This is a genomic window from Burkholderia sp. JPY481 (assembly GCF_038900515.1).
GTDB lineage: Bacteria > Pseudomonadota > Gammaproteobacteria > Burkholderiales > Burkholderiaceae > Paraburkholderia > Paraburkholderia youngii.
In genome coordinates this window covers 1-57,671 of sequence record NZ_JAYMRT010000013.1, presented here as the reverse complement: position 1 = coordinate 57,671, position 57,671 = coordinate 1, and the positions used below count along the sequence as shown (strand labels likewise).

At 63.8% G+C, this 57,671-nt stretch carries 52 protein-coding genes, 1 tRNA gene and 1 pseudogene (1 of these 54 running past the window's edge); 19 read left to right on the top strand and 35 right to left on the bottom strand.

All coding sequences use genetic code 11. From position 1 onward, the window contains the following. The 5 genes from VSR82_RS26785 to VSR82_RS26765 all read right to left on the bottom strand — a co-directional run. Positions 1-689 carry the beginning of a ribonucleoside-diphosphate reductase subunit alpha gene (locus VSR82_RS26785; RefSeq protein ID WP_429457863.1) on the bottom strand. The gene continues 2,311 nt to the left of window position 1, outside the view, so 689 of the gene's 3,000 nt are visible here — the first part of the coding sequence; it begins with the start codon at positions 687-689; its stop codon lies beyond the left edge, outside the window. Between the two features lie 43 nt (positions 690-732). Beyond that, entirely contained in the window at positions 733-867 is a 135-nt protein-coding gene (locus VSR82_RS26780) for a hypothetical protein (protein WP_368587629.1), read from the bottom strand. A gap of 357 nt (positions 868-1,224) precedes the next feature. Next, positions 1,225-1,821 carry a 1,6-anhydro-N-acetylmuramyl-L-alanine amidase AmpD gene (gene ampD / locus VSR82_RS26775; RefSeq protein WP_429457861.1) on the bottom strand — a complete coding sequence of 199 codons (597 nt, stop codon included), beginning with the start codon at positions 1,819-1,821 and terminating at the stop codon, positions 1,225-1,227. Then, positions 1,818-2,129: a PP0621 family protein gene (locus VSR82_RS26770; protein WP_410848641.1), complete on the bottom strand. Its 312-nt coding sequence runs from the start codon at positions 2,127-2,129 to the stop codon at positions 1,818-1,820. The genes ampD and VSR82_RS26770 overlap by 4 nt, the downstream gene beginning before the upstream one ends. Before the next feature lie 8 nt (positions 2,130-2,137). Further along, a complete protein-coding gene (locus VSR82_RS26765; protein WP_410848642.1) occupies positions 2,138-3,061 on the bottom strand; it encodes a cytochrome C assembly family protein in 924 nt (307 codons plus the stop codon). Between the two features lie 81 nt (positions 3,062-3,142). Here VSR82_RS26765 and ffh point away from each other — a divergent pair, with 81 nt between their 5' ends. Together ffh and VSR82_RS26755 are read left to right on the top strand one after the other, a co-directional pair. Continuing rightward, positions 3,143-4,510, top strand: coding sequence for a signal recognition particle protein (gene ffh / locus VSR82_RS26760; protein ID WP_176105005.1), 1,368 nt, complete (start codon positions 3,143-3,145; stop codon positions 4,508-4,510). 158 nt (positions 4,511-4,668) lie between these two features. Continuing rightward, positions 4,669-5,220, top strand: a complete 552-nt coding sequence (locus VSR82_RS26755; RefSeq protein WP_018437636.1) for a hypoxanthine-guanine phosphoribosyltransferase — start codon at positions 4,669-4,671, stop codon at positions 5,218-5,220. Positions 5,221-5,314: 94 nt separating this feature from the next. On the opposite strand, the gene VSR82_RS26750 is transcribed toward VSR82_RS26755, so the two are convergent. Both VSR82_RS26750 and VSR82_RS26745 read right to left on the bottom strand, forming a co-directional pair. Continuing rightward, complete coding sequence (locus tag VSR82_RS26750) at positions 5,315-5,914, bottom strand: MarC family protein (protein WP_013090584.1); 600 nt, start codon at positions 5,912-5,914, stop codon at positions 5,315-5,317. A 12-nt stretch (positions 5,915-5,926) separates the two neighbouring features. After that, the gene (locus VSR82_RS26745; RefSeq protein WP_429457858.1) at positions 5,927-7,663 is read right to left on the bottom strand and encodes a proline--tRNA ligase; all 1,737 of its coding nucleotides are present in this window, start codon (positions 7,661-7,663) and stop codon (positions 5,927-5,929) included. A gap of 300 nt (positions 7,664-7,963) precedes the next feature. On the opposite strand from VSR82_RS26745, the gene VSR82_RS26740 reads away from it, so the two are divergent. Next, complete coding sequence (locus tag VSR82_RS26740; protein ID WP_176121900.1) at positions 7,964-8,713, top strand: RNA pyrophosphohydrolase; 750 nt, start codon at positions 7,964-7,966, stop codon at positions 8,711-8,713. 77 nt (positions 8,714-8,790) lie between these two features. Next, entirely contained in the window at positions 8,791-9,348 is a 558-nt protein-coding gene (locus tag VSR82_RS26735; protein ID WP_176105000.1) for a CNP1-like family protein, read from the top strand. Between the two features lie 121 nt (positions 9,349-9,469). On the opposite strand, the gene proB is transcribed toward VSR82_RS26735, so the two are convergent. From proB to rplU, 4 genes are all read right to left on the bottom strand, one after another. After that, complete coding sequence (proB, locus tag VSR82_RS26730) at positions 9,470-10,588, bottom strand: glutamate 5-kinase (RefSeq protein ID WP_176121902.1); 1,119 nt, start codon at positions 10,586-10,588, stop codon at positions 9,470-9,472. Positions 10,589-10,657: 69 nt separating this feature from the next. Continuing rightward, positions 10,658-11,773, bottom strand: coding sequence for an Obg family GTPase CgtA (gene cgtA, locus VSR82_RS26725; RefSeq protein WP_429457856.1), 1,116 nt, complete (start codon positions 11,771-11,773; stop codon positions 10,658-10,660). Between the two features lie 235 nt (positions 11,774-12,008). Then, positions 12,009-12,269 carry a 50S ribosomal protein L27 gene (rpmA, locus tag VSR82_RS26720; RefSeq protein WP_008923994.1) on the bottom strand — a complete coding sequence of 87 codons (261 nt, stop codon included), beginning with the start codon at positions 12,267-12,269 and terminating at the stop codon, positions 12,009-12,011. Between the two features lie 25 nt (positions 12,270-12,294). Beyond that, a complete protein-coding gene (gene rplU, locus VSR82_RS26715) occupies positions 12,295-12,606 on the bottom strand; it encodes a 50S ribosomal protein L21 (protein ID WP_007180329.1) in 312 nt (103 codons plus the stop codon). 285 nt (positions 12,607-12,891) lie between these two features. On the opposite strand from rplU, the gene VSR82_RS26710 reads away from it, so the two are divergent. From VSR82_RS26710 to yacG, 9 genes are all read left to right on the top strand, one after another. Further along, a complete protein-coding gene (locus VSR82_RS26710; RefSeq protein ID WP_026229109.1) occupies positions 12,892-13,884 on the top strand; it encodes a polyprenyl synthetase family protein in 993 nt (330 codons plus the stop codon). Positions 13,885-13,933: 49 nt separating this feature from the next. Next, positions 13,934-14,010: transfer RNA gene (locus tag VSR82_RS26705), tRNA-Pro, on the top strand. Positions 14,011-14,254: 244 nt separating this feature from the next. Beyond that, positions 14,255-15,553 (top strand): HlyC/CorC family transporter, encoded by a 1,299-nt coding sequence (locus VSR82_RS26700; protein WP_368586806.1) that lies wholly within the window; start codon positions 14,255-14,257, stop codon positions 15,551-15,553. 147 nt (positions 15,554-15,700) lie between these two features. Next, on the top strand, positions 15,701-16,957 hold the full coding sequence (locus VSR82_RS26695; RefSeq protein ID WP_429457854.1) for a GspE/PulE family protein: 1,257 nt from the start codon (positions 15,701-15,703) through the stop codon (positions 16,955-16,957). After that, complete coding sequence (locus tag VSR82_RS26690) at positions 16,954-18,192, top strand: type II secretion system F family protein (protein WP_429457852.1); 1,239 nt, start codon at positions 16,954-16,956, stop codon at positions 18,190-18,192. The genes VSR82_RS26695 and VSR82_RS26690 overlap by 4 nt, the downstream gene beginning before the upstream one ends. A gap of 27 nt (positions 18,193-18,219) precedes the next feature. Continuing rightward, positions 18,220-19,161: a prepilin peptidase gene (locus VSR82_RS26685; RefSeq protein ID WP_429457850.1), complete on the top strand. Its 942-nt coding sequence runs from the start codon at positions 18,220-18,222 to the stop codon at positions 19,159-19,161. 3 nt (positions 19,162-19,164) lie between these two features. Next, positions 19,165-19,779 (top strand): dephospho-CoA kinase, encoded by a 615-nt coding sequence (coaE, locus tag VSR82_RS26680; RefSeq protein ID WP_498858235.1) that lies wholly within the window; start codon positions 19,165-19,167, stop codon positions 19,777-19,779. Positions 19,780-20,036: 257 nt separating this feature from the next. Continuing rightward, positions 20,037-20,792, top strand: a complete 756-nt coding sequence (zapD, locus tag VSR82_RS26675) for a cell division protein ZapD (RefSeq protein WP_008921182.1) — start codon at positions 20,037-20,039, stop codon at positions 20,790-20,792. Between the two features lie 123 nt (positions 20,793-20,915). Further along, a complete protein-coding gene (gene yacG, locus VSR82_RS26670) occupies positions 20,916-21,119 on the top strand; it encodes a DNA gyrase inhibitor YacG (protein ID WP_368586810.1) in 204 nt (67 codons plus the stop codon). A gap of 90 nt (positions 21,120-21,209) precedes the next feature. Here yacG and VSR82_RS26665 read toward each other — a convergent pair whose 3' ends face one another. The 4 genes from VSR82_RS26665 to secA form a co-directional block, all read right to left on the bottom strand. After that, positions 21,210-21,656 carry an NUDIX domain-containing protein gene (locus VSR82_RS26665; RefSeq protein WP_498858234.1) on the bottom strand — a complete coding sequence of 149 codons (447 nt, stop codon included), beginning with the start codon at positions 21,654-21,656 and terminating at the stop codon, positions 21,210-21,212. Beyond that, positions 21,653-22,522, bottom strand: coding sequence for an ATP-binding protein (locus tag VSR82_RS26660; protein ID WP_410848651.1), 870 nt, complete (start codon positions 22,520-22,522; stop codon positions 21,653-21,655). Before VSR82_RS26660 ends, VSR82_RS26665 begins: the two co-directional genes overlap by 4 nt. Before the next feature lie 37 nt (positions 22,523-22,559). Next, on the bottom strand, positions 22,560-23,801 hold the full coding sequence (argJ, locus tag VSR82_RS26655; RefSeq protein ID WP_429457846.1) for a bifunctional glutamate N-acetyltransferase/amino-acid acetyltransferase ArgJ: 1,242 nt from the start codon (positions 23,799-23,801) through the stop codon (positions 22,560-22,562). A gap of 154 nt (positions 23,802-23,955) precedes the next feature. Further along, the gene (gene secA, locus VSR82_RS26650; RefSeq protein ID WP_368586814.1) at positions 23,956-26,775 is read right to left on the bottom strand and encodes a preprotein translocase subunit SecA; all 2,820 of its coding nucleotides are present in this window, start codon (positions 26,773-26,775) and stop codon (positions 23,956-23,958) included. A gap of 284 nt (positions 26,776-27,059) precedes the next feature. Here secA and VSR82_RS26645 point away from each other — a divergent pair, with 284 nt between their 5' ends. Continuing rightward, positions 27,060-27,542 (top strand): DciA family protein, encoded by a 483-nt coding sequence (locus VSR82_RS26645; protein WP_410848653.1) that lies wholly within the window; start codon positions 27,060-27,062, stop codon positions 27,540-27,542. 63 nt (positions 27,543-27,605) lie between these two features. Here the strand turns inward: VSR82_RS26645 and lpxC are convergent, their stop codons facing one another. The 18 genes from lpxC to coq7 all read right to left on the bottom strand — a co-directional run bounded on the left by lpxC (position 27,606) and on the right by coq7 (position 48,061). Beyond that, positions 27,606-28,523: a UDP-3-O-acyl-N-acetylglucosamine deacetylase gene (gene lpxC, locus VSR82_RS26640; RefSeq protein WP_429457843.1), complete on the bottom strand. Its 918-nt coding sequence runs from the start codon at positions 28,521-28,523 to the stop codon at positions 27,606-27,608. 287 nt (positions 28,524-28,810) lie between these two features. Then, on the bottom strand, positions 28,811-29,314 hold the full coding sequence (locus tag VSR82_RS26635) for a peroxiredoxin (protein WP_013090605.1): 504 nt from the start codon (positions 29,312-29,314) through the stop codon (positions 28,811-28,813). A 264-nt stretch (positions 29,315-29,578) separates the two neighbouring features. Continuing rightward, a complete protein-coding gene (ftsZ, locus tag VSR82_RS26630) occupies positions 29,579-30,781 on the bottom strand; it encodes a cell division protein FtsZ (protein WP_013090606.1) in 1,203 nt (400 codons plus the stop codon). Between the two features lie 116 nt (positions 30,782-30,897). Next, complete coding sequence (gene ftsA, locus VSR82_RS26625) at positions 30,898-32,130, bottom strand: cell division protein FtsA (protein ID WP_008921172.1); 1,233 nt, start codon at positions 32,128-32,130, stop codon at positions 30,898-30,900. 27 nt (positions 32,131-32,157) lie between these two features. After that, positions 32,158-32,910 carry a cell division protein FtsQ/DivIB gene (locus VSR82_RS26620; RefSeq protein ID WP_410848654.1) on the bottom strand — a complete coding sequence of 251 codons (753 nt, stop codon included), beginning with the start codon at positions 32,908-32,910 and terminating at the stop codon, positions 32,158-32,160. A gap of 23 nt (positions 32,911-32,933) precedes the next feature. Next, positions 32,934-33,875: a D-alanine--D-alanine ligase gene (locus VSR82_RS26615; protein ID WP_429457841.1), complete on the bottom strand. Its 942-nt coding sequence runs from the start codon at positions 33,873-33,875 to the stop codon at positions 32,934-32,936. A 1-nt stretch (position 33,876) separates the two neighbouring features. Then, a complete protein-coding gene (gene murC, locus VSR82_RS26610; RefSeq protein ID WP_368586819.1) occupies positions 33,877-35,280 on the bottom strand; it encodes a UDP-N-acetylmuramate--L-alanine ligase in 1,404 nt (467 codons plus the stop codon). Next, positions 35,277-36,401, bottom strand: coding sequence for an undecaprenyldiphospho-muramoylpentapeptide beta-N-acetylglucosaminyltransferase (gene murG, locus VSR82_RS26605; RefSeq protein WP_429457839.1), 1,125 nt, complete (start codon positions 36,399-36,401; stop codon positions 35,277-35,279). Before murG ends, murC begins: the two co-directional genes overlap by 4 nt. Further along, on the bottom strand, positions 36,398-37,675 hold the full coding sequence (gene ftsW / locus VSR82_RS26600; RefSeq protein WP_176121921.1) for a putative lipid II flippase FtsW: 1,278 nt from the start codon (positions 37,673-37,675) through the stop codon (positions 36,398-36,400). The genes murG and ftsW overlap by 4 nt, the downstream gene beginning before the upstream one ends. Next, the gene (gene murD / locus VSR82_RS26595; RefSeq protein ID WP_429457837.1) at positions 37,672-39,183 is read right to left on the bottom strand and encodes a UDP-N-acetylmuramoyl-L-alanine--D-glutamate ligase; all 1,512 of its coding nucleotides are present in this window, start codon (positions 39,181-39,183) and stop codon (positions 37,672-37,674) included. The genes ftsW and murD overlap by 4 nt, the downstream gene beginning before the upstream one ends. A 25-nt stretch (positions 39,184-39,208) precedes the next feature. Beyond that, positions 39,209-40,378, bottom strand: a complete 1,170-nt coding sequence (gene mraY, locus VSR82_RS26590) for a phospho-N-acetylmuramoyl-pentapeptide-transferase (protein WP_176104980.1) — start codon at positions 40,376-40,378, stop codon at positions 39,209-39,211. 15 nt (positions 40,379-40,393) lie between these two features. Next, the gene (locus tag VSR82_RS26585) at positions 40,394-41,806 is read right to left on the bottom strand and encodes a UDP-N-acetylmuramoyl-tripeptide--D-alanyl-D-alanine ligase (protein ID WP_429457835.1); all 1,413 of its coding nucleotides are present in this window, start codon (positions 41,804-41,806) and stop codon (positions 40,394-40,396) included. Then, positions 41,803-43,365, bottom strand: a complete 1,563-nt coding sequence (locus VSR82_RS26580; protein ID WP_429457833.1) for a UDP-N-acetylmuramoyl-L-alanyl-D-glutamate--2,6-diaminopimelate ligase — start codon at positions 43,363-43,365, stop codon at positions 41,803-41,805. The genes VSR82_RS26585 and VSR82_RS26580 overlap by 4 nt, the downstream gene beginning before the upstream one ends. Next, positions 43,362-45,227, bottom strand: a complete 1,866-nt coding sequence (locus VSR82_RS26575) for a peptidoglycan D,D-transpeptidase FtsI family protein (protein ID WP_368624204.1) — start codon at positions 45,225-45,227, stop codon at positions 43,362-43,364. The genes VSR82_RS26580 and VSR82_RS26575 overlap by 4 nt, the downstream gene beginning before the upstream one ends. Next, entirely contained in the window at positions 45,224-45,574 is a 351-nt protein-coding gene (gene ftsL, locus VSR82_RS26570) for a cell division protein FtsL (RefSeq protein ID WP_368586825.1), read from the bottom strand. The genes VSR82_RS26575 and ftsL overlap by 4 nt, the downstream gene beginning before the upstream one ends. Beyond that, entirely contained in the window at positions 45,571-46,524 is a 954-nt protein-coding gene (gene rsmH / locus VSR82_RS26565) for a 16S rRNA (cytosine(1402)-N(4))-methyltransferase RsmH (RefSeq protein ID WP_176104975.1), read from the bottom strand. The genes ftsL and rsmH overlap by 4 nt, the downstream gene beginning before the upstream one ends. A 15-nt stretch (positions 46,525-46,539) precedes the next feature. Next, a complete protein-coding gene (mraZ, locus tag VSR82_RS26560; RefSeq protein ID WP_013090620.1) occupies positions 46,540-46,968 on the bottom strand; it encodes a division/cell wall cluster transcriptional repressor MraZ in 429 nt (142 codons plus the stop codon). Positions 46,969-47,422: 454 nt separating this feature from the next. Continuing rightward, on the bottom strand, positions 47,423-48,061 hold the full coding sequence (coq7, locus tag VSR82_RS26555) for a 2-polyprenyl-3-methyl-6-methoxy-1,4-benzoquinone monooxygenase (RefSeq protein WP_429457828.1): 639 nt from the start codon (positions 48,059-48,061) through the stop codon (positions 47,423-47,425). A gap of 304 nt (positions 48,062-48,365) precedes the next feature. On the opposite strand from coq7, the gene VSR82_RS26550 reads away from it, so the two are divergent. Further along, entirely contained in the window at positions 48,366-49,562 is a 1,197-nt protein-coding gene (locus VSR82_RS26550; RefSeq protein ID WP_368586827.1) for a porin, read from the top strand. 127 nt (positions 49,563-49,689) lie between these two features. Here the strand turns inward: VSR82_RS26550 and VSR82_RS26545 are convergent, their stop codons facing one another. Further along, positions 49,690-51,363 (bottom strand): long-chain fatty acid--CoA ligase, encoded by a 1,674-nt coding sequence (locus tag VSR82_RS26545; RefSeq protein ID WP_429457824.1) that lies wholly within the window; start codon positions 51,361-51,363, stop codon positions 49,690-49,692. 147 nt (positions 51,364-51,510) lie between these two features. Further along, positions 51,511-53,589: a molybdopterin-containing oxidoreductase family protein gene (locus VSR82_RS26540; RefSeq protein WP_498858233.1), complete on the bottom strand. Its 2,079-nt coding sequence runs from the start codon at positions 53,587-53,589 to the stop codon at positions 51,511-51,513. 187 nt (positions 53,590-53,776) lie between these two features. Between VSR82_RS26540 and VSR82_RS26535 the strand changes: the two genes are divergently transcribed. The 4 genes and pseudogenes from VSR82_RS26535 to tnpC all read left to right on the top strand — a co-directional run. Then, positions 53,777-54,973, top strand: a complete 1,197-nt coding sequence (locus tag VSR82_RS26535; protein ID WP_410848663.1) for a M20 aminoacylase family protein — start codon at positions 53,777-53,779, stop codon at positions 54,971-54,973. 121 nt (positions 54,974-55,094) lie between these two features. Further along, complete coding sequence (locus tag VSR82_RS26530; protein WP_429457822.1) at positions 55,095-55,319, top strand: transposase; 225 nt, start codon at positions 55,095-55,097, stop codon at positions 55,317-55,319. Positions 55,320-55,478: 159 nt separating this feature from the next. Further along, positions 55,479-55,805, top strand: a complete 327-nt coding sequence (gene tnpB, locus VSR82_RS26525; protein WP_368586832.1) for an IS66 family insertion sequence element accessory protein TnpB — start codon at positions 55,479-55,481, stop codon at positions 55,803-55,805. Between the two features lie 123 nt (positions 55,806-55,928). Beyond that, positions 55,929-57,449, top strand: a pseudogene (gene tnpC, locus VSR82_RS26520) (IS66 family transposase); the annotation flags it as partial. Between the last annotated feature and the right edge of the window lie 222 nt (positions 57,450-57,671).

Genomic DNA, 57,671 nt, shown 5'->3' with positions numbered 1-57,671 from the left:
ATGCGCGCGGTGACCTGGCTATAGGCCGGGTCCTTCTCGATCATCGTGCGGGCAGCGAGGATGGCCGAGTCGTAGACCTGGCTCATCGGTACGCCGTCGTACAGGTTCTTCACCGTTTCCGCGACGATCGGCTCGGCGCTCACCGCGTCGCCGAGGTTCGCGCAGGCGGACTCGATGATGCCGCGCAGCGCGGCCATGTCGAGCGGACGCGTGATGCCGTTGTCGGTCACGTTCAGGCCCGGGGTGCTCGCGGCATCTGCATGGTCGTCATGCGCGCGCGCCTGGTTGCGCTTCTCGCGATACAGCACGTAAGCACGCGCGACGTTGTGCTCGCCGCCGCGCATCAGCGCGAGTTCGACCTGATCCTGAATGTCTTCGATATGGAACGTGCCGCCGTTCGGACGGCTGCGCACCAGCGCGCGCACCACGTTCTGCGTGAGTTGCTCGACCAGTTCGCGCACCCGCGCCGACGCCGCGCCCTGACCACCGTTGACGGCGAGGAACGCCTTCGTCACGGCGATCGCGATTTTCGACGGCTCGAACGACACCACGGTGCCGTTGCGGCGGATCACCTTGTAGTCGGCGTAGCTCGCTTGCGGCGCGAGCGACTGTGCGCCTTGAGTCTGGCCGAAAGCCTGGCCAGTCGGTGAGCCCTCGTACCGGGTGGTCACGTTGTCGGTGGTTTGCATGTGCAAAGCTCCTGGTCTTGGAAATGGCGGCGAGTGCCGCGGATTAAAACGAACGCCGCGCCGCCGCGTGCGCGAGCGATGAGGTGCAGGAAAGCCGGCTCTGCCGGTTGGCGGGATGCAACTGCGAGGAAGCCTGGTTCGATTTGATGACGGTCTTCATCGGGTCGGTCGCGATCACTGGCTGGTCCTTTCCTGAATGCTTCTGGATGCGGCCGGAGATCCCCCACCGGCTGCGCCCCCAGGAATTTTTCTTCGCTGTCTGGAATGCTTGCGGCGCCGTGCTCGGGGAGCGGGGCGCCGCCTACTTATCCACTCTTATTCACTCGGTTATGCACATGGTTATTCACAGCACAACACAAGATATAGTGCGAAACTCAGTTGTCGGCACCAAGTATAGTGGAGATTCGAGACAGGTCAAACCGTTTTATTTGCGTTCGAAGTCTTGACTTTTGCGTTGCGCGACGCGCATTAGCTCCCCGGAGAAGCAGGCTGCGCCTCGTTCTCTGCGGATCACGCAAGATCGTGCGAAGGGGGATTACCGCGTTTCGGAAAACTTGAGATAGGGGAAATACCGACCGTCCAGCGACGTGTCGTGTTGCAGCCGCGGCCACTCGAAATGTGGACCGGGATCGGTCTTGCGACCGGGTGCGATGTCGGAGTGTCCGGCAAGCGCGTCGATCGGATAGCGCGCCTTCAGCGCGCTCACCAGCGCGGCGAGCGTGCGATATTGCGCCGCTTCGAAGGCGGTGGTGTCGCTGCCTTCGAGCTCGATGCCGATCGAGAAATCATTGCAGCGCTCGCGGCCGAAATAATTCGACGGTCCCGCGTGCCACGCGCGCTCATTGCACGACACGAACTGCTCGAGCGCGCCGTCGCGATGAATCACGAAATGCGCGGACACACGCACGCCGCGCAGATGCGTGTCGTAGTACGGGTGGGCGTCGCAGTCCAGCGTGTTCTGGAACAGCTCGGCAATCGCGGTGCCGCCGAACTCGTTCGGCGGCAGACTGATGTTGTGAACGACGATCAGCGTCGGAACCGCGCCTTGCGGCCGCGCTTCGAAGTTCGGCGAGGGGAGCTTGCGTGCGGCGGGAACCCAACCGTCGGCATCGACGGTGAAGACGTTGCTCATCGGGCGTCGCGGCCGCTCGGACGCGCGCTGTGACGCTGCGCGTGCGCGGCGCAGCAGAACGCCTGCCCCGCGACGTTGACCGAGTCGCTCTTCGGTGCATGCACGCCGCACTCGACGCAGCGAATCATCGGTTCGGCGAGCTGCGGCTGTTGTCCATTCGAAGAACGCGCGCCGCCATTCGCGGCGCCGTCGCCGTTGGCGCCGCGCGCGCCGGTGCGTTGCGCGGATTGCGCGTCGTGGCGGCGCAGCGCCTTCACGAGCCACTGACCGACGATGAACAGCAGAATCAGCAAAAAGATTTGTCGCATGGGGACGCTCACACTACAGGCCGGTGCAACAGCACCTCTAAAACGAAACGGCTGCCGACGTACGCGAGCAACAGCGCGACGAACGAGGCCAGCACCCAGCGCAATGCCGCACGGCCGCGCCAGCCGGACACCTTGCGCGCGGTCAGCAGCGCGCCGAACATCACCCACGAAAGAATCGCGAACACAGTTTTGTGATCGAGCCGCAACGCGCGGTCGAGCAGCTGCTCGCTGAACAGGATGCCCGACAGCAGCGTCAGCGTGAGCAGCACGAAGCCGGCGCCGATCAGACGAAACAGGAGCTTCTCGAGCGTGAGCAGCGGCGGCAGCGTGTCGAGCCAGCTCGACCACCAGCCGTTGCCCGACGCCGCATGTCGCTGCGCAAGAGCGCCGCGCATCGAATGCAAACGCCGCTCGATCGCCAGCATCAGCACCGCGTGCAGCGCCGCGATCGCGAACAGACCGTACGCGATGTTCGCAATCAGGAAGTGCAGCTTGAACATCGGCGCGGCCGCATACGGCAGCACGCGCACGCCGCCGAACGCAAGCGGCAGCAGCGATGCGACGCACGCGAGCGGCAACACCAGCAGGCGCAGTCCGTCGAGCGGGAAGAAGAAGCTTTCGATCCAGTAGATACCGGCGCCGAGCCAGAACATTGCCGACAGCGCGAACGCGAAGCCGAACACCATCGCGTTCTGTGGGAAGATCGTGGTATGCAGCAGTACGCCGTGAGCGAGCAGCGCGACGAATAACAGCGCGCGCCCGGGCGCGCTCATGCCGGAGGCCACCAGAGCGCCCGCGTGGGCGGCTTGATCGGGCAGCGGCGGCACGCTCTCGAGCAGCGGATGCAAGGCCGCGTGCCGGTGCGAGCGCCAGCCGGCCACGGCAAGACCGCCGTAGAGAAGCGCGGTGAGGGCATACAGTACAATATCCATATTCGAAGTTTACACTAGGGCCCTTCCCCGCGACGCCTTCCGCTTCGCGCGCTGCGCGGGCCCCACCGTTCATCGCTCCCCATGCTCGACAATCTGACTCAACGGATGGCGCGCGTCGTCAAGACGCTGCGCGGCGAAGCCCGGCTCACCGAGGCGAACACCCAGGAAATGCTGCGCGAGGTGCGTCTCGCACTGCTCGAGGCCGACGTGGCGCTGCCCGTCGTGCGTGAGTTCATCGCGAAGGTCAAGGAGAAGGCGCTCGGCGAGGAGGTGATCGCCAGCCTGTCGCCGGGTCAGGCGCTCGTCGGCGTGGTGCAGCGCGAGCTGACCGCGGTGATCGGTGGTGATTACGAAGGCAAGGCCTCCGAGCTCAATCTCGCCGTTACGCCGCCCGCGATTATCCTGATGGCGGGTCTGCAGGGCGCCGGTAAAACGACCACGGTCGGCAAGCTCGCGAAGCTGCTGCGCGAGAAGTACAAGAAGAAGGTGCTGACGGTTTCGTGCGACGTCTATCGTCCCGCCGCTATCGCGCAGCTGAAAACGGTGACCGAGCAGGTCGGTGCGGACTTCTTCCCGTCGGAGCCGAACCAGAAGCCGGTCGACATCGCGCGCGCCGCGGTCGACTGGGCCAAGCGCCACTATCACGACGTGCTGCTCGTCGACACGGCCGGCCGTCTTGGTATCGACGAAGCGATGATGCAGGAAATCGCCGCGCTGCACGCCGAGCTGAAGCCGGCGGAAACGCTGTTCGTCGTCGACGCGATGCTCGGTCAGGACGCGGTCAACACCGCGAAGGCGTTCAGCGACGCGCTGCCGCTCACCGGCGTCGTGCTGACCAAGCTCGACGGTGATTCGCGCGGCGGCGCGGCGCTGTCGGTGCGTCACGTGACGGGCAAGCCGGTCAAGTTCGTGGGCGTCGCCGAAAAGCTCGACGGCCTCGAAGTGTTCCACCCGGACCGCATGGCGAGCCGGATTCTCGGCATGGGCGACATTCTTGCGCTCGTCGAGGAAGCGCAGCGCGGCGTCGACGTGCAAGCCGCGCAGAAGCTCGCCGACAAGGTCAAGAAAGGCGGCGACTTCGATCTCAACGATTTCCGCGCGCAGCTCTCGCAAATGAAGGGCATGGGCGGCTTGTCGTCGCTGATGGACAAGCTGCCCGCGCAGTTCCAGCAGGCCGCCGCCGGCGCCGACATGAGCCAGGCCGAGAAGCAGATGCGCCGCATGGAAGGCATCATCAACTCGATGACGCCAGCCGAGCGCGCCAAACCCGAGCTGATCAAGGCGACCCGCAAGCGCCGCATCGCGGCCGGCGCGGGCGTGCAGGTACAGGAAGTCAACCGCATGCTGAACCAGTACGAACAGATGCGCACGATGATGAAGAAGCTCAAGGGCGGCAACCTGCAGAAGATGATGCGCGGCATGAAAGGCATGATGCCCGGCATGCGCTAAGCTTGATGGGACCGGCGCGCGCTCGCGCCGATGCGCAGCGTGGCTGACTTCGGCATCGTGCGGGTTTATTCTGTAGCGCATCGCGTCGTCCCTCGCGTGAACGTCCCTCGGGATGTTGCCACTCACACTATGTATACAGTTATCGGCCGTCAGACGTCATGAACCGCGAAGAAGCCCTACAGATTTTTCAACATTCCGAAGAGATCGTTTCGGCCTCGGACGTCACCGCGTCGATCGCCCGCATGGCGGCCGCCATCCGCGACGAGATGAGCGAGGACTTCCCGCTCGTGCTGTCGGTGATGGGCGGCGCCGCGGTGTTCACCGGCATGCTGCTGCCGCACCTCGATTTCCCGCTCGAGTTCGACTACATCCACCTGACGCGCTACCGCAACACGACCAAGGGCAGCAACGAGATGCAATGGCGCGTCGCGCCGGCCGAGTCGGTCAAGGATCGCGTGGTGCTCGTGCTCGACGACATCCTCGACGAAGGCGAGACGATGGCCGCGATCCGCGACCGCATCCTCGCGATGGGTGCGAAGCGCTTCCTGTCCGCGGTGCTGTGCGAGAAGATCATTCCGAAGGCGAAGCCGCTGCGCCCCGATTACTGCGGCTTCGAAGTGCCGGACCGGTACGTGTTCGGCTGCGGGATGGACGCGAAGGGTTACTGGCGCAACCTGCCGACCATTCGGGCGTTGACCGAGGGGGCGTGAGCGGCGCGTCCGCGTACCGGCGAAAAAAAAAGCAGCCCGCCAGGCTGCTTTTTTTATGGCTGCGACGGTGGCGACTCGAGCATCGGCTCCCGCTTCACAGCTTGTGCACGAAAGAACGGATCCCGCCGAGCATCATCTCGACTGAAATCGCGACGAGCACCAGCCCCATCAGCCGCTCGAACGCCGCCATCACCCGTTCACCGAGCCACGCCTGAATGCGCTCTGCGAGCATCAGCACGATCGCGCAGATGATCATCGTGACGGTCAGCGCGCCGACCCACTCGAACGTCTGGCCCGGCGCCTGCGAGGTCAGCAGCATGACGGTCGCCAACGCCGACGGACCTGCCAGCGCCGGAATCGCGAGCGGCACGATCAGCGGCTCGCCGCCGCGCGCGTCGCCGCCGAATGGCCCGTCCGGATGCGGAAACACCATGCGCAGCGCGATCAGAAACAGGACAATGCCGCCGCCGATCCGCAGCGACTGGTCACTCAGGCTCATCATGCGCAGAAAGCTCTGCCCGAGCACCATGAACACCAGCAGGATCGCAAACGCGATCGCGACCTCGCGCAGGATCACGACCGTGCGGCGCTCCGGCGACACCCCGCGCAGACAGCTAATGAAGATCGGGATGTTGCCGAGCGGATCGGTGATCAGGATCAGCAGCACCGTCGCGGACAGGAAGGTGTACTCCACTGCCCGCCCCGCTTAGTTCGCGAGCGCCGCGCGCACTTTATCGATCACCGTCTGCGCGGCGTCAGCGACCGGCAGCAGCGTCGCTTCTGCGTGGCGACGGCCCTGATACTCGATTTTGCCGTCCTTCAGTCCGCGGTCGCCAATGACCAGCCGGTGCGGCACGCCGATCAGCTCCCAGTCGGCGAACATCACGCCCGGACGCTCGCCGCGATCGTCGAGGATGACGTCGATGCCGGCCGCGACGAGTTCCGCGTACAGCTTGTCGGCCTGCTCACGTACCGCGTCGCTGCGGTCGTAGCCCATCGGACACAGCACGACTTCGAACGGCGCGATCGACTCCGGCCAGATGATGCCCTTGTCGTCGAAATTCTGTTCGATCGCGGCGCCGAGGATACGCGTGACGCCGATGCCGTAGCAGCCCATTTCCATCGGCCGCGGCTTGCCGGTTTCGTCGAGACAGGTCGCGTTCATCGCTTCGGAGTACTTCGTGCCGAGCTGGAACACGTGGCCCACTTCGATGCCGCGGCAGATGTCGAGCACACCCTTGCCGTCCGGCGACGGATCGCCCTTCTTCACGTTGCGGATGTCGGCGACGACCGGCTCCGGCAGGTCGCGGCCCCAGTTCACGCCGGTGGTGTGATAGTCGACCTCGTTCGAGCCGACCACGAAGTCGCTCATGTTCGCGACCGTGCGGTCCGCGATCACCTTGACCGGCTTCTTCGTGTTGATCGGACCGAGATAGCCCGGCGGCGTCCCGAACGTTTCGATGATCTCGGCTTCGGTCGCCATGCGGAAGTCGGCGAGACCGGGCAGCTTGCCGACCTTGATCTCGTTCAGGTCGTGGTCGCCGCGCAGCATCAGCAGCCAGATGGTCGGCTCGGCGCCTTCGTTTTCGGTGGCGAGAATGACCGACTTGATCGTGCGCTCGAGCGGAATGTTCAGCAGTTCGGCGACCGCCTCGCACTTCGCCTTGCCGGGCGTCGCGGTCTTTTTCATGTCCTCGGCGGGCGCGGCGCGTTGCGCGATCAGCGGCAATGCGTCGGCGGCCTCGACGTTCGCGGCGAAATCGGAACTCGGGCAATAGGCGATCGCGTCTTCGCCGGTGTCGGCGATCACGTGGAACTCATGCGAGCCGCTGCCGCCGATCGAGCCGTTGTCCGCCGCCACCGCGCGGAACTCGAGGCCGAGGCGCGTGAAGATGCGCACGTACGCCTCGTACATCTTGCGATACGACTCGCGCAGACCTTCCGCGTCCTTGTCGAACGAGTACGCGTCTTTCATGATGAACTCGCGGCCGCGCATCACGCCGAAACGCGGACGGATCTCATCACGGAACTTCGTCTGGATCTGATAGAAGTTGACCGGCAGCTGGCGATAGCTCTTGATCTGGTTGCGCGCGATGTCGGTCACGACTTCCTCGTGCGTCGGACCCAACACGAAATCAGCCTGCTTGCGGTCCTTGAAGCGCAACAGCTCGGGACCGTACTTCTCCCAGCGGCCCGATTCCTGCCACAGTTCGGCCGGCTGCACGGACGGCATCAACAGCTCGATGGCGCCTGCCCGGTTCATTTCCTCGCGCACGATCGCTTCCACCTTGCGGATCGAACGCAGGCCGACCGGCAAGTAGTTGTAGATACCGCCCGCGACGCGGCGGATCATGCCCGCGCGCACCATGAGCTTGTGGCTGATGATTTCGGCGTCGGCGGGCGCTTCTTTGAGGGTGCCGATAAAGAAACGGGAAGCTTTCATTCAAGGTGTCCAAAAGCGGCGGCTTCCGGTGGGACCGCCAGAAAAGGTGAAAACATGGGGAAAATCGACACAGATCAGCGGCGAAGCCAGCGGGGTTCGCCCGACTCGCGGCACCCTGTCCCCGTGCGGCGCCGAAACCGCCGCGCAAAGCCTCTCGCAAGGGATCCGGCACGGAAAACCGACAGGCTACCGCAAACACGGGCTGTTGCGGCGAATCGCGGCAATCTCATGCGATTCGGTGCGTAGGGTCCGTTATCTGTTTATAATCAAAGCAATTTTAAAGGATTCGAAGGTGGTTGTATGCTGGATCGTGAAGGCTTTCGCCCGAACGTCGGCATCATCCTCTTGAACGCGCACAACGAGGTGTTTTGGGGCAAACGGCTCCGTGAACATTCCTGGCAGTTTCCGCAAGGGGGCATCAAATATGGCGAAACCCCCGTGCAAGCGATGTATCGGGAGTTACACGAAGAGACCGGACTGCTTCCTGAGCACGTCAAGGTGATCGGTCGCACGCGCGACTGGTTGCGTTATGAGGTGCCTGACAAGTTCATCAAGCGCGAAGTACGCGGTCATTACCGCGGCCAGAAACAAATCTGGTTTTTGCTCCGGATGGTAGGACGCGACTGCGACATCTGTTTGCGCGCCACCGACCACCCCGAGTTCGATGCGTGGCGTTGGAACGAGTATTGGGTACCGCTCGACTGTGTGATCGAGTTCAAGCGGGATGTGTATCAGTTGGCGCTGACGGAGTTGTCCCGTTTCATGCGCCGGCCTGCGCCGCGTGCGGAAAAACCTGGCGGGCATCATGGGTCGCGTTATCCCCGGATAGCGTCGTCGATGCAAAGCCCGCCGGATTCCGCGGTAAGCACGGTGGTCACCACCGTCACTACCGTAAGTTCGGTCAGTGTCGAAACATCGACGCGCGTGCTGGTCGTGCCGGATTGCGGCCCCGGCTCACCGGATGCAAACATTGCACCGGAGCATGAGCAGGAAACGGCCGAAGCCGACGAGGTCGGCGCCCCGTCAGTCCGACGAGGGGTGCGCGATTAACCATTCCAAGGCGGCGGCTCACGCCGCCTCTCTCTGGCGCGGCCTTCGGGCCGCGTCCGTCTTTCGAGGGAATCAGATTGAAAGCATTTGCACTCGCCGTGGCATGCGTCGCCACCGGCGCCCTGCTGGCAGGCTGTTCGAGCGCCGGCAAACCGACCAATAAAGACGACAGCGAGTTCGTCTATCTGCTGGATCGTAAGAGCAACTGGGTTGAAAACAAGGTCGACACGTTGCCGCCGCTGCCCACCGACACGAACCTGCTGCCGTTCGAGGTCTCCGGCAATACGCCGCTGCAATTCGCGATCGACCCGAAATCGGTCAGCGTCGGCGACGACGGTGTCGTGCGTTACACGGTGGTCGTCACGAGCCCGGGCGGCGCACGCAACGTCAATTACGAGGGCATCCGCTGCGATACGTATGAATGGCGTCAGTACGCGGGCCTCAACGCCGATCACGACGGCTGGGACACGACGGTCGCGAACCAGTTTTCGCGCATCGAAAACGGTGCGCTGAACGCGTACCAAGCCGCGCTGTATCAGGACTATATGTGCGCGAACAAGATTCCGACCGGCAACGCGCAGCGCATCGTCGAGAACATTCGTTACAAGCGCACGCAGACGTCGCAGATTCATTGAGGCCGTTTGTGCGGCACACCTAATTCAGGCGCCGTTGCCTACACATGACGACAAAAAGCCGTTCCAGCCTGCGCTGGAACGGCTTTTTTGTCGGCGCTTTGTGCGCTCGCATCCTGAAAGATCAAATCAGCACGAGATTGTCGCGGTGAATCAGCTCGGGCTCCAGCATATAGCCCAGCACCGACTCGATTTCGCCGCTCGGACGCCGCTGGATCAGCTTGGTTTCCGCGCTGCTGTAGTTCGTCAAACCACGTGCGACTTCACGGCCCGACGCGCTCAGACACGCGATCACCTCGCCGCGCGCGAAAGCGCCCTGCACGCCGACGATGCCGATCGGCAGCAGGCTCTTGCCGCCGGCGGTCAATTTTTCGACCGCGCCGTCATCGATCACGACGTGGCCGCGCACCTGCAGGTGATCGGCCATCCATTGCTTGCGCGCCGCCATGCGCGCGGTGCGCGCGATCAGCTGCGTGCCGATCGCCTCGCCGGCCGCCAGTCTCAGCAGCACGTCCGCTTCGCGCCCACTCGCGATCACCGTATTGGCGCCGCTATGGGCTGCGCGCTTCGCGGCAAGAATTTTGGTCAGCATGCCGCCGCGGCCGAGGCTCGAGCCCGCGCCGCCCGCCATCGCTTCCAGATCGGGCGCGCCGGCGTCGGCTTGCTGGACGAGCGTCGCGTTCGGGTTCTTGCGCGGATCGGCGGTGAAGAGGCCTTGCTGGTCCGTCAGAATGATCAGCGCGTCGCCCTCGATCAGATTGGCGACCAGCGCGCCGAGCGTGTCGTTGTCGCCGAACTTGATTTCGTCGGTGACGACCGTGTCGTTCTCGTTGATGATCGGTACGACACCGAGCCGCAGCAGCGTGAGCAGCGTGGAGCGCGCATTCAGATAGCGCTCGCGGTCGGCGAGGTCGGCGTGAGTAAGCAGGATCTGCGCAGTCTGGATGGAATGTTCGGCAAAGCGGCTTTCGTACACTTGCGCGAGGCCCATCTGGCCGACCGCCGCAGCCGCCTGCAATTCATCGATTTCACGCGGCCGCTTTGTCCAGCCGAGCCGCTGCATGCCCTCGGCGATCGCGCCCGAGCTGACCAGAACGACTTCCTTGCCCTGCGCGCGCAGTGCGGCAATTTGCGCGGCCCAGCGGCCGATCGCCGCATGATCGAGGCCGCGCCCGTCGTTCGTGACGAGGCTCGAACCGACTTTGACGACCAATCGCCGTGAATCTGCGATGACGGAACGCATTGTGCGCTGTCTCCCAAGATGACGCGTGATGCATGCCGACACCCGCTGCAGGCGCCGGCGCGCGACTTGTTATTCGTGCGGATCGCTGCCCGGGGTCGCGGCCGGTACCTGCGTCCCCTCGCGGAAACGCACGTCGGAGGCGAGGTCTTCGGCTTCGGCCGCCCGTTGCGCGTCGGAGTGCTCGGCGAGGTAGTCGAACACCGCATAGCAAAGATTTTCACAGCCCTGGCCAGTCAGCGCCGAGATCTCGAACACCGGACCGTCCCAGCCAAAGCCTTCGAGGAAAGCCGCCACGCGCGCTGCACGCTCGTCCTCGGGCACCATGTCCAGCTTGTTCAGCACGAGCCAGCGTGGTTTCTGATAAAGCTCTTCGTCGTACTTGCGCAGTTCGTTGACAATCGCTTTCGCTTCCGCGACCGGATCGATCGATTCATCGAACGGTGCGATGTCGACGATGTGCAGCAGCAGCCCGGTGCGCTGCAGGTGGCGCAAGAATTGATGGCCGAGGCCGGCGCCTTCCGCCGCGCCTTCGATCAGCCCCGGAATGTCCGCAATCACGAAGCTGCGGCTCGGCCCGACGCGCACGACGCCGAGGTTCGGTGCGAGCGTGGTGAATGGGTAATCGGCAATTTTCGGCTTCGCGTTCGACACCGAAGAGATGAACGTCGACTTGCCTGCATTCGGCATGCCGAGCAGACCGACGTCAGCCAACACTTTCAGTTCGAGGCGGACCATGCGGCGCTCGCCCGGCTTGCCGTCGGTTTTCTGACGCGGCGCGCGGTTCGTGCTGGACTTGAAATGGAGGTTGCCGAGACCGCCTGCGCCGCCTTGCGCGATTTGCACGCTCTGGTTGTGCTCGGTCAGATCGGCGATCAGTTCGCCGGTTTCCATGTCCGTGATGGTCGTGCCAACCGGCATGCGCAGCGTGATGTCGTCGCCGCCCTTGCCATAGCAATCTGAGCCACGACCGTTTTCGCCGTTGCGCGCCAGATGTTTTTTCGCGTAGCGGTAATCGATCAGCGTGTTGATGTTGCGGTCAGCAACGGCAATCACGCTGCCGCCCCGGCCGCCATCACCGCCATCGGGGCCGCCGAACGGAACGAACTTCTCGCGGCGCATCGACGCGCTGCCATCCCCTCCGTCGCCGGCGATGACTTCAATCCTCGCTTCGTCAATGAACTTCATGCGTTACTCCGTCCCGTGGTGTACTGCTCGATTCGATGCAGGGGTTGTTACTGATTGGATGCTGCTATTTTGCCGCGCGGGCCGCGCGTTGATCAATCGACCGAAAGGCATAGTCGCCGGTGATGAGCTGTTGGCTGCGCGGCTTCGGCGCCACACGAAAGAGGCGCCGCAATAAAAAAAGCCCCGCGAACTTCGCGGGGCCTTTTCCGGTCCTGAAGCCCGTGCCTGACTAAACTCAGGCTGCCGGGACGACGGAAACGGTGTGCTTCTTCGCCGCGCCCTTCGTCGAGAACTGGACGTGGCCGTCCTTCAGCGCGAACAGGGTGTGATCCTTGCCCATGCCGACGTTCTCGCCAGCGTGCATGCGCGTACCGCGCTGACGCACGATGATGCCACCAGCGTTGATAGCCTGGCCGCCGTAAACCTTAACGCCGAGGCGCTTCGATTCGGAGTCGCGGCCGTTCCGGGACGATCCGCCTGCCTTTTTGTGTGCCATTTGATTTGCTCCTTAACCGGTGCGCTTACGCGTTGATCGCGTCGATGCGCAGTTCGGTATAGTTCTGGCGGTGGCCGCCATGCTTCTGGTAGTGCTTCCGGCGACGCATCTTGAAGATCGTCACTTTGGCGTGACGCCCTTGCGACACGACGGTAGCCTTGACGGAAGCCCCACTGACCAGCGGCGTACCGAACTTAATCGATTCGCCTTCGCCCACTGCGAGAACCTGGTCGAGCGTGATTTCAGCGTCAATGTCTGCCGGTATCTGTTCTACTTTAAGTTTTTCGCCGACGGCAACCTTGTACTGCTTGCCGCCGGTTTTTATGACCGCGTACATTGAGAACCTCACTCTGTATTCATTTTTCCCACGCACCGCGCGCGGAAACTCTCAATTATACATAGAGTTAGCTGCTCGGTCAAAACCTGCTTACCAAACCGCCTACCGTTCGGGTTCGCCACCTGTCGCAGGCGCTCGCAGACAATAAACCAGCGAGGCGCGGCGGTCCGCAGACGCCCTTGGCGAGCGGTCCTCGCGCCGTGCGGAAAGCATCCGCACCGCAGCCGGCGACCCGGAAGCGCCCCGATCGCCTTATAATTCGCGGCACTACCCAATTCAGCCATCATGTCGTCGACTGCCACCACCTCCCCCAACGTCGCCAGCCTGCTTGCTCCGATCGCCGAAGACATGCAGCAGGTCAATCGCGTCATCCGGCAACGTCTTGCGTCGGACGTGATGCTGATCAATCAGATTTCCGAGTACATCATCAGCGCCGGCGGAAAGCGGCTGCGGCCCGCGCTGCTGTTGCTGGTGGCGGGCGCGCTGGGCGACACGACGGGACACCGGCACGAGCTTGCCGCGGTCGTCGAATTCATTCACACGGCCACGCTGCTGCATGACGACGTGGTCGACGAGTCCGACCTGCGGCGCGGGCGCCAGACCGCCAACGCGCTGTTCGGCAACGCCGCGAGCGTGTTGGTCGGTGATTTCCTGTATTCGCGCTCGTTCCAGATGATGGTCGGCGTGGGCAAGATGCGCGTGATGGAAATTCTGTCGGAGGCGACCAACATCATCTCCGAAGGCGAAGTGCTGCAGTTGTTGAACATGCACGATGCCGACGTCGACGAAGCCCGCTACATGCAGGTGATCCGCTACAAAACCGCAAAGTTGTTCGAGGCGGCCGCCCAACTCGGGGCGGTGCTCGCCGGAGCGGACGCGAAAACCGAAGCCGCCGCCGCCGAATATGGCCGCCGCATCGGCACCGCGTTCCAGATCATGGACGACTGGCTCGACTACACCGGCACGGCCGAGTCGATGGGCAAGAACGCCGGCGACGATCTGCGCGAAGGCAAACCGACGCTTCCGCTCATCTATCTGATCGAACGCGGCACGCCCGAGCAATCGGCGCTCGCGCGCGAAGCCATCGAGCAGGGTGGCACCGACCGTTTCGATACGATTTTCGACGCTATCACGCGATCGGGCGCGCTCGACCACACGCTCGAGTGCGCGAAACAGGAGGCGCAGGCAGCCGCGGCAGCAATTTCTTCATTTCCCCATTCCATTTTCAAAGAGAGCCTGCTAGAATTATGTTCTTACTCGACGGCAAGACAGTCTTGAACGAGACTGAAACGCCGAAATAGTCCGAATCGAGTCAGCAGTACCAAATCGGGGTGTAGCTTAGCCTGGTAGAGCGCTACGTTCGGGACGTAGAGGCCGGAGGTTCGAATCCTCTCACCCCGACCAGATTCTCCTTGTTAGCTCAAGGTTCAAAAACCGCCGCAGCATTGCTCGGCGGTTTTTTGCTTTGCGCGGGAGCTTTTTGCTGCTCTCCTGCAGCCTTTCGCTGCTTTCTTTTGCTCCGGCACGGCAGGCACAGCGCGTACGTCGCGACGTTGGCGATCCAGCAGCGGCGTCAGCCGCCGTCCACGGCGGAGCGCGCGCCCCCTCTGCTATATTCTCTTCATCCTTTCCCTTTTTTTCACGACGCGTGGAACAACTTCCCTTATGGGCGCAGATCGGCGCCGTCCTTCTGCTGCTTGTCTGCTCCGCCTTCTTTTCCATTTCCGAGACAGCGATGATGGCGCTGAACCGTCATCGGCTCAAACATCTCGCCAGCAAAAACACGCTCGGCGCGAAAACGACCCAGGGACTGCTCGCAAAAACCGATCAGCTATTGAGCGTCATCCTGATCGGCAACAACCTGTTCAACACGATCATTCCGGTCCTGACTACATCGCTCGCGTTGCATACGTTCGGCCGCAATAGCCTCGTGCTGTCGATCGCGACCGGTATCGTCGCGTTCCTCATTATCGTGTTCGCGGAAATTACGCCGAAGATCGTCGGCGCGACGTTTCCCGAGAAAATCGCACTGCCCGCGAGCCTGCTGATCGCGCCGTTGATGCGCATCGCGAGACCGGTGATCTGGTTCGTCAACCTGTTCGCCACCGGCATCCTGCGTGTGCTGCACATCAATACGAAGGGCGCGCGCGATCAGCGACTGTCTACCGAAGAACTACGCACCATCGTGCTCGAATCCGGCAGCTTCATGCCGACCAAACACCGCAGCATCCTGCTCAATCTGTTCGACCTCGAAAACATCTCCGTCGACGACGTGATGATCCCGCGCCGCCGCATCGAGGCGCTCGACTTCGATGCGCCGTTCGAACAGATCCTGCATCAACTCGAGACCTGCTATCACAACAAGCTGATCGTCTACCAGGGCGACATCGACCGCGTGCTCGGTGTGCTGCATGTGCGCAAGACACTGTCAGCGCTGCACAACCAGGAGCTCGAACGCGATACCTTGCGCGAGCTGCTCGCCGAGCCGTATTTCGTGCCCAGCGGCACGCCGGTGTTCCAGCAGTTGCAGTACTTTCAGGAGAGCCGGCACCGCATCGCGCTCGTCGTCAACGAATACGGCGAACTGCAAGGCCTCGTCACGCCGGAAGACATCATCGAGGAACTGATCGGCGAATTCACCACGTCGATTCCGCGTGGCGCCAGTTCGCGCGGCGGCTGGAACGAAGCGGGCGAATGCATCGTTGCAGGCAGCATGCCGTTGCGCGAGCTGAACCGCTGGCTGCAACTCGCGCTGCCCACCGATGGTCCCAAAACGCTCAACGGCCTGATTCTCGAAATTCTCGAAGACATCCCCGACGGCGACGTCTGCGTGCGCATCGGCGACACCAAGCTCGAAGTGATGCGCAGCGACGATCAGGCAATCCGCACCGTCAAGCTGTTCAAACCGCCGTCGCGCACCAAGGCCGGAAAAGCAAGGTCAGGCTGAAGCCCGCACAGTCGCTCGCTAATTCATGGTCAGCATTGCACAGGCTCGCGACGCGCGCCATTAGCCGAATGGCCGAATGGCACTCGGACGCTCTCATCCGGAAGATGAAGCCGTCATGTTCTACAGGCGGCTCATCACCGGTCTCTTATGCAAACACCCTTCGCCACCACCGCGGCATTGCGGCGCCCACTCGCTGCCGACGGCGAATCCAGCGCAACGAATCTGAACGATCCGGACAATGCCCCGGCCGTGCGTCTGTTGACCGACACGTTGCACGAAGCGACGCGGCGCAATGCGTCGGATATCCACATCGAGCCGGCCGAGCACGGCTGGCGTGTGCGCCTGCGTATCGACGGCGTACTGCATGAAATCCCGCGGCCGCCCGCGCATCTGCGCGATGCGTTCGTCACGCGTGTCAAGGTGCTCGCGCGCATGGACATCGCCGAGCGACGCGTGCCGCAAGACGGCCGGCTACGCCTCGCGACGTCGCCAGGGCGACTCGAGGATTACCGAGTCAATTCACTGCCGACGCTGTTCGGCGAAAAGCTGGTACTACGACGGCTCGACGCGCTACCCGCAGATTTATCACTCGATTCGCTCGGCCTCGATCCGCGGCAGCGCGTGGCCGTCGATGCCGCGATCCGCGCGCCGCACGGTCTGATGCTCGTCACCGGACCAACGGGCAGCGGCAAGACGCTTTCGCTGTACTGCTTCCTGAATCTGCTGAACGGCGAGGCACGCAACCTCTGCTCGGTGGAAGATCCGGCCGAGATTCAGCTGGCCGGCATCAACCAGGTCAGCGTGCGCGAAAAAGCCGGGCTTACGTTCGCGGTCGCACTGCGCGCGTTCCTGCGTCAGGACCCTGACGTGATCATGGTCGGCGAAATCCGCGACAACGAAACCGCCGACGTCGCCGTGAAGGCCGCCCAAACCGGCCACCTCGTGCTGTCCACGCTGCATACCAACGACGCCCCCGCAGCCATCGCGCGCCTCATCGATATCGGTGTCGAGCCGTACAACCTTGCCGCCGCGCTGCGGATGGTGACCGCGCAGCGGCTGGTGCGGCGACTGTGCGTCGAGTGTCGAGCACCTGCGCCCCATTCCGCGGCCGCGCTCCACGCGGCGGGCTTCGGCGAACACGAGCTGGACGGCTGGCAACCGTATGCGGGGACCGGCTGCGCGGCTTGCCATGGCATCGGCTACCGGGGGCGCGTCGGCATACATCAGGTGATGCCCGTTTCCGACGCGATGCGCGAGCTGATCGTCACAAGCGCGGGCGCGCACGAGCTGGGCCGCCTCGCGCACACCGAACAGGTCGCGACGTTACGCGACGCGGCGCTAGCGCGCGTGCGCGACGGCACCACCAGTCTCGCCGAAGCGCTCGCCGCCACGGAGGTCGCATGAGTATCCCCGCGCTGTCACCGACAGGGTCCGTCTCAGCCGATCTGCGCTTCAGGTGGCGCGGCGTCGACGCGGACGGCACGCGTCATAGCGGCACGCTCATCGCGCCCGACGCGAGCGCCGCGCGCACGCTGCTCAAACGCGACAACCTCTTTATCGTCGAGCTCGCAACGCAAGGGCCGGCGCCACGCCCAAAGACCAGCGCGGCCGATGTCACGCTATTCACGCGACAACTGTCCAGTCTGCTGCGTGCCGGCTTGCCGCTCGCGCCCGCGCTCGAACTGCTCGCGCAGACGCCGGCGTCGGGTCAGCGGCAAGGCATGCCGCGGATCGTCGGTACGGTCGCGCGAGATATCACTGCCGGCCTGCGGTTTTCGGCGGCCCTGCAGCGGCATCCGGCGCAGTTCAATGCGCTGTATTGCCAACTCGTCGAGGTGGGTGAAGCGGCGGGCGCGCTCGTCACCGTGCTCGCCCGCCTCGCCGACGATCGCGAACGCGCCGCCGCACAGCGTGCAAAGGTGCGCGCGGCTCTCACCTATCCAGTCGCGATCCTGCTGCTCGCGATCGCGATAACCGCCGCGTTGCTGGTGTGGGTCGTGCCGACGTTCAAGCAGATCTTCGATGGCTTCGGCGCCAGGCTGCCCGCGCCGACGCAGTTCGTGCTGGCACTTTCGGCGGGTGCCGCGCGCTGGAGTGTGCCGCTGTTCGCGCTGATGCTCGCAATGAGCTCGGCCATCTCGTTCGTGCTGCGTCGATCGACCAGCGCGCGCATCCGCTTCGCTCGCCTGTCGCTCAACCTGCCGGTGGCCGGCCCGCTGCTGCGCACGCTGTGCGCAGCGCGCTGGAGTCGCGCGCTCGGCACTTTGCTGTCCGCCGGCACACCGCTCGCCGACGCGTTCGATTCGCTCACCCAGGCGACCGGCAATGCCTTCTTCGATCGCGCAACGGCAAGCATCGCCATCAGACTGCGGCGCGGCGAACGGCTCGCCGCGGCGATGCGCGCGGCCCGCTGCTTTCCTGGCGAGGTCGTGCAGCCCGTTGCGGTCGCCGAGGAATCTGGCGCGCTCGACAGCATGCTGCTCGATGTCGCGTCGCTCGCGGATCGCCAGGTGGACGACCGCATCGGTACGCTGTCGAGCCTGTGCGAACCGCTCGTGATCGTCGTGCTCGGCACGCTGGTCGGCGGCCTCGTAATCGCGATGTATCTTCCCATTATTCAACTCGGCAACGTGGTGTAGCATCGCAGCCGAATCCACTTCATGACCATGCAGGCTCCTCTACCGCTCGTGTCACAGACTTCCTCCAGCTTGCTCGCGGGCTTACTGCCAGGCCGCTTTGCAGGCGATATCGGCCTCGCGCTCGCGAGTCTGCCCGCCGGGGTGCAGATCGCGTTCGCGATCGTGCTCGGCCTCGTGATCGGCAGCTTCCTGAACGTGGTCGTGCATCGGCTGCCGATCATGCTCGAGCGTGCCTGGCGCGCCGAAATCAGCGAGGCCACCGACGAGCCGCGGCCCGGCGACGGACTGCCCGAGCGCTACAACCTGTGGGTGCCGCGTAGCGCGTGCCCGCATTGCGGCCACGTACTGAGCGCGTGGGAAAACTTGCCGGTGTTGAGCTACCTGCTGTTACGCGGCCGCTGTTCCGCATGCGGCACGCACATCAGCGCACGTTATCCGCTGCTCGAAATCGCGAGTGCAGCTTTCGCCGCAGGCGCATTGATGGCGTTCGGCCCGACCTTGATGGCACTCGCCGCGTTCGGCCTGTGCGCAACGTTGCTTGTGATGAGCGCGATCGATATCGACACGCATCTGCTGCCCGATTCCTTGACCTTGCCGCTGTTGTGGGCCGGCCTGATCGTCAATTTCAACGGCATGTTCACGAACCTGCATGATGCGGTCCTCGGGGCTATGTTCGGATATCTGGTGTTATGGGCCGTGCATTGGGCGTTCAGGCTCGTGCGCGGTATCGAAGGCATGGGCTATGGCGACTTCAAACTGCTCGCGGCGCTCGGCGCGTGGCTCGGCTGGCCCGCACTGCCGCAAATCGTGCTGGTCGCCGCGGTGGCCGGCGCCGTGATCGGCCTCGCGGCGACGTGGCGCGGCCGTATGCGCTTCGAAGAGCCGCTGCCGTTTGGGCCATTTCTCGCGGCGGGCGGTGCGCTCACGCTGTTTGCCGGCACGCCGCTTTACCTGGCTTTGGGAGGCTGAAGCATGTTCGTTGTGGGACTCACCGGCGGCATCGGTAGCGGCAAGTCGACGGTTGCCAATCTGTTTGCCGCGCGCGGCGCGCCGCTCGTCGATACCGACGTGATCGCGCATCGCATCACCGCGCCGCATGGATTGGCGATGCCGCACATCGCCGCCGAATTCGGCACTGAGTTCGTCGCCGCCGACGGCTCGCTCGATCGCGCGCGCATGCGCACGCTCGTGTTCAGCGACGACACCGCGCGCAAACGTCTGGAAGGCATCACGCATCCGCTGATTCGCGCGGAAACCGAGCGCGAAGAGCGCGAAGCGCAAGGGCCGTATGTGATCGTCGTGGTGCCGTTGCTGGTCGAGTCCGGCACCTGGAAGAACCGTGTGAATCGCGTGCTCACCGTCGATTGCAGCGTCGACACGCAAATCGCGCGGGTGATAAGCCGCAACGGCTTCAGCCGTGAGCAGGTGCTCGCGATCATCGCGCGCCAGGCCACGCGCGAAGCGCGCCTCGCCGCCGCCGACGACGTGATCGTCAATGACAATGCGCCGCTCCTGGAACTCGAGGCGCAGGTGGACGCTCACCATCAAGCGTATCTGTCGCTCGCGAAGGGTGAGGCCGAGTCGTAGCGCGCGGAGCTCTCAGGTCGGCCTCGCTTGCACGCATCAAGCGCATGGTGCCCCGTGAGGCGGATACGCATCTTCGGCACGCGTCGTCAGGGCACAATTGAACTTTGCGCGCATGCGAGAGCCGAAGCGCTCAGAACACCGGGAACTGACAAAAAAGTTGCGAAAGCACGCGGAAAGCGTGCGTGATTGCCTGGGTAGTCCCACGGCATTAGAATGTTTTGCATTCCTGTCACCGACCACGCCCGAGGCGAGCCCGCTTGATCCTTTACGAGTACCCCTTCAATGAGCGAATCCGGACGCTGTTGCGGCTCGAAGATCTGTTCGAGCGCTTCACGTTCTTTCTGACTCAGGAAGATGCGCGGGAACATCACGTCGCACTGACAACGCTGTTCGAAATCTCCGAAGTAGCTGGCCGCGCAGATCTGAAGTCGGATCTGATGAAAGAGCTCGAACGGCAGCGGCAAACGCTCGCGCCGTTTCGCGGCAATCCGGGCATCGAGCAGAACGCGCTCGAAGCGGTGCTCGGCGAAATCGAGCAGACACTTGCGGGGCTCACGCAGATGCAAGGCAAGACCGGCCAGCATCTTGCAGACAACGAATGGCTCGCGAGCATTCGCAGCCGCGCAATCATCCCCGGTGGCACCTGCAAATTCGACCTGCCCTCGTATTACGCGTGGCAACAGTTGCATCCCGATCAGCGTCGCCAGGACATCGCCAAGTGGGTCACGCCGCTTTTGCCGCTGCGCGACGCGGCCACGATCGTGCTGCGGCTCGCGCGCGAGTCGGGCCAGGCGTCGAAGGTGATGGCGATGCAAGGCAGCTATCAGCAAATGCTGTCGGGCCGCTCGTATCAATTGATGCAGGTTCGCGTCGCGCCCGAATTGCGCGTGATTCCCGAAGCGAGCGCCAACAAGTACATGCTGTGGGTGCGTTTCACGGTGCAGGACGGCGATCTGCGGCCGCGTGCGGTCGACGTCGACGTGCCGTTCCAGCTCACGCTCTGCAGCCTGTAATCGCCTGATAATCGCCGCCGCATCGGGCAGCGCACCCCGGATTTGACCGAACGCGCCTTTGAAGTGGCGCGAAATAGCCCTATATTCGTTACTTGTTCCGTTTGCGATTGACCGTCCGACCGTATGCCTACCGTCGTCAAATGTCCTACCTGCGGTAAAGATGTCCGCTGGATCCCCGAGAGCCGCTTCCGTCCTTTCTGCTCCGAGCGCTGCAAGCAGATTGATCTCGGCGCATGGGCCGCCGAAAAATACCGGATTGGCGGCAACGAACAGGAAGGGTCTTCGTCCGAAGAGGAAACGCCGCGCGGCGACTACAACCCGCACTGAGCGAGCCAGTAAAAGGCCACGCGAATCGCGACGCTGCCGAGACAGCGCCACGCTATCGCGTGGCCTTTTCAGCCACTCTGTTTCAACCGATCACTTGTTCTCGGCCGCCAGCCACTCCAGCACCGGGATTGTGGCCGGTAACAACGGCGAGACATCCGCAGGCAAGCTCAGCCACACGAAGGCCTGGCCTTCACGCCCGTGGGGCTCGCCCGACCACTGCGTCACCTTGCAGAAGAACAGGCGCACATAGGCGTGCGGATAATCGTGTTCGAGCGTGTGCCACAGATGGCTCGCTTCGACCTCGATTCCCAGCTCCTCGTGCAGCTCGCGCGCAAGCGCGGCCTCGACTGACTCACCCGCCTCCAGCTTGCCGCCCGGAAACTCCCAGTAGCCCTCGTACGGCTTGCCCGCCGGACGCTGCGCGAGCAGATAGCGCCCGTCAGGCTGCACCAGCACGCCGACCGCGACCTCGGTGACGGGCCGGCCGGCGCCGTTAGTGCCGGCGCTATTGCCCGCGTTTTTGCCAGCGTCGCTCATGCCGGCGTCTTACGGCCAGACCAGTCGCGCGCGAATTGCCATGCGACCCGCCCCGAGCGCGAGCCGCGTTCGAGCGCCCACACGAGCGCATCGCCGCGCGCCGATTCGATCTCGGCGTCGTCGCAACCGAAATGACGCAGCCAGTGCGCGATGATCGTCAGATAGTCGTCCTGTTTGAACGGATAGAAGCTGACCCACAGCCCGAAACGCTCCGACAGCGAAATCTTCTCTTCGACCAGTTCACCCGGATGAATCTCGCCGTCCGACGTGTGCTTGTACGTTTCGTTGTCGCTCATGTACTCGGGCAGCAGATGGCGGCGGTTCGACGTCGCGTAGATCAGCACGTTGTCGGACTGCGCGGCGACCGAGCCGTCGAGCGCGACTTTCAGCGCCTTGTAGCCCGACTCGCCTTCTTCGAACGACAGGTCGTCGCAGAAGACGATGAAGCGCTCCGGGCGCTTCGCGATCACATCGACAATGTCGCCGAGGTCGTGCAGATCGTCCTTGTCCACTTCGATCAGACGCAGGCCGTCTTTCGCGTAAGCGTTCAGACACGCCTTGATCAGCGACGACTTGCCGGTGCCCCGCGCGCCCGTCAGCAGCACGTTGTTGGCCGGCTGCATGCGCACGAACTGGCGCGTGTTCTGTTCGATCAGCCCCTTCTGCCGATCGATGTTCTGCAGGTCGTCGAGCGTGATCGACGAAATGGCGGGCACCGGCTGCAAGTAGCCGCGCCCCTGGCGCTTGCGCCAGCGAAAGGCGACTGCGGCCGACCAGTCGATGTCCGGCGCGGCGGGCGGAAGCATCGCTTCCAGGCGGCCGAGCACGGCTTCGGCCCGGGTCAGAAACTGTTCGAGTTTGTCCATGGTAAGTAGGCGGCCCGCGGCCGCGCTTTGAACCTGATTACGAGCGGTAGTCGGCGTTGATGCTCACGTAGTCGTGCGACAGATCGCAGGTCCAGATCGTGGCTTGCGCATTGCCGCGGCCGAGCACGACGCGAATGCCGATCTCGCTCTTTTTCATCACGCGCTGGCCGTCTTCTTCGCGGTACGCCGGGTTGCGGCCGCCGGCAGTCGCGACCAGCACGTCGTCGAGATACAGATCGATCTTGCCGACGTCGAGATCGTCCACGCCGGCATAGCCGATCGCCGCGAGAATGCGGCCGAGGTTCGGGTCCGATGCATAGAAGGCCGTCTTGACGAGCGGCGAATGGCCGATCGCGTAGGCGATCTGGCGGCATTCGCCGACGCTCGAGCCGCCTTCGACATGCACGGTCATGAACTTGGTCGCGCCTTCACCATCGCGCACGATCAGTTGCGCGAGGCTCTGCGCGACCTCGGTCACCGCGTCGCGCAGCGCTGCATAAGCGGGCGAATCGGTGGACGTGATCGCCGGCAGGCTTGATTTGCCCGACGCGATCAGGATGAACGAATCGTTGGTCGACGTATCGCCATCGATCGTAATGCAGTTGAACGAGCGGTCCGCGACGTGCTTCACGAGTTCGTCGAGCACGGGCTGCGCGACGGCTGCGTCGAACGCGAGGAAGCCGAGCATAGTCGCCATGTTCGGCTTGATCATGCCGGCGCCCTTGCTGATGCCGGTCAGCGTTACCGTGTGGCCGTCGATCGTGACCTGGCGCGAGCTCGCCTTCGGCAGCGTGTCGGTCGTCATGATCGACTGCGCCGCGTCGTACCAGTTTGCTTCCTTGCGATTCGCGAGCGCGGCCGGCAAACCGGCCTTCAGACGATCGACCGGCAGCGGTTCGAGGATCACGCCCGTCGAGAACGGCAGCACCTGCTCGGGCAGGATGTCGGCGAGACGCGCGAGTTCCGCGCAGGTTTCGCGCGTCGCCGCGAGGCCCTGCTCACCGGTGCCCGCGTTCGCGTTGCCGGTGTTGATCACCAGCGCGCGAATCGGCTTGCCGCCCGCGCGCACGCGCTGCAGGTTCTCGCGGCAGACCGTGACGGGCGCCGCGCAGAAGCGGTTCTGCGTGAACACGCCGCCGACCGTCGCGCCTTCGTCGACGGAAATGACGAGCACGTCCTTGCGGTTCGGCTTGCGGATATTCGCTTCCGCCCAGCCTAGCGTGACGCCGGCGACGGGGTGGAGTTGAGCGGGATCGATCGAGGGAAAGTTGACAGCCATGGTCGCGACCTGTCGAAGAAAATGCCGGCGGACGCCGGCATCGGGGAAACGGAACTGATGACCCGGGCGTGTTGCCGGGTCACCCGCGAAATCAAAACGGACAAGCGGCGCTCAAAAGCGACGCGGCGCGCCCTGAAGCGCGCCGCGTCGGCAATTATGCGATCTTGCCGTGGCACTGCTTGTACTTCTTGCCGCTACCGCACGGACACGGGTCGTTGCGGCCGACTTTCGGCACGTTGTCGGTATTCACGTTCAGGGTCTGCGGCACCGCGCCGTGGCCATGACCATGGCTCATTGCGTCGCCGATCATCGCGGCGGTGGCCGCTTCGGCTGCAACCGGCGCGGCGGCGCCGGCTTCCGCGAACTCGGCATGACGGAACTCGACGTTCTCCAGATGACCGCCCTGCTCTTCCATCTGCTCCGCGGCCGCTTCGAGCTGCTCCGGCGACTGGATCTGCACGTTCATCACGATGCGCGTGACTTCGAGCTTCACCGCGTCGAGCATCGCGGCGAACAGTTCGAACGCCTCGCGCTTGTATTCCTGCTTCGGGTTCTTCTGCGCATAGCCGCGCAGATGGATGCCCTGACGCAGATGGTCGAGCGCGGCCAGATGCTCGCGCCATGCGCGGTCGAGCGTCTGCAGCATGATCGAGCGCTCGAACGCGCTGAACGATTCACGGCCGACCAGCTGGACCTTCGCTTCGTACCCCTCGTCCGCGGCGGCCTCGACAGCTTCGAGAATCTCTTCCGCGCTGATCGAGTTCGACTCGTTGATCATTTCCTGGATCGCGAGGTCGAGCTGCCATTCGTTGCGCAGCACTTCTTCGAGCTCGGGCACGTCCCACTGTTCTTCGATACTGCCCACCGGCACGAATTGATGCACGATGTCGCCCACCACGCCGTGACGCATCGCGGTGATGGTCTCGGTGATGTCGTTCGCTTCGAGCAGTTCGTTGCGCTGCTGGTAGATCACCTTGCGCTGGTCGTTCGACACGTCGTCATATTCGAGCAATTGCTTACGAATATCGAAGTTGCGCGCCTCGACCTTGCGTTGCGCCGATTCGATCGAACGCGACACGATGCCTGCTTCGATCGCCTCGCCTTCCGGCATCTTCAGACGGTCCATGATCGCGCGCACGCGGTCGCCCGCGAAAATGCGCAGCAGCGGATCTTCCAGCGACAGATAGAAGCGCGACGAACCCGGGTCACCCTGACGGCCAGCACGGCCGCGCAGCTGGTTATCGATCCGGCGCGACTCATGACGTTCGGTGCCGATGATGTGCAGACCGCCCGCAGCCTTCACCTGATCGTGCAGCGTCTGCCATTCGTCGTGCAGCTTCTGGATGCGGCGTTGCTTTTCGTCGTCGGAGAGCGTTTCGTCCTGCTCGATGAACGACGCCTGCTTCTCCGCGTTGCCGCCGAGCACGATGTCCGTACCACGGCCGGCCATGTTGGTCGCGATCGTGATGCGTTGCGGACGACCCGCTTCGGCGACGATCGCCGCTTCGCGCGCGTGCTGCTTCGCGTTCAGCACTTCGTGCGGCAAGCCGGCCTGCTTCAGCAGATGCGACAGCAGTTCCGAGTTCTCGATCGACGTCGTGCCGACCAGCACCGGCTGCCCGCGTTCGTAGCACTCGCGGATGTCGCGGATCACCGCGTCGTAGCGTTCCTTCGCGGTCTTGTAGATCTGATCCTGCTTGTCGATCCGCTTCGGCGGACGGTTGGTCGGGATCACGACCGTTTCGAGACCGTAGATCTCGTTGAATTCGTACGCTTCGGTGTCGGCCGTGCCGGTCATGCCGGCCAGCTTCGCGTACATGCGGAAATAGTTCTGGAACGTGATCGACGCGAGCGTCTGGTTCTCGCTCTGGATCTTCACGTGCTCCTTCGCCTCGACCGCCTGGTGCAGACCGTCCGACCACCGGCGGCCGGCCATCAGACGGCCGGTGAATTCGTCGACGATGATCACTTCGCCGTTCTGCACGACGTAGTGCTGATCCTTGAAGAACAGCGTATGCGCGCGCAGCGCCGCGTACACGTGGTGCATCAGCGTGATGTTCTGTGGCGCGTACAGGCTTTCGCCCTCACCGATCAGACCCCACTCGGAGAGCAGCCGCTCCGCCTTTTCGTGGCCAGACTCGGTCAGGAACACCTGACGGCCTTTTTCGTCCAGCGTGTAGTCGCCAGGCTTCTCGACGCCGGTGCCGTCCGCCTTCTCTTCGCCGATCTGGCGCTCGAGCAGCGGCGGCAGTGCGTTCATGCGCACGTAGAGTTCGGTGTGGTCTTCGGCCTGGCCGGAGATGATCAGCGGCGTACGCGCTTCGTCGATCAGGATTGAGTCCACCTCGTCGACGACCGCGAAGTTCAGGCTCCGCTGCACGCGCGCGTCGGTCTCGTAGACCATGTTGTCGCGCAGGTAGTCGAAGCCGAATTCGTTGTTGGTGCCGTAGGTGATGTCGGCGGCGTAGGCTTGCTGCTTCGCCGTGTGCTCCATCTGCGACAGGTTGATACCGACCGACAGACCGAGGAAGTTATAGAGACGCGCCATCCACTCGGCGTCGCGCTGCGCGAGGTAGTCGTTGACCGTGACCACGTGGACGCCGCGGCCCGACAGCGCGTTCAGGTAGACCGGCAGCGTCGCGACGAGCGTCTTGCCCTCGCCGGTGCGCATTTCGCTGATCTTGCCGTAGTGCAGCGCCATACCGCCGATCAGCTGCACGTCGAAGTGGCGCATCTTCAGCACCCGCTTGCTGGCCTCGCGGCAGACCGCGAACGCCTCCGGCAGGATCTTGTCGAGCGATTCGCCGCTCGCGACGCGCTGGCGGAATTCACCCGTTTTGGCGCGCAGTTGGTCATCCGTCAATTGCTCGATCTGCGGCTCGAGCGCATTGATCGCCGCGACGGTCTTTTGATATTGCTTGACCAGCCGCTGATTACGGCTGCCAAAAATCTTCTGTAGAAAACCGGTGGTCATCGGATCGGTGTCTGCGTCGCGGCTTCGGCTGGCTCGCGGTGTGCGCTACATGCATACCGCGCCTGGGTCGGAAAGTCCTCGGCGGCTTAGTCCAAGAGTGAATTCGAATCGGGCATTTTAGCACGCGCCTCCGGCTGCGCTCGTGTCGGAGCCGTGACGGCGCCGGCTCTGTTCGGCCCCGCCAGGCAACCTTCAGCGCCGCGCGGACCGGCATCGCAAGCTGCCCGCGCGGTACAATCGCGGCGTGAGCGCGCATGGGGCGAGTTCACGTGTCAATGCCAAACATGAGCCGTTTTTCGTCCTTTTCAAGGCCGCCGAAGCAGTTCGATCTGCGCCGCCCGCAACCGCTCGCCGAGGTTCTCGGCCGCACGGACGCGTTCGCGGCGTTGCGCGCGGGCGTCGAGCAGATCGCCGCGCTCGAGAAGGATCTGCGCGAGCTTTTGCCCGATTATCTGGCGACGAGTGTCGAGCCCAGCTTCATCAAGGAGGGCGTGCTGGCGCTATTCGCCGCGCACAACGCGCTCGCGGCGCGTCTGCGGCATCTGGAGCCGCGGCTGCTGGTGGATTTGCAGCAGCGCGGCTGGCCCGTGCAGGCGCTGAAGATTCGCGTGCGGCCGCAGCCGCTTAAAGAACCGCCGCCCGTCAAGCAGGCGCGCATGACGCCGGCTGGCGCCGCCGCGCTGCAGGCGTTGAGCGAATCGCTCGAGCCGTCGCCGTTGCAGGAAGCGCTCGCGCGCATGGCCGCGCGGCATCGGCGCAATCGCTGAACGCTGAGCGAAAAAAACGGCCCCGAGGGGCCGTTTTTCATCTGCCTGCCTGTCACGCCGGCTTTATGCGAACGCCGTCTGCGTTTCGTACGCGAAGCCGCGCGGGGCCTTTCGCGTGTCGTCGAAGGTGACGATTTCGTACGAGTCTTCGTGCGCGAGCAACTCGCGCAGCAATGCATTGTTCAGGCCGTGGCCGGACTTGTACGCGGTGTACGACGCGAGCAGTGGGTGACCGATCACGTACAGGTCGCCGATCGCGTCGAGCATCTTGTGCTTGACGAACTCGTCGTCGTAACGAAGGCCGTCGTTGTTCAGGATGCGGTACTCGTCGAGCACAATCGCGTTGTCCATGCTGCCGCCGCGCGCGAGGCCGAGCTCACGCATCATTTCCACTTCATGCGCGAAGCCGAACGTGCGGGCGCGCGCGATTTCGCGCACGTACGACGTGTTGGCGAAATCCACTTCCAGCGCCTGACCGGTTTTGTCCACGGCGGGGTGACGGAAGTCGATCGTGAACTTGAGCTTGAAGCCGAAATACGGATCGAGGCGCGCGAACTTGTCGCCGTCGCGGATTTCGATCGGCTTCGTGACCTTGATGAATTTCTTCGCTGCGTTCTGCTCTTCGATACCCGCCGACTGGATCAGGAACACGAACGAACCCGCGCTGCCGTCCATGATCGGGATTTCTTCGGCGGTGACGTCGACGTAAAGATTGTCGATGCCAAGACCGGCGCAGGCGGACATCAGATGCTCGATGGTCGACACGCGCGCGCCGTCTTTCTGCAACACGGAAGCCAGACGCGTATCGCCAATCGCCATCGCCGACGCAGGAATGTCCACCGGCGTGGGCAAATCCACGCGCGAAAACACGATGCCAGTGTCCGGCCCCGCCGGACGGAGCGTCAGATTGACTTTACGGCCGGAGTGCAATCCGATACCGACAGTCTTGACGATCGATTTGATTGTGCGCTGCTTCAACATGGTGGTCTTCTATTCGATTGAAAATCCTAATCAGGATTTTTTATTCCATAGCCGCAATTATACTCCAATCCCCAGACCAGCGTCTTTGCGGGGAACGTGACAATCTGTTTCGCTGCATTACCCATTGGGCTTAGCGACGGAAAGCGTGACGGGCCGATGCCCCGGAACGGAGGCGTTTCCGGTCATCGGCCCGCGTAACGGCCTGTCACAAAAGCGTCGTAATCACCGTTGCCGTCGCGCCACGCGGCATCAGCGCGCGGGTCGCGGCGAAGGTGCGACGTCAGCAACTAGCTCAACGTAGCGAGAATACTCGCTGCATCGCTGACTTCGAATTTGCCGGCGGCCTCGACGTTCAGCGTCTTGACCACGCCGTCGTCGACCACCATCGCGTAGCGCAGGGAACGAATCCCCATGCCGCGCGCCGACAGATCCTGCTCCAGACCAAGCGCCCGTGTAAAAGCCGCACTGCCGTCCGCCATCATGCGCACCTTGCCCGAGGTGTGCTGATCGCGTCCCCACGCGCCCATGACGAACGCGTCGTTGACGGACACGCACCAGATTTCGTCGATGCCGGCAGCGCGCAACTGCTCGGCATGCTCGACATAGCCCGGTACATGTTTGGCCGAACAGGTCGGCGTGAACGCGCCAGGCAATCCGAAGATCACCACGCGTTTGCCCGCCGTCTGCTCGCGCACGTCGAAACTGTTCGGTCCGATCGTGCAGCCCGCCCGGTCGTCTTCGACATACTCGAAGAGCGTCGCGTCGGGCAGCTTTTCACCTTCCTTGATCATGCTCAGTCCTTTGCATCGATGCGAAGCACGCTCGCACGTCCTCGTGTCGCAGTGAATATCGGTTCGGCCTTTTCAACTATAAGCCACACCGTGCGGCGGCAGTCACTTCGTCCGCCTCGCGAATCCGCAGAGGGCAGTTGCCCCTGCCGCGAACCAGACGATACGCGACCTGCTTGCCGTTCACCCGCCACGCTCGTGCGTTCGTCCGCCAGCGCTGCACTTGCGACCTCAGTCGCAGCGCGGCAACGAAGCCTGCCCGTGCGCTCAGTCCGCCTGCTTGCGCAGGAATGCAGGAATGTCGTACGTATCGACGCCCTTTTCCTGCAGCGCCTGCACGTGCGAGGCCGCCGTGTCGCGCGACGTGCGCCACACCGCCGGCGTGTCGAGCGCGCCGTAGTCGGCCGTGCTGGCATGGCCTGCCGCCGGTGCGTACGCTGCGTGCGCCATCGCGCCGACCGGCTGGTTGTCGGTGCCGGTGCGCAGCAGCGTCATCGGTGCCGATTGCTGCTTCTTCGCCGCGCGGCCGAGACCCGTTGCCACGACCGTCACGCGCAGCGCGTCGCCCATTGCATCGTCGTACACGGCGCCGAAGATCACCGTCGCATCTTCCGCGGCATAGCTCTTGATCGTGTTCATCACTTCGCGCGTTTCCGACAGACGCAGCGAACGGCTCGACGTGATGTTGACCAGCACGCCACGCGCGCCCGACAGATCGACGCCTTCCAGCAGCGGGCTCGCGACGGCCTGCTCGGCCGCGAGACGCGCGCGATCGACACCGGCAACCGTCGCCGTGCCCATCATCGCCTTGCCCTGCTCGCCCATCACGGTCTTCACGTCTTCGAAGTCGACGTTGACGAGACCGTCGACGTTGATGATTTCCGCAATGCCCGCAACCGCGTTGTTCAGAACGTCGTCAGCGCACTGGAAGCACTTGTCCATCTCGGCGTCGTCGCCCATCACCTCGAACAGCTTGTCGTTCAGCACGACGATCAGCGAGTCGACGTGATCCTCCAGTTGTTGCGAACCGGCTTCCGCCACGCGCATCCGCTTGCCGCCTTCGAATTCGAACGGCTTGCTGACGACGCCGACGGTCAGAATGCCCATTTCCTTCGCGATCTGCGCGACGACCGGTGCCGCGCCCGTGCCCGTGCCGCCACCCATGCCGGCGGTGATGAACACCATGTGCGCGCCGCGCAGTGCGTCGGCGATGCGCTCGCGTGCTTCTTCAGCGGCGGCGCGGCCCATTTCCGGCTTGGCTCCTGCGCCCAGACCCGTGTTGCCGAGCTGGATCACCGCGGTTGCGCGCGAACGCGACAGCGCCTGCGCGTCCGTGTTCATCACGATGAAGTCGACGCCTTGCACGCCTTTGTTGATCATGTGCTGAACGGCATTGCCGCCAGCGCCACCGACTCCGACGACCTTGATGATGGTGCCGCTCGTTTCGGTTTCCAGCATCTGGAATTCCATGTTGCCTCCGTCAAGATAAAAAGTTACTGCCACTCGGCGTTATCCGGCAGGAGATCGGGCAACCTCCTGTCGCGCACCGGCCGCCGGCACCAGCGCGAATTTCTCGAAACCCCTGGTCAGAAGTTGCCGAGGAACCAGTCCTTCATGCGCGAGAACACCTGTCCCATCGACCCCGACTGCACTGCAACCTTGCGCCCGCGCATGCGCTGCGAGCGCCCTTCGACGAGCAGGCCCATTGCCGTCGAATAGCGCGGATTGCGCACGACGTCGGCGAGACCGCCCGCGTACTCCGGCACCCCAATGCGCACCGGCTTCAGGAAAATGTCCTCACCGAGCTCGACCATGCCGATCATCATCGACGCGCCGCCCGTCAGCACGACGCCCGAACTCAGCAACTCCTCGTAACCCGACTCGCGCACCACCTGCTGCACGAGCGAAAACAGTTCTTCGACGCGCGGCTCGATCACCGCCGCCAGCGCCTGGCGCGACAGCGTGCGCGGACCGCGTTCGCCGAGACCCGGCACTTCGATCATCTCGTCCGGATCGGCGAGCGCCTGCTTGGCGATGCCGTAGTCGACCTTGATGTCCTCGGCATCCGGCGTCGGCGTGCGCAGCGCCATTGCGATGTCGCTGGTGATCTGGTCGCCGGCGATCGGAATCACGGCGGTGTGGCGGATCGCGCCTTCGCTGAAGATCGCGATGTCCGTCGTGCCGCCGCCGATGTCGACCAGCACCACGCCCAGTTCCTTTTCGTCTTCCGTCAGCACCGCCAGCGACGACGCGAGCGGCTGCAGAATCAGATCGTTCACTTCGAGGCCGCAGCGTCGCACGCACTTGACGATGTTCTGCGCCGCGCTGACCGCGCCGGTGACGATATGCACCTTCACTTCGAGGCGGATGCCGCTCATGCCGATCGGCTCTCGCACGTCTTCCTGGCCGTCGATGATGAATTCCTGCGTGAGGATATGCAGCACCTGCTGATCGGTCGGGATGTTGATCGCCTTGGCCGTTTCGATCACGCGCGCCACGTCCGCCTGCGTGACTTCCTTCTCCTTGATCGCGACCATGCCGCTGGAATTGAAGCTGCGGATATGGCTCCCGGCGATCCCGGTGAACACGTTCGTGATCTTGCAGTCGGCCATCAGCTCGGCTTCCTCGAGCGCGCGCTGAATCGACTGCACGGTGGCTTCGATGTTCACCACCACGCCCTTCTTGAGCCCCTTCGATTCGCTCTGGCCGAGACCGATCACCTCGTAGTGACCCTCGCCCTTCAACTCGGCGACGATGGCCACTACCTTCGACGTCCCGATGTCGAGGGCGACCAGCAGATCCTTATAGTCTTTACTCATAGCGTGCTCAGTGCGTGTGATGTCCGTTTACTTCTTGCCCTTGTCGGGTTCGCTGATGAAGCGCATGCCAGCGGCACGAATCGCGAAACCGTTCGGATAGCGCAAGTCCGCATTCTCGATATCCTTTCCCCAACGTTGCGTCACCGCGCCCCATGCCGCGGTCAGGCGTTTGCTGCGATCGGCCAGCGTGTCCTGATTGCGTTCGCGGCCCAACTCCACCTGCGTGCCGTTCGACAGCTTCACCGTCCACGCGTAGCGCGGCGACAGCGTCACTTCCTCGGGCGTCGCGTTGATCGCCGCGAACCACTTCTGGAAGTCGTGATAACGCGCGACGACTTCCTTCGCCGTACCGTCCGGGCCGTCGAACGCGGGCAGTTCTTCGTCGAGCTCGCCCTGGTTCGCGGTGAACAGTTCGCCGTCGACGCTCACCAGCTGATCGCTGCCCCACGTCCCTAGCGGCTTGTACTCCTCGAGCGTGACAGCCAGTGCATTCGGCCACACGCGCCGCACGCTCGCGTGACGCACCCACGGCATCTGCTCGAACGCCTGACGCGCGGCGTCGAGATCGACCGTGAAGTAGTTGCCCTTCAGGCGCCCCACAACGCCGGCGCGCACCGTCGGCGAATTGATGTGCTCGGTGTCGCCGTCGATCTGGATCTCGCGCAGCGCGAAATTCGGGCGCTGGATCATCCAGTAACCGCCCGCCGCCAGCAGCACGAGCACCAGCAACGCGTGCAGCGCGTTGGTGGCGAGATTGAGCTGGCGAACGTTGTTCCACATGGTGTTGCTTGCGCTTACCCTGGTTAATCCTGCAGTGTCAGCGCCAACACGCCGACCACGAGTTCCTGATAGCTGATGCCGACCGCGCGCGCCGCTTTCGGCGGCAGCGAGTGATCGGTCATGCCGGGCGCCGTGTTCACTTCGAGGAAGTACGGCTTGCCTTCGCCATCGAGCATGAAGTCCGCGCGGCCCCAGTCGGTGCAGCCGAGCACGTCGAACGCGCGGCGCGCGAGCACCTTCAGGCGCGCTTCTTCTTCGGCGCCGAGACCACAGGGAATCAGATACTGCGTGTCGTTGGCGATGTACTTCGCGTGATAGTCGTAGAACTCGCCGGCTGGCACGATGCGGATCACCGGCAGATCCAGATTGCCGGCGATGCACGCGGTGTACTCGCCGCCGCCTTCGATGCTCTTCTCGACCACGACGATACGGTCGTATTTCACGGCCTCGATCAGCGCGGCCGGCAGCGCGTCCGCGCTCTTCACCTTGATCACGGCGACGCTCGAACCTTCGCTCGCCGGCTTGACGAACAGCGGCAGGCCGAGCTTCGCGACGATCTCTTTCGCGCGAGCTTCGTAGTCGTCACCGCGCAGCACCGCTTCGAACGGCGGCGTCGCAATGCCGAGCTGCTGCCACACGAGCTTGGTGCGGAACTTGTCGAGTCCGAGCGCCGAGCCGAGCACGCCGCTACCGGTGTAGCGGATGCCGTAGAAATCGAGCGCGCCCTGGATCTGGCCGTTTTCGCCGTAGCCGCCATGCAGCGCGTTGAACGCGCGCACGAAGCCCTCTTCCTTCAATGCCGACAGCGGACGCTCGGCCGGATCGAACGGATGCGCGTCGACGCCGGCGTCGCGCAGACCCTGCAGCACCAGGCGTCCGGAATTGAGCGACACCTCGCGCTCGGCCGAATTACCGCCGAGCAGCACTGCCACCTTGCCGAATTTTTTGGGATCGATACTGCTCATCTCACACCTTCAGTTCCTGAGCGAGGCGACCCGGCACACCGCCGATCGAACCCGCGCCCATCGTAATCACCACATCACCGTCGCGCACCACCGTAGAGAGCGCGTCCGGCACTTCATCGACCGTATCGACGAACACCGGCTCGACCTTGCCCGCGACACGCAGCGCGCGCGCCAACGCGCGGCCGTCCGCCGCGACGATCGGCGCTTCGCCGGCCGCATAGACTTCGGTCAGCACGAGCGCGTCGACGGTCGACAGCACTTTCACGAAATCCTCGAAGCAATCACGCGTGCGCGTGAAGCGGTGCGGCTGGAACGCCAGCACCAGGCGCCGACCCGGAAATGCGCCGCGCGCCGCCGCCACCGTGGCGGCCATTTCGACCGGGTGGTGACCGTAGTCGTCCACCAGCGTGTAGGAGCCCGCGGCCTGGCCGTCGCTGACGACCGGCACTTCGCCGTAACGCTGGAAGCGTCGGCCGACGCCGTTGAAATCCGCGAGCGCTCGCTGGATATCGGCATCTTTCACTTCAAGTTCAGTCGCAATTGCAATTGCGGCCAACGCGTTCTGCACGTTGTGCTCGCCCGGCAGGTTCAACGTGACGTCGAGCGGCGCCGCGTCTTCGCGCATCACGGTGAAATGCATGCGCCCTTCGCGCGCTTCGACGTTGACCGCGCGCACCTGTGCATCGGCCGCGAACCCGTAGCGGATGATCGGCTTCGACACGAACGGCAGGATCTCTTTTACGTTCGGATCGTCGACGCACAGCACCGCGATGCCATAGAACGGCAGACGGTGCGTGAATTCGATGAACGCCTGCTTCAGACGCGCGAAGTCGTGACCATAGGTATCCATATGATCGGCGTCGATGTTCGTGATGACTTCGATCACCGGGAACAGGTTGAGGAACGACGCGTCCGATTCGTCCGCCTCGGCGACGATGAAGTCGCCGGTGCCCAGACGCGCATTCGCGCCCGCACTGATCAGCCGGCCGCCGATCACGAAGGTCGGATCGAGCCCGCCCGCGGCGAGCACGCTCGCAACCAGCGACGTGGTCGTGGTCTTGCCGTGCGTGCCGGCGATCGCGATGCCCTGCTTCAGACGCATCAGTTCCGCAAGCATCACCGCGCGCGGCACGATCGGAATGCGGCGATGACGCGCGGCCAGCACTTCCGGGTTGTCGCTGCGCACCGCGGTCGACACCACCACCGCGTTCGCGCCTTCGATGTTCTCCGCCGCGTGCCCGATCGAAATGCGCGCGCCGAGCCCGGCGAGGCGCTCGGTGACCGCGTTGCCCGACAGGTCCGAGCCGCTCACCTGATAGCCGAGATTGACGAGCACTTCGGCGATGCCGCTCATGCCGACGCCGCCGATGCCGACGAAATGAATATGTTTGACGATGTGTTTCATTGCTTTCCTTCTGGGCTCACGCCCGCCATCGAACCCGCACCCGCCACCGTCGCGCAGATCTGCGCGACCTGTTCGGTGGCATCCGGTTTCGCGAGCGAGCGCGAACGCTCCGCCATTTCCGCGAGACTTTCCCGCGTCTGGCTACGCAACCAGTCGGCGAGCTTTTCCGCCGACAGATCGCGTTGTTGTACGACCAGCGCCGCGCCGTTGTCGGCGAGAAACGCTGCATTAGTGGTCTGGTGATCGTCGACCGCGTACGGGAACGGCACGAACAGCGCCGCGACGCCGACCGCCGATATCTCCGACACCGTCATCGCGCCCGAGCGGCAGATCACCAGGTCGGCCTGCGCATAGGCGCTCGTCATGTCGTCGATGAACGGCACGAGCGACACGTCCGCGCCTGCCTGCAAGCCTGCGGCCGCATAGTTCTCGCGCAGCGCATCGATATGCTTCGCGCCCGCCTGATGCACGATGCGCGGTCTTTCATTGGGCGCTAACAGCGCGACCGCGCGCGGGACGACTTCGTTCAACGCGGCGGCGCCGAGGCTGCCACCCACGACGAGCACGTTCAGCGGACCGTTACGCTGCGCGTAGCGTGCTTTGGGTGCATTCGCGCGCGCAAGTTCCTCACGAATCGGATTGCCGGTCCATTCGCCGTGCGGCAGCGCATTCGGAAACGCGACCAGCACGCGCTTCGCGAGCTTCGCGAGCACCTTGTTCGCGAGACCGGCGATCGAATTCTGTTCGTGTAGCACCAGCGGGCACCCGCTCAACGCGGTCATCAGCCCGGCCGGGAACGTGATGTAGCCGCCCATGCCGAGCACGACATCGGGCTTCACGCGACGCAGCACGCTCAGGCTCTGCGTGCACGCGCGCAGCAGATTCACCGGCAGCATCAGCTTGGTCTTCAGCCCCTTGCCGCGCACGCCGCCGAAGCGCACGTACTCCATCGGAATGCCGTGCTTCGGTACCAGCGTCGCTTCCATGCCCGCGGGGTTGCCGAGCCATACGACTTTCCAGCCCCATGCCTGCATCAGATGCGCGACCGCGAGCCCCGGGAACACATGTCCCCCGGTGCCGCCGGCCATCACCATCAGCGTGCGTTGTGGCGTGAGGGTCATACCTTCCCTCCACGCATCAGCACACGATTTTCGTAATCCACCCGCATCAAAACGGCGATCGCCACACAGTTCAGCAAAATGCCCGAGCCACCGTAGCTAACGAGCGGCAGCGTGAGACCTTTGGTCGGCAGAAGACCGAGGTTTACGCCCATGTTGATGAAGGTCTGCGCGCCGAACCAGATGCCGACGCCCTTCGCGACGAGACCCGCGAACGTGCGATCGAGTGCGAGCGCCTGACGACCGATCTCGAATGAACGGCGCACGATCCAGTAGAACATCAGGATCACGACGAGCACGCCGACGAAACCCAACTCCTCGCCGATCACTGCGAGAATGAAGTCGGTATGCGCTTCGGGCAGATAGTTGAGCTTCTCGACGCTGCCGCCGAGACCGACGCCGAACCACTCGCCACGCCCGAACGCGATCAGCGAGTGCGTCAATTGATACGCTTTGCCCTGTGCGTAGCGATCGTCCCATGGATCGAGGTACGCGAAGATCCGCTCACGACGCCAAGGCGAAGCCCACACCAGCAACGTAAATGTTCCCACCGCGGTCGCGACGAGGCCGCCGAACAGCTTGCCGTTCACGCCGCCGAGGAACAGCACGCCCATCGCGATCGCCGCGATCACCATGAACGCGCCCATGTCCGGCTCGAGCAGCAGCAGCGCGCCGACCAGGCCGACCGCGACCGCCATCGGCAGAAAGCCCTTGGCGAAACTGTGCATGTATTCCTGCTTGCGCACCGTGTAGTTCGCCGCGTAGATCGTCACCGCGAGCTTCATGATTTCCGACGGCTGCATGTTCGTGATGCCGAGCGGAATCCAGCGGCGCGCACCGTTCACACCCTTGCCGACGTGCGGAATCAGCACGATCACGAGCGCGACGAGCGAGATCAGGAAAAGCTTGGGCGCGTACTTGTCCCACGTCGAAATCGGAATGCGGAACGAGACGATGCCGACCGCCGAGCCCATCAGCACGAAGACGATCTGGCGCACGAGGAACGCCCAGTCGCGATACGACGCGTACTTCGGCGAATCGGGCATCGCGATCGACGCCGAGTACACCATCACGATGCCGAGTCCGAGCAGCGCGACGACGACCCACAACAGCGAGTGGTCGTAGTCGAGCATGCGCGAGCGCAGCGGCCGCACGCCGTTGACCGCGCTCGCGAGTCCGCTGCCACCCGTGCGGGTCGACGTGCGGGAAGACGTACCTGCGGCGGCGCCGTTGCCGCCGGTGGCTTCGCGCGAGCCGAAACGTTCCGACCAGCTCATATCATCGTCCCCCGTTCGGCCGCGATATCTTCGACCGTGCTGCGGAATACCGCTGCACGGTGTGCGTATCCCTTGAACATGTCGAAGCTCGCGCACGCGGGCGACAGCAGCACCGCGTCGCCGGGCTGCGCGATTGCAGTGGCCGCGCGCGTCGCTTCTTCGAGCGTCGCGTGATCGGTCATCGCGACGCCGCAATGTTCGAGCGCCGCGCGAATTTGCGGCGCGTCGCGGCCGATCAGCATCACCGCGCGGCACCAGCGCATCACCGGCGCGGCGAGCGGCTCGAATTGCTGGCCCTTGCCGTCGCCGCCCGCGATCAGCACGACGCGTTGCGCGAGACCGTCGAGCGCGGCGACCGTCGCGCCGACGTTGGTGCCCTTGCTGTCGTCCACGTAGTCGATGCCGTCGATCGACGCGATCAGTTCCACGCGATGCGGCTCGCCGCGATATTCGCGCAGGCCATGCAGCAGCGGTGCGCCGGGCAGACCGATCGCGCGCGCGAGCGCGTACGCGGCCAGCGCGTTCGCCGCGTTGTGCAGGCCGCGGATGCGCAGCGCGTCGGCTGGCATCAGACGCTTCAGCGCGATGTCGGGCGTTGCGGCTGCTTCGTTCTTGCGACGGCGCTTCGGCGTGGGCTCATCGCTCGCGTCGCGATCTTGCGCCTCGACGAGCCACACCATGCCGTTCTCGCGCAACAGGCCGTAGTCACCGTCGTTCTTCGGCTCGGTCACGCCGAACGTGATGACCTCCGCCTCGCCGCTGGTGGGCCCGAGCGACATCACACGGGCGTCGTCGCGATTCAGCACGCGCACCGTTCGTGTACCGAAGATGCGGCCCTTCGCGGCCGCGTACGCATCGAGTCCGCCGTGCCAGTCCAGATGATCCTGCGTGATGTTGAGCACGGCCGCCGCGTCCGGCGTAAACGTATGCGAGGTCTCCAGCTGGAAGCTCGACAGTTCGAGCACCCACACGTCGGGCAGCGCGGTCTGATCGATCGCTTCGGACAGCTTGTCGAGCAGCGACGGGCTGATGTTGCCCGCCACCGCGACCTTCTTGCCCGCGCGTTCGCACAGCAGGCCGGTCAGGCTCGTCGTCGTGGTCTTGCCGTTCGTGCCGGTGATCGCGATCACCTTCGGCGCGTAGCCGGATTCGCCGAGCGTGCGCAGCGCCTGCGAGAACAGTTCGAGCTCGCCCCACACTGGAATGCCCTGCTCGCGCGCCGCCGTGATCAGCGGCAGCAGATCGGCGGCGAGCGGCGACAGCCCCGGGCTGATCGCGACCAGTTCGACGCCTTCGAGCAGCACCGGCGAAAACGGACCGCCGACGAAATCGGCATCGACACCATGCGCTTCGAGAGCGGACAGGTTCGGCGGCACTTCGCGCGTATCTGCCACGCGCAGCCGACAGCCGTGCCTGGCGCACCAGCGCGCCATCGCGAGACCGGATTCACCCAGTCCCAGCACGAGCACCATCGGCTTTTGCCGATCCCGAAACTTCTCGCCGAACATCGCCTGCTTCCTTAAATACTGCTGCTTAACGCAATTTGAGAGTGGACAAACCGAATAGGCACAACATCAACGTGATGATCCAGAACCGCACGACCACCTGTGTTTCCTTCCAGCCCGACAATTCGAAATGGTGATGCAGCGGCGCCATCTTGAAGAAGCGCCGCCCTTCGCCGTAACGGCGCTTCGTATACTTGAACCACGTGACCTGCAGCATCACCGACAGCGTCTCCGCAACGAAAATGCCGCCCATGATGAACAGCACGATTTCCTGACGCACGATCACCGCGACCGTGCCGAGCGCGCCGCCGAGTGCGAGCGCGCCGACGTCGCCCATGAACATCTGCGCCGGGTGCGTGTTGAACCACAGGAACGCAAGTCCCGCGCCGCCCATCGCCGAACAGAAGATCAGCAGTTCGCCCGCGCCGGGAATGTGCGGAAACAGCAGGTACTTCGAGTAGACCGAGCTGCCCATCACGTATGCGAATACGCCGAGCGACCCGCCGACCAGCACGACCGGCATGATCACGAGTCCGTCGAGGCCGTCGGTTAGATTCACCGCGTTGCTCGCGCCGACGATCACCAGATACGTCAACACGATGAAGCCCCACACGCCGAGCGGATAAGTGATCGACTTGAAGAACGGCAGCAACAGGTCGGCGCGCGCCGGCAGGCCCATCGACAGGCCACTGCGCACCCACGCCATGAACAGGTCGAACACGCGCACGTTGCTCGCCTCGGACACGCTGAACGCGAGATACACCGCCGCGAACAGGCCGATCACCGATTGCCAGAAATACTTCTCGCGCGATGACATGCCGCGCGGGTCCTTGTAGACGACTTTGCGGTAATCGTCGACCCAGCCGATCACGCCGAAGCCGAACGTGACGAGCATCACGATCCAGATGAAGCGGTTGGTCAGATCGGCCCACAGCAGCGTGGCCACGCCGATGCCGAGCAGGATCAGCACGCCGCCCATCGTCGGCGTGCCCGATTTGACGAGATGAGTTTGCGGGCCGTCCTTGCGAACGGCCTGGCCGACCTTCATTGCGGTCAGCTTGCGAATGACCGCCGGGCCGCAGACGAGCCCGATCAGCAACGCGGTGATGGTCGCCATCACCGCGCGAAACGTCAGATAACTGAACACGCGCAAGAAGCTTGCGTCATTCTGCAGCCATTGCGCCAGCGCCAGTAGCATGCCTGGATCCTTCTTTTAATGTGCGGCGGGCGTCGAGCCCGCGGCATTGGGTTGTGGACTCGTAACGGCGTCCACCACGCGCTCCATTTGCATGAAACGCGAGCCTTTCACGAGAAGCGTTGCGGCAGCGCCGAAGCCGGCCTGCTGCAATTGCGCGACCAGCGCGCCGACATCGGCGACGTGGTGCGCGCCCTCGCCGTACGCGGTGCAGGCGTCGCGCGAGGCGTCGCCCATCGCATACAGCGCGTCGATACCGCGCTCTTTCGCATACGCGCCGATTTCGCGGTGAAACGCCGGGCCGTTGTCGCCGACTTCGCCCATGTCGCCCATCACGAGCACACGCGGCGATTCACGCGACGCGAGCACGTCGATCGCGGCGCGCATCGAATCGGGATTCGCGTTGTAGGTGTCGTCGATCACGGTTGCGCCCGCGAGCGAGCCGAGCGCGGCCTGCTTGACCTGCAGACGGCCCTTCACCGCGCCGAACGATTCGAGTCCGCGCTGGATCGCGTCGAGCGACACACCCGCGGCCAACGCGGCCGAGGTCGCCGCGAGCGCGTTGTGCGCGTTGTGATCGCCAAGCACCTGCAGCGTCACGTCGAGATGGCCTTGCGGCGTGTCGATGCTCAAACGCTTGCCGTCGAACGTGCCCTGCACCGCGGCTTCGGTGGTGCGCTCCGCGCTGTTCAACGCGAAATCGATGATGCGGCTGCCGGTAGCGGCGACGCGCCAGATGCTCGCGTACGCGTCGTCGGCGGGGAACACTGCGGTGCCTTCCGGTGACAGCGCGTGAATCACGCTCGCGTGTTCGAGCGCGACCGCTTCGACGGTCGCCATGAATTCCTGGTGCTCGCGCTGCGCGTTGTTGACGACCGCGACCGTCGGCTCGGCGAGCTTCGCGAGCTGTTCAGTTTCGCCCGGATGGTTCATGCCGAGCTCGACCACCGCGAGCCGATGCGCGGCATGCAGACGGAACAGCGTGAGCGGCAGGCCGATGTCGTTGTTGAAATTGCCGGCGGTGGCCAGACGCGCGTCCGCGCCGACCGCGGCCGCGAAGATCGACGCGATCATTTCCTTGACCGTGGTCTTGCCGTTGCTGCCGGTGACCGCGACGAGCGGCAGGTCGAACTGACGACGCCAGCCGCGCGCGAGCGCGCCGAGCGCTGCGCGCGTATCGGCGACGCGAATCGCTGGCACGCTCCAGTTCTCCGGCGTGCGCGCGACCAGCACGGCCGCGACGTTGCGCTCGGCGACTTGCGGCAGGAAGTCGTGCGCGTCGAATCGATCGCCCTTGATCGCGATGAACAGATCGCCGGGACCGGTGCTGCGGCTGTCGGTCGACACGCGTTCGAAGCGCACGCTGTCGTCGCCGCTGACGCTCGCGCCGGGAATCTGCGCGGCGGCTGCTCGTAGCGAGAACATCGTCATTCGCCACCTCCGCGAGTTTGTGTGGCCCGCGCGGCGAGCGCGAGGCGGGCGTGGTCCTGATCGGAAAAAGCGCGTTTCTTGCCCATGATTTCCTGTGTCGCTTCGTGCCCCTTGCCGGCCAGCACGATCACGTCTTCACGCGCGGCACCGCGGATCGCCTGCAGGATCGCGCTCGCGCGGTCTTCGACGCGGCGCGCCTGCGACGCATCCTGCATGCCCGCGGTAATTTGCTCGATGATCGCGAGCGGGTCTTCGCTGCGCGGGTTGTCGCTCGTCACGACGACGTGGTCCGCCAGCCGCTCGGCGATCGCGCCCATCAACGGACGCTTGGTCGCATCGCGGTCGCCGCCGCAGCCGAACATGCAGACGAGTTCGCCGCCGCGCGCGGTCGCGATCGGGCGCAGTGCCTCGAGCGTTTTTTCGAGCGCGTCGGGTGTGTGTGCGTAATCGATCACGACGAGCGGCTCGTCGTTTTGCAGTCGGCCGCCCAAACGCTGCATGCGGCCGTTCACCGGTTCCAGCTTTGCGAGTTCGGCGAGCGCCGCGCCGAACGGCACGTCCGCGGCGAGCAGCACGCCGAGCACAGCAAGCAGATTGCTGACGTTGAAGAGGCCGAGCGTTTGCACTTCGACGTCGGCGTTGCCCCAGTCCGAGGTGCTCAGATGAAACGCGGTGCCGGTCGCGGTCGCACGCACGTTCGATGCGGTCAGCCACGCGTCCGCTTGTGGCGCATTCGTGGCGCCGGCGTCGCCATGCTCGCCCTCGATGCCATAAGCGATGGTGCGAGCGTGACCACGCGTGCTCGCGAGCAAACGCCGGCCGGCGGCATCGTCGCGATTGATCACGGCCGCGCGCAGCTCGGGCCATGCGAACAGGCGCGCCTTGGCGGCTTCATAGGCCTCGAACGTGCCGTGATAGTCGAGATGGTCCTGCGTCAGATTCGTGAACACCGCGATGTCGAAAGCGGTGCCGTTCACGCGCCCCTGATGCAGCGCATGCGACGACACTTCCATCGCCACCGCCTGCGCGCCCGCGTCACGCAATTGCGCGAGGCTGCGCTGCAATTGCGGTGCGTCGGGCGTCGTGAAGCCGGTGTGCACGAGCTGACCAACGAGGCCCGTGCCGAGCGTGCCGACGATCGCACAGCGCGTGCCGCGCGCGGACAGCGCCGCGGCGACCCACTGGCTGCAAGACGTCTTGCCGTTCGTGCCGGTGATGCCGACCGCGAGCATCGCGTCGCTCGGATCGCGATACCACGCGCTCGCGATCGTGCCGGCGAGTTCGTTCAAAGCCGGTACCGCATGCGCGACGGACGCGTCGAGCTTGCCGGTGAAGCCTTCGGGTTGCACGAGCACGGCGGCCGCGCCGCGCTCGATCGCCGCGTCGATGAACGCGCGGTTGTCCGCGCCATCGACCGCGTACGCGAAGAATGCGTCGCCGGCCGCGAGCGAGCGCGTGTCGGCGTGCAGATGCGCGCCTGGCTGCACGTGCGCGCGCAGCCAGGCGAGGGCGTCGGCGATCTGCCGGTGCGCTGGATGTTGCTCGCGCAGCGCGCTCATCGCTCGACTCCTGGATGGGTTTTCTGGTTGGCGGAAATGGTCACCTTCTTCACGCCCGGGTTCGTCGGCAGCTTCTTCGCCCCGGACGGCGCCGACGGCGCGCCGGGCGCGGGCGGCGCCGAATCGTCGGACACCACCATCTGCTTGACCGGCATGTCGGGCGGCACGTTCAGCGCCCGCAGCGTATCGCCGACGATGCCCGAGAACACCGGGCCCGACACCTGGCCGCCGAAGTGGCTACCCGCCGTCGGCTCGTCGACCGACACTGCAACGACGATGCGTGGATTCGGCATCGGCGCCATCCCGACGAACGACGCGCGATATTTGGAGTGGTCGTAGCCGTGCGGTCCGTGCTTGTACGCGGTACCGCTCTTGCCGCCGACGCGATAGCCGGGCACCGCCGCATCCGGCGACGTGCCTTGTGCCGACACGACGGTTTCGAGCATCGCGCGCACTTCACGCGCGGTGGTCGGCGAAAAGATCTGCGGACCGGTGGCCGGCTGGTCGCCCGGCGCGTGGAAGATCGTCACCGGCATGATCTGGCCGTCGTGCGCGATCGCGGTGTACGCGCGGCCGAGCTGGAACAGCGACACCGACAGGCCGTAGCCGTACGACATCGTCGCCTGCTCGATGCGGCGCCAGCTCTTCCACGGACGCAGGCGGCCCGCCGCCGCGCCCGGAAAACCGACCTTCGGCGCCTGGCCGAGACCGATGCTGGTATACATATTCCACATTTCTTCGGGCCGTAGCTGCATCGCGATCTTCGTCGCGCCGATGTTGCTCGACTTCTGGATCACGCCGCCGACCGTCAGCACGCCGAAGCCGCTGTCGTCGGTGATCGGCGCGCCGTCGAGTACGAAGTGACCGTTGCCCGTATCTACCAGTGTAGTCGGCGTCACCCGGTGCAGATCGAGCGCGAGCGACACCGTGAACGGCTTCATGATCGAGCCCGGCTCGAACGTGTCGGTCAGGATGCGGTTGCGCAGCTGCTCGCCGGTCAGGTGCGAGCGGTCGTTCGGGTTGTAGGTCGGGTAGTTGACGAGCGCGAGCACTTCGCCGGTGCGCACGTCGATCACCATCGCCGCGCCGGCCTTCGCCTTGAATTTTTCGACGGCCGCTTTCAGGTTCGTATAGGCGATGTACTGGATCTTGCTGTCGATCGACAGGTCGACGTCCTTGCCATTGTGCGGCACGACCTGCTCGTCGACGTCCTCGATGATGTGACCAATCCGGTCCTTGATCACGCGACGGCTGCCCGAGGTGCCCGCGAGCAGCTTCTGGTCGCCGAGCTCGACGCCTTCCTGGCCCTCGTCCTCGACGTTGGTGAAGCCGATCAGGTGAGCGGTGATCTCGCCTTCCGGATAGAAGCGCTTGTACTCGGCGCGCGAGTAAATGCCGGGGATGTCGAGCGCCGCGACTTTGTCGGCGACGTCCACCGGCACCTGGCGCTTCACGTAGACGAAGGTCTTGTCTTCCGACAGCTTCGAGCGCAGTTCCTTCGTCGTCATGCCGAGCAATTTGCCGAGCGCGTCGAGCTTGTCGGCGCCGAGGTCGTCCGGCACCGATTCGGGAATCGCCCAGATTGCGCGCACCGGCAGACTCGTGGCGAGCACGAGACCGTTGCGGTCGAGAATCTTGCCGCGCGTGGCGGGCATGTCGATGCGGCGCTGATAGCGGATTTCGCCCTGCTTCAGATAGAACGCGTTCCCCGGCCCCTGAATCCAGAACGCGCGCCCGGCGAGCGCGACGAACGCCATGAACAGCAGGAACACGACGAGCTTCGAGCGCCACATCGGCAGGCGCACCGACAGAATCGGGTTGGCCGAGAACGCAACGCTCTTGTGCGCCGACGATTTTTTCATCGCGTGGCTCCGCGACGGGCTGCAACCGGCGCCGAGGCCGGCGCGGAAGTCGGAATGGGGGCGTCGAGCGCCGTTGCGGCACCCGGGGCGAGCGTCAGGTACTGCGTGCGGCCCGTGGTGGCCGATTGCATCTTCAGCGAGGCGGTGGCGAGTTGCTCGATGCGCGACGTTTTGGACAGCGCGCTCTGCTGATATTGAAGCTGCGAATAGTCCTGCTGCAGCTGACGCTCCTGCGACTGCGCGCGCTGCAGCTGGATAAAGATCTGACGCTGCTGATTGGTCGCGTTGACGACCGACAAGGCGCAGCCCATCACGATGATCAGCAGGAAGATATTGAGGCGGTTCATGGCGCGATCCGCTCCGCCACGCGCATCACGGCAGAACGGGCGCGCGGATTGTCGGCGACTTCAGCGTCGCTCGCAAAGACGCGGCCGATGATCTTGAGCGGAGGGCTCGGCAGGTCGACCGCGCGGATCGGCAGGCGGCGGTCGACCGCCGGCGTACTTGCGTGCGCCTGCATGAATCGCTTGACGATACGGTCCTCGAGCGAATGAAAGCTGATGACCACCAGCCGCCCCCCTTGCTCCAACAACGACAACGCTGCTTCTAGAACGACTTGCAGCTCCGCAAGCTCTTGATTGACGTGAATCCGTATAGCCTGAAAGGTGCGGGTTGCCGGGTCCTTGCCCTTCTCACGGGTTTTGACGACGTTAGCCACGATTTGGGCAAGCTCGCCCGTGCTGACGAGAGGCCCAAGACGGTCGGACTCTGCCCGGCGAGCAACAAGCGCCTTTGCAATCTGAAAAGCAAACCGTTCTTCCCCATAATCTCGTATCACCTCCGTCAGTTCCTGCACCGTAGCCCGCGCGAGCCAGTCAGCCGCGGATTCGCCGCGCGTCGGGTCCATCCGCATGTCGAGCGGGCCGTCGGCGCGGAAGCTGAAGCCCCGCTCCGGATCGTCGACTTGCGGCGACGACACGCCCAGATCCAGCAACACCCCCGACACACGCCCTACCCCGCGCTCCGCCATCGCGGCGCGCAGTGAAGCAAAACTCTCGTGGACGATGGCAAAGCGCGGGTCGGCGATCTTCTGCGCCGTCGCGATCGCGAGCGGATCTTTATCGAACGCGATCAACCGCCCCGCTTCACCAAGCCGCTCAAGTACGAGGCGGCTATGGCCGCCACGGCCGAACGTGCCGTCCACATACGTGCCGTCGGCGCGCGTGACCAGCGCATCGACCGCTTCGTTCAACAGCACCGTGCGATGCTGCAATTCGTTTCTCATCGCAGAAGCCATATAAATAAGCCGCGATCAGAACGTGAAGTCTTTCAACGCGTCGGGCATGCCCTCGGCGATCGCCGCCTGTTCCTTCGCGGCGTAGATCTGTGCATCCCACAGCTCGAAATGACGGCCCATGCCGAGCAGCGTCACTTCCTTCTCCAGCGAGCCAGCCGCGCGCAACTCCGGCGACACGAGCACACGGCCTGCGCCGTCCATATCCACATCCATTGCATTGCCGAGAAAAATGCGTTTCCACCAGGCTGCGTTCATGGGCAGCTTGTCGACCTTGTCACGGAAGATTTCCCATTCGGGGCGCGGAAAGAGCAACAGGCAGCCGTCCGGGTGCTTGGTGATCGTCACCCGGCCCTCTGCCTGTGTTTGCAGCGCATCCCGATAACGAGAGGGGATCGACATCCGCCCTTTCGCATCGAGCGTCAGCGCCGACGCCCCTTGGAACACTTCGCTCTCCCCTATTGCGGTGCTGTTTGCGCCGCCCGCCCGGTCCGTGAAAATCTACCTGAAAGTGATGCCGAGAACACACAAAAATACACTTTCTCACACTGTCTCCCACTTTAGAGGAACGCTACACACGGGTCAAGGGAGCGGCCCGCTTTTCGGGCGGATTTTGTTTGTTAGAACAAGGACTTAGCGCGACTCCTTCACGTCCCGTATAAAACGGAAAACCATTATAAATGAATGGGCTAGTGCAACTTGTGAAGGTGATACGTGAACAGTGCGGGGAAACAGCGCGGATTGAAAGAGATCGTTAAGGGATTCTGAAAGGAAAAGGACGACGCTGCGGGGACGAATGACGAACGGCGCGCGCGGCGCCGTGCCACTTGCGATTAATGCGTTCAGCGATGCTCGATGCGATACGTGCGGTGCGGCGGTCGACGAAGCAAAGCCGAAACGCTCATATGTAGTAGGCGGTGCGCGTCATCACCTTCGACATCGCGCGCATCAACGCACGCGCCGGAAACGGCAACTCGATGCCACCCGCGTCCATCGCGGCCTTGCCGTGCTGCACTTCATCGGCGCGCATCTGCTCGACGATCGCGCGCGACTCGTGGTCCGCGGCGGGCAGCTGATCGAGATGACTGTCGAGATGCTGCTCGACCTGGCGCTCCGTTTCGGCCATGAAGCCGAGGCTCACGCGATCGCCTAGACGTCCCGCGGCGAGCCCGATCGCAAGTGCGCCGGTGTACCACAGCGGATTGAGCAGACTCGGACGCGAGTCGAGCGCCTCGAGGCGTTTGGCGGTCCACGCCAGATGATCCTCTTCTTCCGATGCGGCGTGATCGAACATCGCGCGCAATGAAGGCGAGTCGGTAGCGAGTTTCTGCGCCTGGTAAAGCGCCTGCGCGCACACTTCGCCGACGTGGTTCACCCGCATCAAACCAGCTGCATGCGCGCGCTCCGCGGGCGAGAGTTCGGGCGCCTCGGCCGTCGCCGCGGAAACCTTCGGAAGCGGCAGCGGGCGGCTCATCCGCGAGACCCCCGTCAGTGAGCGTAAACCCCGATCAAACTCGCCAATCAACTCGTCCAGCAACATAAAGCGCTCCCTGATTCGACAACCGCCGCATCGTTCCGGAAGGTCCGTGGGACAAGGCCTTGCGACGCGAAAGCCGCGATCCGACAGGCCTCAATTCGCATGAAATGGGCGGTTAATTTCGGATTCTAGACCATGTTGCGTAAACGAAACAGCGGCCGTCCGGAGCGCCTCCTTTTTCTTTGTCCCATGTATGCCTTTTGTTACATTACGTGGCAACTTCTCGCGAAGTTGGACAAGCAAGGCCTTAGCACCAACTAAATATTTCGCCTTGAACAAAAGATTCGTAATCCTTGGAGATCATTCGATGAAAAAGTCGCTTCTCGCTCTCGCAGCACTGGGCGCATTCGCAGGCGTCGCTCATGCGCAGAGCAGCGTGACCCTGTACGGCATCGTTGACGTTGGTATCAACATGAATACCAATGCTGGTGGCTTTCACAAGTACGACATGTCTAGCGGCGTCCTGCAAGGCTCGCGTTTCGGCCTGCGTGGCACGGAAGATCTGGGCGGCGGTCTGAAGGCGCTGTTCGTTCTGGAAAACGGCTTTGACGTGACCAACGGCAAGCTCGGGCAAGGCGGCCTGATGTTCGGTCGTCAGGCATACGTCGGTCTGTCGAGCACCTTCGGCACGGTCACGCTGGGTCGTCAGTACGACTCCGTCGTCGACTACGTGGGTCCGTTCGAATCGGGCGATCAGTGGGGCGGTTACATCGCCGCTCACCCGGGCGATATCGACAACTTCAACAACGCATATCGCACCAACAACACGATCAAGTACACGAGCGCGAACTACAACGGCCTGACGTTCGGCGGCACGTATAGCTTCGGCGGCGTCGCTGGTGACTTCACGCACAACCAGATCTGGTCGTTGGGTGCTGGCTATAACAATGGCCCGCTGGCATTGGGCGTTGGTTACCTGAACGCACGTACGCCTGCAGCATCGGGTGGTCTGTTCAACAACGGCGGCACGATCGCAACGAACACACCGGCCGTGGGTACTACTCCGGCTAACTTCGCAGTCACGAGCCCGATTTACGCTGGCTTCGCATCGGCTAACACGTATCAGGTCGTCGGCGCAGGCGGTGCGTACACGTTCGGCGCGGCAACCATCGGCCTGACGTATTCGAACATCCAGTTCGGCAACCTGGGCAAGACCTTCACGTCGCCGTTCACTGGTCAGAAGGCTACGTTCAACAACGGCGAAATCAACTTCAAGTACCAGTTGACCCCGGCACTGCTGGTCGGCGCAGCGTATGACTACACGCGCGGCGAACAGATCGAAGGCCACTCGCGTGCTCAGTACCATCAGGGCGCACTGGGCGTGGATTACTTCCTGTCCAAGCGTACCGACGTGTACCTGGTCGGCGTGTATCAGCACGCTCTGGGCGACACGGTCAACGCAACGGGCCAGGTGGTCGCAGCAACGGCAGGCATCAACGGCCTGACCGGTTCGTCGACCAACAACCAGTTCACGGCTCGTGTTGGTATTCGCCACAAGTTCTAATAAGTCGTAAAAAAGCAGTTTGCCTCAAAGGCGCCTTCGGGCGCCTTTTTTTATGCGCGGGTTTTGTAGGCGCAACGAAAAAGCCCGGCGCACTTTCGTGCGCCGGGCTTTTCTGTTCTTCGCTCGCTTAAGCCCTGCCGTCGCGCAACTCGCGGCGCAGGATCTTGCCGACGTTGCTCTTCGGCAGCTCGGTGCGGAATTCGACGACCTTGGGCCGCTTGTAGCCGGTCAGTTGCGTTTTGCAGTACGCGAAGATCTGTTCGTCGGTCAGCGACGGGTCCTTCTTCACGACGAACAGCTTCACGGCCTCACCCGAATGCTGATCGGGCACGCCGACCGCCGCGACTTCGAACACGCCCGGCAGCTTTGCGACGACGTCCTCGACTTCATTCGGATATACGTTGAAGCCGGACACCAGAATCATGTCCTTCTTGCGATCGACGATCTTCACGAAGCCGTCCGCGCTCATGATGCCGACGTCACCGGATTTAAAGAAGCCGTCGGCCGTCATCACCTTGGCGGTTTCGTCGGGACGGTTCCAGTAGCCCGCCATCAGCTGCGGGCCGCGGATGCAGATCTCGCCTGCCTGGCCGGGCGCCAATTCGTTGCCTGAGTCGTCGCGAATCGAGATCTCGGTCGACGGCAGCGGCAGGCCGATCGTGCCGCTGTATTCAGTGACGGTGACGGGGTTGCAGGTCACGCACGGCGACGTTTCCGACAGCCCATAGCCTTCGACGATCGGCGTGCGCGTCCGCTCGAACCAGCGCTTCGCGACCGCCTCCTGCACCGCCATGCCGCCGGCGTTCGCGGTCAGCAGCTTCGAGAAGTCGAGCTTGTGGAAATCGGGGCTGTTCAACATCGCGTTGTACAGCGTGTTGACGGCGGGAATCGTCGTGATCGCATAACCCTCGAGCGACTTGATCATGCCAGGGATATCGCGCGGATTCGGGATCAGCACGCCGAGACCGCCGGTGCGGATCGTCAGCAGCCCGCACACGGTCAGCGCGAACACGTGATACAGCGGCAGAGCAACGACCGTAATGAACTGGTCGATATCGGTGCGGTTCGCGCGCACCGGATTGAGCCAGACCTCCGACTGCAGCACGTTCGCGATCAGGTTCCGGTGCAGCAGCGTCGCGCCCTTGGCCACGCCGGTGGTGCCGCCGGTGTATTGCAGAAACGCGATATCGTCAGGCCCCTGCTGGACCGGCTTGAACGTCAGGCGCGCGCCCTCCGAGACCGCGTCGTTGAACTTAACGTGTCCGGGCAGGCTCCACGCCGGCACCATCTTCTTGACCTTGCGCACCACGAAGTTCACGAGCGGGCCTTTGATCCCCATCAGGTCGCCCATCGCCGCGACGACCACATGCTTGACCGGCGTATTGCGCACGATTGCCTGCAAGGTCCCCGCGAAATTTTCGAGCAGGATGATCGCCTCAGCGCCGCTGTCCTTCAGTTGGTGTTCGAGTTCGCGCGGCGTGTACAGCGGATTCACATTCACGACCACATAGCCCGCGCGCAGAATCGCGGCGATTGCGACCGGATATTGCAGCACGTTCGGCATCATGATCGCGACACGCGCGCCGCGCGCGAGCCCTTTCGACTGCAGCCACGCCGCAAGATGGCGCGAGAGCTGGTCGAGTTCACCGTAGCTGATCTGCTTGCTCATGCACACGAACGCCGGCTTCGCGCGGTGTTCGCGAAAGGCTTCCTCGAGCAACTCGGCCACCGACGAATAGCGTGTCGGGTCGATCTCTGCGGGAACGCCGGGCGGATAAGACTTCAGCCAGATTTTCTCCATGCAGCGTCTCCTGAATTATTTTCGAATGATCGTGCTAAAAACGCATCGTAGCATGGGCATATTGCCGCCAATGGTCAAAGCGATGGGGTTAGACGGCAGCCTCGAACTTGCGAGGCTCGCCGTCGGCTTCAAGGTGCGGTGCGGCTTTCAGGCCCGCTCGACTTCGACGAGACAGTCGTAAAACGTCGCGGAACCGCCGAGATCGGTGAGTGCCTGGCTCGTCAACTGGTTGGCGTTACGGCCGTCCGGCGCGAGCTTCTTCCACCAGATCGACAACCCGACGACCAGGCCTTCGCGCGCCCGGTCGGTCACGCGGGCGCGCGCCTGCATCGAGCCGCGGTCGTTGAAGATGCGCACCTGATCGCCGTCGCCGATGCCGCGCGCGCGCGCGTCCGCAGGGTGGATGTCGAGATGGGGCTCGCCCTCGGTAGCGCGCAGACTCTCGATGTTCACGAAGGTGCTGTTCAGGAAGTTGCGCGCTGGAGGCGAAATCATCGCGAGCGGATAGCGGGCCGCCAGTTCGGGCGAGCCGTCGGCCGATTCGTAGGGTGGCAGATAGTCCGGCAGCGGGTCGAGGCCCTGTTGCGCAAGGCGCTCGCTGTAGAACTCGCACTTGCCGGACGGTGTGCGAAAGCCGCCGCCGGCAAATGGCGCGTCCGGTAGATTGAGACGGGCCCAGCCGGCTTGCTTCAGCAGCGGCCAGTCGACACCGTCCAGCGTCTTGTCTTCCCAGCGAAATGCGGCTTGCGCTACGGCTTCGTCGCTGTCGAAGAGTGACGGTTCCGTCAGGCCCATGCGGCGCGCGAGGCCGCGGAAGATCTCGGTATTCGGGCGTGCGTCGCCAAACGGCGCGATCGCGGGCAGGTTGACCATCACGTGCGTGTGGCCGTATGACTTGTGCACGTCGAGATGTTCGAGCTGGGTCGTGGCGGGCAGCAGCAGATCGGCGTAATCCGCGGTGTCGGTCTGGAAATGCTCGAGCACGATCGTGAAAAGATCCTCGCGCGCAAAGCCAGCCGCGACGCGTTCGGAGTCTGGCGCGACCGCGACCGGATTCGAGTTGTAGACGACGATCGCTTCGACTTTGGGGCCGAACGTCGCGTCGCCCGGGTGCAGCAACGCGTCGCCGATCGCATTCATATTGATCACGCGGCTCGGCTTCGACGGCCAGCCCGGCATCAGGTCGGGACGCTGCAACGCGTGTGAGTCGACCGGCGCCCAACCGCTCGACGACAACAGCGCCCCGCCCGCGCGCTCGCGCCATGCGCCGGTCAGCGACGGCAAACACGCGATCGCGCGCACCGCATTGCCGCCGCCGCGCACCCGCTGCAGACCGTAGTTCAAGCGGATCGCGGCTTTCTTCGTGCTGGCGTAAAGTCGCGCAAGATCGGCAATTTCTTCCTCTTTGACGTCACAAATTTCCCTAACGCGTGACAGTGGATAGCTGAGCGCGCGCAGCTTCAAGTCAGCGAAGCCCAGCGTGTGCGCCGCGATGTATTCGTGGTCGAGCAGATCCTCGGTGATCAGCACGTTCATGATGCCGAGCGCGAGAGCCCCGTCGGTTCCGGGCTTCAGCGCGATGTGCTGGTGGCATTTCTCCGCGGTCAGCGAGCGATACGGATCGATTGCGATCAGCCGGGCGCCGCGACGCTTGGCTTCCTGCGCGCGCGTCCAGAAATGCAGATTCGATGCGATCGGATTGGCGCCCCAGATCAGAATCACTTCGCTTTCGGCGAAAAACTCGCTGTGCATACCGACGCCGCCGCCATACGTGTATTTGAGGCCAGCTGCGCCGGCAGCCGCACAAATCGTTCGATCCAACTGCGATGCGCCGAGCTTGTGGAAGAAGCGTTGCGCGATGCTGTCGCCCTGCACCAAGCCCATCGTGCCAGCGTAGCTGTACGGCAGAATCGCTTCCGGCGCGCGACGGGCAATTTCGCCGAGGCGGTTTGCGGCAAGGTCCAATGCTTCGTCCCAGCTGATCGGCGCGAAGCGGCCCTCGCCCTTGCGGCCGACACGCTTCATCGGCGTCGTCAACCGGTTCGGATGGTACACGCGCTCCGCGTAGCGGCTGACCTTCGTGCACAGCACGCCCTGAGTCGGCGGATGGTCGGGATCGCCGGCGACCTTGATGGCCCGTCCGTTGTCGACGGTCACGCGCATCGCGCAGGTGTCGGGGCAATCGTGCGGGCACACGGCGCGCGCGAATTCGGTCGGGGCGTTCATCGGCAAGGTGTCCTGGCAAGCAGAAAGCGATCGGGCAAAATGGAATTTTATTACGTCAATAGGCCGCCGACCCGGGTGGTGCCGCCAAAAATGCCTTCGGCGTAGAATGAATTATCCGCAGTGCCCGGGCCGACGCGGTCCGCGGCGATCTCATGCTCGTCGAGCACAAACGCATAATCACTCCATCATGAAACTCATCCCCGAAATTCAGGCCGCTCGCGGCGAAATCCAGACCCTTCGACGAACCATCCATGCCCATCCGGAACTGCGCTACGAAGAGACGGTGACCGCTGATCTCGTCGCGCGTTCGCTCGAGTCCTGGGGCATCGAGACTCACCGTGGTTTGGGCAAGACGGGCGTGGTCGGCGTATTGAAGCGCGGGAACGGCTCGCGCGCGATTGGTTTGCGCGCCGACATGGATGCGCTCCCGATCCAGGAACTCAACAGCTTCGATCATCGTTCGACGAACGACGGCAAGATGCACGCGTGCGGGCATGATGGACATACAGCGATGCTGCTCGGTGCCGCGCACTACCTGGCCAAACATGGTGATTTCGACGGGACGATCGTGTTCATTTTCCAGCCGGCCGAAGAAGGGGGCGCCGGCGCGAAGGCGATGATCGACGACGGCCTGTTCACCAGATTTCCCGTGGATGCCGTGTTCGGCATTCACAACTGGCCGGGCATGCCGGCAGGCCACTTCGGCGTGACCGAAGGCCCCATCATGGCGTCGAGCAATGAATTTCGCATCGAAATCAAGGGCGTCGGCTCGCATGCGGCACTTCCGCACAATGGTCGCGACCCGGTCTTTACCGCGGTGCAAATTGCCAGCGGACTACAAAGCATCATCACGCGCAACAAAAAGCCGCTGGATACCGCGGTATTGTCGATTACGCAAATACATGCCGGCGATGCGGTCAATGTCGTGCCGAACGACGCGTGGATCGCGGGGACCGTGCGGACCTTTACGACAGAAACGCTCGACCTGATCGAGTCACGCATGCGCAAGATCGCGCAAAGTACAGCCGAAGCATACGATTGCTCCGTTCAGATCCAATTCCACCGGAACTACCCGCCTACGATCAATAGTGGCGAGGAAGCGCGTTTTGCGGCGTCGGTCATGAAAGAGGTCGTTGGCGCGGAAAATGTCGATGACGCTGTTGAACCGACGATGGGCGCCGAGGATTTCTCGTTCATGCTGCTGGCGAAACCGGGTTGCTATGCTTTTTTGGGCAACGGCGATGGCGGCCACCGCGAAGCCGGCCACGGCGCGGGCCCTTGCATGCTGCACAACGCGAGTTATGACTTTAACGACGAGCTATTGCCGGTGGGGTCGACGTATTGGGTTCGACTGGCGCAGAAATTTCTGGCGCAGGGTAAGTAGAGAGTTGAGAAGCATTGAGGCGCGTGGAGGTTTTCGCTGTAAGCGCGTCTTCATTACCGTGTAGATTTCGTCGTTGAGTTTGGCTACTTTGGTGCCCACCAAACGAATGGTGGACGCAACAGTGGACAGCTCTCCTCAATCCGAACGGTCCAAGCGACCCAATTTTTCTGTTGAGTTCAAGCGGCAGATCGTCGAGGCGACGCTCAAGCCGGGCGCATCGGCCGCGCTCATCGCTCGCGAGCACGACATCAACGCCAATCTGCTGTTCAAATGGCGTCGTCACTATCTTGACGGCGATTTCGGCATGCCCGACGTGCCGTTGCCAGAGGCGCCTGCACTCAACTAGCTACCAGTGGCCGTAGCTGAGCCTTTACTGGAAGTGCCCGGCGAGCCCATCGCCGGACAGCGCCGGCACCTACGAGGTCGAATGCGGTGACGTCCGGCTACGCCTGAGCGCTGACACGCCCATCGCAAACCTGATCAAGATTGTGCGGGGTCTTGCCCGATGAGCCTGCTGATGCTGCCGTCCGCCGTTGGCCTGCCGTCCGGATCCCGAGTGTGGCTGGCCGCTGGAGTCACCGACATGCGGGCCGGATTCAACAGTCTCGCCGCCAAGGTGCAGACCGTGCTGAAACGCGATCCGTTCTGCGGACACGTCTTCGTGTTTCGCGGCAAACGCGGCGACCTGCTCAAAGTGCTGTGGTGGAGTGGCGATGGCATGTGCCTGCTGATGAAGCGTCTCGAGAAGGGGCGCTTTGTATGGCCTCAAGCCGACGGTGCCGTTATCTGCCTGAGCCCGGCGCAACTTGTCGATGCTGCTCGAAGGCATTGACTGGCGGCAACCGACGAGAACTGCACGACCGACCTCGGCGTTGTAAACGTCGTGGCCCGCGCGCAAACTGGTCGCATGACGCGCGCGAGCCCACTTCCCGACGATGTCGAAACGCTGAAGGCGATGCTGCTCAGCCACGAGGCGGCGCTGCGCGAGCGCGACGCGCAGGTGTTCAAACTGCAGGAAACGATCGACTCGCAACAAGCCGCACTGGCCTCGCGCACAGCCGAGGTCGAACACCTGAAGCTGCTCATTGTCAAGCTGCGCCGTATGCAGTTCGGTCGCAAGTCGGAGAAGCTGGACCATCAGATCGAGCAACTGGAGCTGCGCCTCGAAGAGCTTGAGGCCGACGAAGGGGCGGCGCCAGTCGAAATCCCGAAGGCGCCGCGCACGGCTGTGGAACAGGCACCTCGCAAGCCACTGCCAAAACATCTGCCGCGCTAGCTCCGAACCTACTTGCCTGAATCTGGCGGGAAGTGCTCGGAGTGCGGTGGCGAGATGCAGCCGCTGGGCGAAGACGTTGCCGAACAGCTCGAGTACGTACCGGCAAGCTTCCGGGTCATCCGTCAAGTGCGCCCGAAGTTTGCGTGCGTGTGTTGCGATCACATCTCTCAGGCGCCTGCACCGAGCCGGCCCATCGAACGCGGTGTCGCCGGCCCAGGGCTGCTCGCCCACGTCCTGGTCTCGAAGTTCGCAGATCATGTACCGCTTTACCGGCAGTCGGTCATGTACGCGCGAGAAGGCGTCGAGCTTGATCGCTCGCTGCTTGCGAAGTGGGTCGGTCACGCGGCGACGCTGCTGCAGCCGCTCGTTGAAACGTTGCGTCGACACGTGATGTCGGCGACCAAACTGCACGCTGACGACACGCCGGTTCCGGTGCTTGCACCGGGCAACGGCAAGACGAAAACCGGTCGCCTTTGGGTTTACGTGCGCGATGACCGCGCATCGGCCGACACGACGCCGTCGGCGGTGTGGTTCGTCTATACGCCGGCTCGTAAGGGCATCCAACCGCGACAGTATCTCGAATGATTCAACGGCACGCTGCAAGCCGATGCATACGGTGGCTACCAGGCCATCTATGAAACCGGGCGCGTCACGGATTCGGCCTGTTGGGCGCACGCCCGACGTCAGTTCTATGAACTGCACGCAGCGCGCCCGAATGCGTTGAACACCGAGGCGCTTGAGCGTATCGGCGCGCTATACAGGATTGAGGAAACAATCAGGGGCAAGCCGCCCGACCAGCGCCGTGCGCATCGCCAGAAGCATGCGCGGCCGCTACTCGATCGAGTCCGTGCGTGGCTCACAACGGCGCTGGAGACCCTCTCGCGCAAATCGGATACGAGCCGGGCGATCCTCTATGCGCTGAACCGGTGGGAAGCGCTCACACGCTATTGCAATGACGGCCAGCTCGAAATCGATAACCTGCCAGTCGAGCGCGCGCTACGCGGGGTGGCCATCGGTCGACGCAACTATCTGTTCGCTGGAGCAGACTCCGGCGGCGAACGTGCCGCCGCGATCTACAGCCTCATTGGCACCGCAAAACTCAACGGCATCGATCCAGAGGCGTATCTGCGCTTCGTGCTCGCGCGCATCGCCGAGCATGCGATCAACCGCATCGATGAACTCGCACCGTGGGTCGTCGCCGATCAACTCCGCACCGCGGGCCTAAAGATCTCAGTCTCCAGTCAAGACGTCGCCGAGGCCACGCTTACTTTTCGCTTGCTTCAATGCTGTTTGTTGATTTCGGCCGCGTAAACGCAAAAACCCCACCGCTGGGGGTGGGGTTTCTGGCTTGTGGGGGAGCCTGACGATTACCTACTTTCACACGGGCAATCCGCACTATCATCGGCGTGGAGTCGTTTCACG

Bases quoted from the DNA above. Each gene is read 5' to 3' on its own strand.
- ftsW (WP_176121921.1), bottom strand. From the start codon at position 37,675: ATGAGCTGGTCGGAACGTTTCGGCTCGCGCGAAGCCACCGGCGGCAAC.
- VSR82_RS26755 (WP_018437636.1), top strand. From the start codon at position 4,669: ATGAACCGCGAAGAAGCCCTACAGATTTTTCAACATTCCGAAGAGATC.
- mraY (WP_176104980.1), bottom strand. From the start codon at position 40,378: ATGCTACTGGCGCTGGCGCAATGGCTGCAGAATGACGCAAGCTTCTTG.
- proB (WP_176121902.1), bottom strand. From the start codon at position 10,588: ATGCGTTCCGTCATCGCAGATTCACGGCGATTGGTCGTCAAAGTCGGT.
- cgtA (WP_429457856.1), bottom strand. From the start codon at position 11,773: ATGAAGTTCATTGACGAAGCGAGGATTGAAGTCATCGCCGGCGACGGA.
- VSR82_RS26695 (WP_429457854.1), top strand. From the start codon at position 15,701: ATGCAAACACCCTTCGCCACCACCGCGGCATTGCGGCGCCCACTCGCT.
- VSR82_RS26665 (WP_498858234.1), bottom strand. From the start codon at position 21,656: ATGAGCGACGCTGGCAAAAACGCGGGCAATAGCGCCGGCACTAACGGC.
- rpmA (WP_008923994.1), bottom strand. From the start codon at position 12,269: ATGGCACACAAAAAGGCAGGCGGATCGTCCCGGAACGGCCGCGACTCC.
- lpxC (WP_429457843.1), bottom strand. From the start codon at position 28,523: ATGTTGAAGCAGCGCACAATCAAATCGATCGTCAAGACTGTCGGTATC.
- VSR82_RS26615 (WP_429457841.1), bottom strand. From the start codon at position 33,875: ATGAGCAGTATCGATCCCAAAAAATTCGGCAAGGTGGCAGTGCTGCTC.
- VSR82_RS26540 (WP_498858233.1), bottom strand. From the start codon at position 53,589: ATGAACGCCCCGACCGAATTCGCGCGCGCCGTGTGCCCGCACGATTGC.
- VSR82_RS26745 (WP_429457858.1), bottom strand. From the start codon at position 7,663: ATGAAAGCTTCCCGTTTCTTTATCGGCACCCTCAAAGAAGCGCCCGCC.
- ffh (WP_176105005.1), top strand. From the start codon at position 3,143: ATGCTCGACAATCTGACTCAACGGATGGCGCGCGTCGTCAAGACGCTG.
- VSR82_RS26645 (WP_410848653.1), top strand. From the start codon at position 27,060: ATGAGCCGTTTTTCGTCCTTTTCAAGGCCGCCGAAGCAGTTCGATCTG.
- VSR82_RS26685 (WP_429457850.1), top strand. From the start codon at position 18,220: ATGCAGGCTCCTCTACCGCTCGTGTCACAGACTTCCTCCAGCTTGCTC.
- secA (WP_368586814.1), bottom strand. From the start codon at position 26,775: ATGACCACCGGTTTTCTACAGAAGATTTTTGGCAGCCGTAATCAGCGG.
- VSR82_RS26620 (WP_410848654.1), bottom strand. From the start codon at position 32,910: ATGTGGAACAACGTTCGCCAGCTCAATCTCGCCACCAACGCGCTGCAC.
- VSR82_RS26710 (WP_026229109.1), top strand. From the start codon at position 12,892: ATGTCGTCGACTGCCACCACCTCCCCCAACGTCGCCAGCCTGCTTGCT.
- VSR82_RS26575 (WP_368624204.1), bottom strand. From the start codon at position 45,227: ATGAAAAAATCGTCGGCGCACAAGAGCGTTGCGTTCTCGGCCAACCCG.
- rplU (WP_007180329.1), bottom strand. From the start codon at position 12,606: ATGTACGCGGTCATAAAAACCGGCGGCAAGCAGTACAAGGTTGCCGTC.
- VSR82_RS26770 (WP_410848641.1), bottom strand. From the start codon at position 2,129: ATGCGACAAATCTTTTTGCTGATTCTGCTGTTCATCGTCGGTCAGTGG.
- tnpB (WP_368586832.1), top strand. From the start codon at position 55,479: ATGAGCCTGCTGATGCTGCCGTCCGCCGTTGGCCTGCCGTCCGGATCC.
- murC (WP_368586819.1), bottom strand. From the start codon at position 35,280: ATGAAACACATCGTCAAACATATTCATTTCGTCGGCATCGGCGGCGTC.
- ftsZ (WP_013090606.1), bottom strand. From the start codon at position 30,781: ATGGAATTCCAGATGCTGGAAACCGAAACGAGCGGCACCATCATCAAG.
- VSR82_RS26550 (WP_368586827.1), top strand. From the start codon at position 48,366: ATGAAAAAGTCGCTTCTCGCTCTCGCAGCACTGGGCGCATTCGCAGGC.
- murD (WP_429457837.1), bottom strand. From the start codon at position 39,183: ATGTTCGGCGAGAAGTTTCGGGATCGGCAAAAGCCGATGGTGCTCGTG.
- VSR82_RS26545 (WP_429457824.1), bottom strand. From the start codon at position 51,363: ATGGAGAAAATCTGGCTGAAGTCTTATCCGCCCGGCGTTCCCGCAGAG.
- rsmH (WP_176104975.1), bottom strand. From the start codon at position 46,524: ATGGCTTCTGCGATGAGAAACGAATTGCAGCATCGCACGGTGCTGTTG.
- argJ (WP_429457846.1), bottom strand. From the start codon at position 23,801: ATGGCTGTCAACTTTCCCTCGATCGATCCCGCTCAACTCCACCCCGTC.
- VSR82_RS26580 (WP_429457833.1), bottom strand. From the start codon at position 43,365: ATGAGCGCGCTGCGCGAGCAACATCCAGCGCACCGGCAGATCGCCGAC.
- ftsL (WP_368586825.1), bottom strand. From the start codon at position 45,574: ATGAACCGCCTCAATATCTTCCTGCTGATCATCGTGATGGGCTGCGCC.
- VSR82_RS26740 (WP_176121900.1), top strand. From the start codon at position 7,964: ATGCTGGATCGTGAAGGCTTTCGCCCGAACGTCGGCATCATCCTCTTG.
- VSR82_RS26535 (WP_410848663.1), top strand. From the start codon at position 53,777: ATGAAACTCATCCCCGAAATTCAGGCCGCTCGCGGCGAAATCCAGACC.
- yacG (WP_368586810.1), top strand. From the start codon at position 20,916: ATGCCTACCGTCGTCAAATGTCCTACCTGCGGTAAAGATGTCCGCTGG.
- VSR82_RS26690 (WP_429457852.1), top strand. From the start codon at position 16,954: ATGAGTATCCCCGCGCTGTCACCGACAGGGTCCGTCTCAGCCGATCTG.
- VSR82_RS26765 (WP_410848642.1), bottom strand. From the start codon at position 3,061: ATGGATATTGTACTGTATGCCCTCACCGCGCTTCTCTACGGCGGTCTT.
- ftsA (WP_008921172.1), bottom strand. From the start codon at position 32,130: ATGAGTAAAGACTATAAGGATCTGCTGGTCGCCCTCGACATCGGGACG.
- VSR82_RS26585 (WP_429457835.1), bottom strand. From the start codon at position 41,806: ATGACGATGTTCTCGCTACGAGCAGCCGCCGCGCAGATTCCCGGCGCG.
- murG (WP_429457839.1), bottom strand. From the start codon at position 36,401: ATGACCCTCACGCCACAACGCACGCTGATGGTGATGGCCGGCGGCACC.
- ampD (WP_429457861.1), bottom strand. From the start codon at position 1,821: ATGAGCAACGTCTTCACCGTCGATGCCGACGGTTGGGTTCCCGCCGCA.
- coq7 (WP_429457828.1), bottom strand. From the start codon at position 48,061: ATGTTGCTGGACGAGTTGATTGGCGAGTTTGATCGGGGTTTACGCTCA.
- VSR82_RS26635 (WP_013090605.1), bottom strand. From the start codon at position 29,314: ATGATCAAGGAAGGTGAAAAGCTGCCCGACGCGACGCTCTTCGAGTAT.
- VSR82_RS26660 (WP_410848651.1), bottom strand. From the start codon at position 22,522: ATGGACAAACTCGAACAGTTTCTGACCCGGGCCGAAGCCGTGCTCGGC.
- coaE (WP_498858235.1), top strand. From the start codon at position 19,165: ATGTTCGTTGTGGGACTCACCGGCGGCATCGGTAGCGGCAAGTCGACG.